The 57,671-nt window shown below is 52.8% G+C and carries 54 protein-coding genes and 2 tRNA genes (2 of these 56 only partly in view); 29 read left to right on the top strand and 27 right to left on the bottom strand.

Annotated features, from left to right (window positions below):
• A protein-coding gene (locus IPK01_08145; protein MBK7933463.1) for a PD40 domain-containing protein crosses the window boundary here: on the top strand, positions 1–473 show its 3' portion. 1,588 nt of this gene lie to the left of the window's left edge; 473 of the gene's 2,061 nt are visible here — the last part of the coding sequence; its start codon lies off the left edge, out of view; the stop codon is at positions 471–473.
• Here IPK01_08145 and IPK01_08140 read toward each other — a convergent pair.
• The gene (locus IPK01_08140) at positions 470–928 is read right to left on the bottom strand and encodes a VOC family protein (GenBank protein MBK7933462.1); all 459 of its coding nucleotides are present in this window, start codon (positions 926–928) and stop codon (positions 470–472) included. The two genes, IPK01_08145 and IPK01_08140, sit on opposite strands and share 4 nt — an antisense overlap.
• 134 nt (positions 929–1,062) lie before the next feature.
• Between IPK01_08140 and IPK01_08135 the strand changes: the two genes are divergently transcribed.
• From IPK01_08135 to IPK01_08075, 13 genes are all read left to right on the top strand, one after another.
• A complete protein-coding gene (locus IPK01_08135) occupies positions 1,063–1,332 on the top strand; it encodes a UBP-type zinc finger domain-containing protein (protein MBK7933461.1) in 270 nt (89 codons plus the stop codon).
• A 42-nt stretch (positions 1,333–1,374) separates the two neighbouring features.
• Positions 1,375–2,289 (top strand): hypothetical protein, encoded by a 915-nt coding sequence (locus IPK01_08130; protein ID MBK7933460.1) that lies wholly within the window; start codon positions 1,375–1,377, stop codon positions 2,287–2,289.
• 51 nt (positions 2,290–2,340) lie between these two features.
• Positions 2,341–3,369, top strand: coding sequence for a low-specificity L-threonine aldolase (gene ltaE / locus IPK01_08125; GenBank protein ID MBK7933459.1), 1,029 nt, complete (start codon positions 2,341–2,343; stop codon positions 3,367–3,369).
• An 82-nt stretch (positions 3,370–3,451) separates the two neighbouring features.
• Positions 3,452–3,796, top strand: a complete 345-nt coding sequence (locus tag IPK01_08120; GenBank protein ID MBK7933458.1) for an MmcQ/YjbR family DNA-binding protein — start codon at positions 3,452–3,454, stop codon at positions 3,794–3,796.
• Positions 3,797–3,800: 4 nt separating this feature from the next.
• Positions 3,801–4,478, top strand: a complete 678-nt coding sequence (locus IPK01_08115; protein MBK7933457.1) for a (d)CMP kinase — start codon at positions 3,801–3,803, stop codon at positions 4,476–4,478.
• A 482-nt stretch (positions 4,479–4,960) separates the two neighbouring features.
• Positions 4,961–5,037: transfer RNA gene (locus IPK01_08110), tRNA-Arg, on the top strand.
• A 40-nt stretch (positions 5,038–5,077) separates the two neighbouring features.
• Positions 5,078–5,153, top strand: a tRNA-His gene (locus tag IPK01_08105).
• Positions 5,154–5,253: 100 nt separating this feature from the next.
• Positions 5,254–6,816 (top strand): S8 family serine peptidase, encoded by a 1,563-nt coding sequence (locus IPK01_08100; protein ID MBK7933456.1) that lies wholly within the window; start codon positions 5,254–5,256, stop codon positions 6,814–6,816.
• A 221-nt stretch (positions 6,817–7,037) separates the two neighbouring features.
• On the top strand, positions 7,038–8,015 hold the full coding sequence (locus tag IPK01_08095) for a VCBS repeat-containing protein (GenBank protein ID MBK7933455.1): 978 nt from the start codon (positions 7,038–7,040) through the stop codon (positions 8,013–8,015).
• A 96-nt stretch (positions 8,016–8,111) separates the two neighbouring features.
• Positions 8,112–9,119 (top strand): hypothetical protein, encoded by a 1,008-nt coding sequence (locus IPK01_08090; protein ID MBK7933454.1) that lies wholly within the window; start codon positions 8,112–8,114, stop codon positions 9,117–9,119.
• The gene (locus IPK01_08085; GenBank protein MBK7933453.1) at positions 9,112–9,600 is read left to right on the top strand and encodes an adenylyltransferase/cytidyltransferase family protein; all 489 of its coding nucleotides are present in this window, start codon (positions 9,112–9,114) and stop codon (positions 9,598–9,600) included. The genes IPK01_08090 and IPK01_08085 overlap by 8 nt, the downstream gene beginning before the upstream one ends.
• Positions 9,597–10,178 (top strand): hypothetical protein, encoded by a 582-nt coding sequence (locus tag IPK01_08080; GenBank protein MBK7933452.1) that lies wholly within the window; start codon positions 9,597–9,599, stop codon positions 10,176–10,178. The genes IPK01_08085 and IPK01_08080 overlap by 4 nt, the downstream gene beginning before the upstream one ends.
• Positions 10,179–10,181: 3 nt before the next feature.
• Entirely contained in the window at positions 10,182–10,901 is a 720-nt protein-coding gene (locus IPK01_08075; protein MBK7933451.1) for a 16S rRNA (uracil(1498)-N(3))-methyltransferase, read from the top strand.
• A 79-nt stretch (positions 10,902–10,980) separates the two neighbouring features.
• Here IPK01_08075 and IPK01_08070 read toward each other — a convergent pair whose 3' ends face one another.
• The 4 genes from IPK01_08070 to IPK01_08055 form a co-directional block, all read right to left on the bottom strand.
• A complete protein-coding gene (locus tag IPK01_08070) occupies positions 10,981–11,439 on the bottom strand; it encodes a hypothetical protein (protein ID MBK7933450.1) in 459 nt (152 codons plus the stop codon).
• Positions 11,440–11,499: 60 nt separating this feature from the next.
• Positions 11,500–12,294: a site-specific DNA-methyltransferase gene (locus tag IPK01_08065; GenBank protein MBK7933449.1), complete on the bottom strand. Its 795-nt coding sequence runs from the start codon at positions 12,292–12,294 to the stop codon at positions 11,500–11,502.
• A 2-nt stretch (positions 12,295–12,296) separates the two neighbouring features.
• Positions 12,297–13,145, bottom strand: coding sequence for a ribonuclease H-like domain-containing protein (locus tag IPK01_08060; GenBank protein MBK7933448.1), 849 nt, complete (start codon positions 13,143–13,145; stop codon positions 12,297–12,299).
• Between the two features lie 113 nt (positions 13,146–13,258).
• Entirely contained in the window at positions 13,259–13,564 is a 306-nt protein-coding gene (locus IPK01_08055) for a cupin domain-containing protein (protein MBK7933447.1), read from the bottom strand.
• Between the two features lie 165 nt (positions 13,565–13,729).
• Between IPK01_08055 and IPK01_08050 the strand changes: the two genes are divergently transcribed.
• From IPK01_08050 to IPK01_08040, 3 genes are all read left to right on the top strand, one after another.
• Entirely contained in the window at positions 13,730–14,293 is a 564-nt protein-coding gene (locus IPK01_08050; GenBank protein MBK7933446.1) for a hypothetical protein, read from the top strand.
• A 70-nt stretch (positions 14,294–14,363) separates the two neighbouring features.
• On the top strand, positions 14,364–14,741 hold the full coding sequence (locus tag IPK01_08045; protein ID MBK7933445.1) for a hypothetical protein: 378 nt from the start codon (positions 14,364–14,366) through the stop codon (positions 14,739–14,741).
• Between the two features lie 174 nt (positions 14,742–14,915).
• Positions 14,916–15,251 (top strand): hypothetical protein, encoded by a 336-nt coding sequence (locus IPK01_08040; protein MBK7933444.1) that lies wholly within the window; start codon positions 14,916–14,918, stop codon positions 15,249–15,251.
• A 66-nt stretch (positions 15,252–15,317) separates the two neighbouring features.
• On the opposite strand, the gene IPK01_08035 is transcribed toward IPK01_08040, so the two are convergent.
• The 10 genes from IPK01_08035 to IPK01_07990 all read right to left on the bottom strand — a co-directional run bounded on the left by IPK01_08035 (position 15,318) and on the right by IPK01_07990 (position 24,997).
• The gene (locus IPK01_08035; GenBank protein ID MBK7933443.1) at positions 15,318–17,087 is read right to left on the bottom strand and encodes an acyl-CoA dehydrogenase family protein; all 1,770 of its coding nucleotides are present in this window, start codon (positions 17,085–17,087) and stop codon (positions 15,318–15,320) included.
• 42 nt (positions 17,088–17,129) lie between these two features.
• Positions 17,130–17,594, bottom strand: coding sequence for a hypothetical protein (locus IPK01_08030; protein ID MBK7933442.1), 465 nt, complete (start codon positions 17,592–17,594; stop codon positions 17,130–17,132).
• Between the two features lie 14 nt (positions 17,595–17,608).
• Positions 17,609–18,787 carry an acetyl-CoA C-acyltransferase gene (locus IPK01_08025; protein MBK7933441.1) on the bottom strand — a complete coding sequence of 393 codons (1,179 nt, stop codon included), beginning with the start codon at positions 18,785–18,787 and terminating at the stop codon, positions 17,609–17,611.
• Positions 18,788–18,791: 4 nt separating this feature from the next.
• Entirely contained in the window at positions 18,792–19,085 is a 294-nt protein-coding gene (locus tag IPK01_08020; GenBank protein MBK7933440.1) for a hypothetical protein, read from the bottom strand.
• A gap of 2 nt (positions 19,086–19,087) precedes the next feature.
• Positions 19,088–19,567, bottom strand: coding sequence for a Cys-tRNA(Pro) deacylase (gene ybaK / locus IPK01_08015; GenBank protein ID MBK7933439.1), 480 nt, complete (start codon positions 19,565–19,567; stop codon positions 19,088–19,090).
• Between the two features lie 326 nt (positions 19,568–19,893).
• Positions 19,894–20,466, bottom strand: a complete 573-nt coding sequence (locus tag IPK01_08010; GenBank protein MBK7933438.1) for a DNA-3-methyladenine glycosylase I — start codon at positions 20,464–20,466, stop codon at positions 19,894–19,896.
• A 3-nt stretch (positions 20,467–20,469) separates the two neighbouring features.
• Positions 20,470–20,913, bottom strand: a complete 444-nt coding sequence (locus IPK01_08005) for a hypothetical protein (protein MBK7933437.1) — start codon at positions 20,911–20,913, stop codon at positions 20,470–20,472.
• 24 nt (positions 20,914–20,937) lie between these two features.
• On the bottom strand, positions 20,938–21,417 hold the full coding sequence (locus tag IPK01_08000; GenBank protein MBK7933436.1) for a DUF4442 domain-containing protein: 480 nt from the start codon (positions 21,415–21,417) through the stop codon (positions 20,938–20,940).
• Positions 21,418–21,446: 29 nt separating this feature from the next.
• Positions 21,447–23,852 carry a 3-hydroxyacyl-CoA dehydrogenase/enoyl-CoA hydratase family protein gene (locus IPK01_07995; GenBank protein ID MBK7933435.1) on the bottom strand — a complete coding sequence of 802 codons (2,406 nt, stop codon included), beginning with the start codon at positions 23,850–23,852 and terminating at the stop codon, positions 21,447–21,449.
• Between the two features lie 107 nt (positions 23,853–23,959).
• The gene (locus IPK01_07990; GenBank protein ID MBK7933434.1) at positions 23,960–24,997 is read right to left on the bottom strand and encodes a zinc-dependent alcohol dehydrogenase family protein; all 1,038 of its coding nucleotides are present in this window, start codon (positions 24,995–24,997) and stop codon (positions 23,960–23,962) included.
• Positions 24,998–25,201: 204 nt separating this feature from the next.
• On the opposite strand from IPK01_07990, the gene IPK01_07985 reads away from it, so the two are divergent.
• Genes IPK01_07985 through IPK01_07965 form a run of 5 tightly spaced genes read left to right on the top strand, consistent with a single transcriptional unit; the run spans position 25,202 to position 30,746 of the window.
• A complete protein-coding gene (locus tag IPK01_07985; GenBank protein ID MBK7933433.1) occupies positions 25,202–25,921 on the top strand; it encodes a peptidoglycan-binding protein in 720 nt (239 codons plus the stop codon).
• 53 nt (positions 25,922–25,974) lie between these two features.
• Complete coding sequence (locus IPK01_07980) at positions 25,975–27,249, top strand: sterol desaturase family protein (GenBank protein ID MBK7933432.1); 1,275 nt, start codon at positions 25,975–25,977, stop codon at positions 27,247–27,249.
• Positions 27,250–27,253: 4 nt separating this feature from the next.
• A complete protein-coding gene (locus IPK01_07975; protein MBK7933431.1) occupies positions 27,254–27,685 on the top strand; it encodes a DUF3225 domain-containing protein in 432 nt (143 codons plus the stop codon).
• A 54-nt stretch (positions 27,686–27,739) separates the two neighbouring features.
• The gene (locus IPK01_07970) at positions 27,740–28,702 is read left to right on the top strand and encodes a hypothetical protein (protein MBK7933430.1); all 963 of its coding nucleotides are present in this window, start codon (positions 27,740–27,742) and stop codon (positions 28,700–28,702) included.
• Between the two features lie 58 nt (positions 28,703–28,760).
• The gene (locus IPK01_07965; protein ID MBK7933429.1) at positions 28,761–30,746 is read left to right on the top strand and encodes a S9 family peptidase; all 1,986 of its coding nucleotides are present in this window, start codon (positions 28,761–28,763) and stop codon (positions 30,744–30,746) included.
• A gap of 116 nt (positions 30,747–30,862) precedes the next feature.
• On the opposite strand, the gene IPK01_07960 is transcribed toward IPK01_07965, so the two are convergent.
• The 5 genes from IPK01_07960 to IPK01_07940 all read right to left on the bottom strand — a co-directional run bounded on the left by IPK01_07960 (position 30,863) and on the right by IPK01_07940 (position 39,381).
• Positions 30,863–34,141 carry a VCBS repeat-containing protein gene (locus IPK01_07960; GenBank protein ID MBK7933428.1) on the bottom strand — a complete coding sequence of 1,093 codons (3,279 nt, stop codon included), beginning with the start codon at positions 34,139–34,141 and terminating at the stop codon, positions 30,863–30,865.
• 140 nt (positions 34,142–34,281) lie between these two features.
• Positions 34,282–35,337, bottom strand: a complete 1,056-nt coding sequence (locus IPK01_07955) for a Gfo/Idh/MocA family oxidoreductase (GenBank protein MBK7933427.1) — start codon at positions 35,335–35,337, stop codon at positions 34,282–34,284.
• A 136-nt stretch (positions 35,338–35,473) separates the two neighbouring features.
• Positions 35,474–35,941: a hypothetical protein gene (locus tag IPK01_07950; protein MBK7933426.1), complete on the bottom strand. Its 468-nt coding sequence runs from the start codon at positions 35,939–35,941 to the stop codon at positions 35,474–35,476.
• 90 nt (positions 35,942–36,031) lie between these two features.
• Positions 36,032–36,874, bottom strand: a complete 843-nt coding sequence (locus IPK01_07945) for a hypothetical protein (protein ID MBK7933425.1) — start codon at positions 36,872–36,874, stop codon at positions 36,032–36,034.
• 161 nt (positions 36,875–37,035) lie between these two features.
• Positions 37,036–39,381: an oligopeptide transporter, OPT family gene (locus IPK01_07940; GenBank protein MBK7933424.1), complete on the bottom strand. Its 2,346-nt coding sequence runs from the start codon at positions 39,379–39,381 to the stop codon at positions 37,036–37,038.
• Between the two features lie 221 nt (positions 39,382–39,602).
• On the opposite strand from IPK01_07940, the gene IPK01_07935 reads away from it, so the two are divergent.
• From IPK01_07935 to IPK01_07925, 3 genes are all read left to right on the top strand, one after another.
• On the top strand, positions 39,603–42,008 hold the full coding sequence (locus tag IPK01_07935) for a hypothetical protein (protein MBK7933423.1): 2,406 nt from the start codon (positions 39,603–39,605) through the stop codon (positions 42,006–42,008).
• Positions 42,009–42,184: 176 nt separating this feature from the next.
• Positions 42,185–43,465, top strand: coding sequence for an insulinase family protein (locus IPK01_07930; GenBank protein ID MBK7933422.1), 1,281 nt, complete (start codon positions 42,185–42,187; stop codon positions 43,463–43,465).
• 42 nt (positions 43,466–43,507) lie between these two features.
• Positions 43,508–44,170 carry a hypothetical protein gene (locus IPK01_07925; GenBank protein MBK7933421.1) on the top strand — a complete coding sequence of 221 codons (663 nt, stop codon included), beginning with the start codon at positions 43,508–43,510 and terminating at the stop codon, positions 44,168–44,170.
• Here the strand turns inward: IPK01_07925 and queC are convergent.
• The 7 genes from queC to IPK01_07890 all read right to left on the bottom strand — a co-directional run bounded on the left by queC (position 44,155) and on the right by IPK01_07890 (position 48,841).
• Positions 44,155–44,829, bottom strand: coding sequence for a 7-cyano-7-deazaguanine synthase QueC (gene queC / locus IPK01_07920; protein ID MBK7933420.1), 675 nt, complete (start codon positions 44,827–44,829; stop codon positions 44,155–44,157). The genes IPK01_07925 and queC overlap by 16 nt on opposite strands.
• Positions 44,819–45,478, bottom strand: coding sequence for a radical SAM protein (locus IPK01_07915; GenBank protein MBK7933419.1), 660 nt, complete (start codon positions 45,476–45,478; stop codon positions 44,819–44,821). Before IPK01_07915 ends, queC begins: the two co-directional genes overlap by 11 nt.
• Before the next feature lies 1 nt (position 45,479).
• The gene (locus IPK01_07910) at positions 45,480–45,968 is read right to left on the bottom strand and encodes a hypothetical protein (GenBank protein ID MBK7933418.1); all 489 of its coding nucleotides are present in this window, start codon (positions 45,966–45,968) and stop codon (positions 45,480–45,482) included.
• Positions 45,969–45,972: 4 nt separating this feature from the next.
• The gene (locus IPK01_07905) at positions 45,973–46,407 is read right to left on the bottom strand and encodes a hypothetical protein (GenBank protein MBK7933417.1); all 435 of its coding nucleotides are present in this window, start codon (positions 46,405–46,407) and stop codon (positions 45,973–45,975) included.
• A gap of 115 nt (positions 46,408–46,522) precedes the next feature.
• Positions 46,523–47,527 (bottom strand): hypothetical protein, encoded by a 1,005-nt coding sequence (locus IPK01_07900; protein MBK7933416.1) that lies wholly within the window; start codon positions 47,525–47,527, stop codon positions 46,523–46,525.
• Positions 47,528–47,529: 2 nt separating this feature from the next.
• Positions 47,530–48,168, bottom strand: a complete 639-nt coding sequence (locus IPK01_07895; protein MBK7933415.1) for a hypothetical protein — start codon at positions 48,166–48,168, stop codon at positions 47,530–47,532.
• Between the two features lie 52 nt (positions 48,169–48,220).
• Complete coding sequence (locus IPK01_07890; protein MBK7933414.1) at positions 48,221–48,841, bottom strand: hypothetical protein; 621 nt, start codon at positions 48,839–48,841, stop codon at positions 48,221–48,223.
• 140 nt (positions 48,842–48,981) lie between these two features.
• Here IPK01_07890 and IPK01_07885 point away from each other — a divergent pair, with 140 nt between their 5' ends.
• From IPK01_07885 to IPK01_07870, 4 genes are all read left to right on the top strand, one after another.
• Positions 48,982–50,292, top strand: coding sequence for an aminopeptidase P N-terminal domain-containing protein (locus tag IPK01_07885; GenBank protein ID MBK7933413.1), 1,311 nt, complete (start codon positions 48,982–48,984; stop codon positions 50,290–50,292).
• Between the two features lie 19 nt (positions 50,293–50,311).
• Positions 50,312–50,722 (top strand): DoxX family protein, encoded by a 411-nt coding sequence (locus IPK01_07880; protein MBK7933412.1) that lies wholly within the window; start codon positions 50,312–50,314, stop codon positions 50,720–50,722.
• A gap of 173 nt (positions 50,723–50,895) precedes the next feature.
• Positions 50,896–56,367 carry a right-handed parallel beta-helix repeat-containing protein gene (locus tag IPK01_07875; protein ID MBK7933411.1) on the top strand — a complete coding sequence of 1,824 codons (5,472 nt, stop codon included), beginning with the start codon at positions 50,896–50,898 and terminating at the stop codon, positions 56,365–56,367.
• 255 nt (positions 56,368–56,622) lie between these two features.
• Positions 56,623–57,671: the 5' portion of a CSLREA domain-containing protein gene (locus IPK01_07870; GenBank protein MBK7933410.1), read on the top strand. Its footprint extends 6,232 nt past the window's final position; only the first 1,049 of its 7,281 coding nucleotides appear in the window; the start codon lies at positions 56,623–56,625; its stop codon lies beyond the right edge, outside the window.

Raw genomic sequence — 57,671 nt, 5'->3', positions numbered from 1 at the left:
AGAACGGTACGACATTCATCACGTCAACACGTGACGGCAAAATATTCGCGACGGGCGGCACCGATGGCTCGGTAATTCTCTGGGATGCCGCAAACGGCAAAACGCTCGGGAACGTATCGGCTGGCACAGGCCGCGTGTTGTCAATAGCTTTCAGCCCTGACGGGAAGCAGATTGCTGCCGCATCCGGGCGCTCCGCAAAGGTTTTCGATACAAAACTCCGCAATATTCAGCTTGTGTTGAATCACGACGAAGGCATCTATGGCATCTCGTTCAGCCCCGACGGCAAACGCCTCGTCTCGGCATCGTCTGACCAGACTGTAAAACTCTGGGACACGAGAACCGGCGAAACGGTGTTAACAATGCCTTTCGAAACGTCGATGTACGGAGCGTATTTCAGCCCCGACGGCACACGGCTTTTCGTACTGCCGATCGGCAGCGAGGTGCAAGTATTTGATTCTCGCGTTAAGTTCTAGCCGCCGTGAGCGGCCTTGGCACGTTCGCCGAGCTCCTCGGGTGTCAGGTCCTCGATATGCGTCCCAAAGGCCCACAGGTGGCCGAACGGATCTTTAAAATGTCCCGTTCGGTCGCCATAAAACTGGTCTGCGACCGGCTTTAATACCTCTAGCCCTTCCGCGATCGCCTTTTCGGTAAAGGAATCGACGTCCTCAACGTAGATATACAGGCTAACGCTCGAACCGCCGACCGTTTCCGGGCTGACCGCCAGCGGCGGAAACTCATCCGCCAACATGAATATAGCGTTTCCGATCTTCATCTCGGCATGTCCCACCATTCCGGGGCCGCCGATCCGGAATAGCTCAATGGCTCCAAATGCGCGTTTATAAAAATCGATCGCCGCCGTCGCATTTCGGCAGATCAAATAGGGCGTGATCCCTTCATAGCCTTCCGGTATCGCCTTTACTTCAGACATAACAAATTCCTCCCTAGGTGTTCCAACAATTTAGTCCGTTTTACGCCTCTGGTCAATGGATCTGTTTCAAAATTTGAGTTGACGTCTGTCGAAGCGTAAGATTATCGGAAACGGCTTTCTTAGGTAAATTTCACATGGATTATTGCGAACATATCAACGCCATACTACCGGTAAAACCAAGTGCGGCTGGCTGCGAGGAATGTCTCAAGACCGGTGATCGTTGGGTACATCTGAGGCTCTGCAGAATGTGCGGCCATGTCGGTTGCTGCGACAATTCGATAAACCGGCACGCGACCAAGCACTTTCACGCAAGCAGCCATCCCGTGATCGAATCGTTCGAGCCCGGCGAGAATTGGGGCTTTTGTTACGAGGACGATCGGTTTTACGAATCTTTGCCGAACTAAGCCGGCAGATGTCGAGTTGGAAGGCCTGTGAGCTTGAACATTATGAGCAACGCCGAACTTTTCCCCGAAATGCCGCTTGACGCCTGGAGGCCGACAAAGAACACTCTGCACCTTTATCTGCAGATCGTCGGCAAGATACGTCTGCGAACTCATCCGCGTATCAATCACTGGTGGCACGTGCCTCTCTATGTCAGTCCGCGTGGTTTGACGACCCGGACGATCCAGCACGAAGGCGGAGGCTTTGAGATCGAGTTCGACTTTCACGATCACGAACTAAAGATCCGCATGAGTGACGGCCGCGTCGAAGATTTCGCTCTCTATGACGGCCTGACGGTCGCCGATTTTTACGCGAGCGTTTTTGCAAACCTCACCAAGCTTGGCCTCAACCCCGAGATCAAGGCCGAACCGTACGAAGCTCCTTCAACGACGCCGTTCGCCGACGATCACGAAAACAAAAGTTACGACAAGGATTACGTTGAGCGTTTTCACAAGATACTTGTCGCGGTCGATGTGATATTCGAGGAATTCCGCGGCCGTTTCATAGGCAAATCGACGCCCGTACACCTGTTCTGGCACAGCTTTGACCTTGCGTTGACCCGTTTCTCCGGCCGTCCGGCACAGCCGATCGAGGGAGCCAATATGGTCACTCGCGAGGCCTATTCGCACGAGGTCATCAGTTTCGGATTTTGGTTCGGCGACGACAAGGAAAACAGCGTCGCCGCCCCGGCGTTTTATTCATATACTGCACCGAAACCTGATGGATTGGAGGATGAACCACTACAACCTGAAACCGCATTCTGGACGCCCGACGGCGGAATGGCTCTGCTAATGTACGACGATATTAGAGATCTCGAAAACCCGCGCAAAGCGGTGCTCGAATTCCTCGAAAGTGCTTATCAGGCTGGCGCAAAGCGAGCAGACTGGCCGGTCGATCAGTTAACATGGACGCCGTCATGATCTTTAGGAACTCTTAATTATTCACTATTCCCTATTCCCTATTCACTAGCCATGATCGATCTCCGCAGCGATACAGTTACAAAACCGAGCGAAACCATGCGGCGGGCGATGGCGGCGGCGGAGGTTGGCGACGACGTTTATGGCGAGGATCCGACGATCAATCGTTTGCAGGAGCGTTCGGCCGAGATATTTGAAAAGGAAGCTGCGTTGTTCATCCCTAGCGGGACGATGGGCAATCAGATCGCCGTCAAGGTACACACAAAACCTGGCCAGGAAATCGTCATTGAGGAACGCGGCCATATCCTCAATTATGAGCTTGGCGCGTCAGCGATCCTAGCCGGTGTGACGATCAGGCCTGTAAAGAGCGGTGACGGTTCGGGAATGCTCACGTGGGCCGAGATCGCTGCGGTCCTGAGCACCGACAGCATCTACGACCACACGCAAACCGGGCTTCTCTGTCTCGAAAACACACATAATCTAGCCGGCGGCCGCGTAATGTCGTCAGCATATTGTGCCGAACTTTGCGAGAATGCTCACGCCATTCGGTTACCAGTTCACATGGACGGCGCTCGGATATTCAATGCGGCTACGGCACTCAACGAATCGGTCGCCCACCTGACTCGCGATTGTGATTCGATCCAGTTTTGCCTTTCCAAAGGGCTCGGAGCACCGGTCGGTTCGATTCTGCTCGGCTCGCACGAATTCATCAGCGAAGCTCGCATTTGGCGAAAACGCCTCGGCGGCGGCATGCGTCAAGCTGGGATCCTCGCCGCCGCCGGACTCATCGCCCTCAAAGAATCGCCAAAACGCCTTCACGAAGATCATGCTAACGCAAAACGCCTTGCCGAAGGCCTCGCAAACATCAACGGCATCGCGATCGACATCGAAACAGTCGAGACGAACATCGTCATTTTCGATATTTCCGGCACCGGCAAATCGGCCGCGGAGATTATCGCGGCGTTGAAAGAAAAAGGAATACTCGCGATCGGTTTCGGCACGAAGATCAGGTTTGTCACGCATTGCGACGTATCGGCTGAGGACATTTCGAAAACAGTAACCATGGTGTATACGATCTGCTAGTTGCGTGTTACGCCCTTACTATCGTGCGGGCTTTCGCATTTTGTTTTGCTCCGCATCTCTGTGCCTCTGTCGTGAGGTAATTATGAACATCGAACAGCTCCGCAAATTCTGCCTCGCATTTCCCGGTGCGACCGAGGATATCAAATGGGGCGCGGATCTGTGTTTCTGTGTCGGGGCGAAAATGTTTTGCGTTACCGGTGCCGATTCGATAAGCGGGGGATTGTCGTTGAAATGCACGCCGGAGACATTTAACGAACTCATCGAACGCGAAGGCATCGATCCGGCTGCCTATGTGGGCCGTTATAAATGGGTCCGCGTCGCCGATCTCGACGCCGTCACGCCCGACGAACTAAAATCACTTATCGGCAAGTCTTACGAACTCGTTTTTGATAAACTACCCTCTAAGATCAAAAAGACGATTTCCTGACACGATGATCATAGCTATCGACGGCCCAAGCGGAGCGGGCAAATCAACGCTCGGCAAGATGCTTGCCAAAAAACTGAACCTGCTCTATCTCGACACCGGTGCGATGTATCGCGCCGTCGCCTTGGCCGTAAACCGTGCCAATGTGCCGTATCGCGACATCGACCGCATTGCCTACATAGCCGAAAACTCGGAGATCGATCTCATCGGCGAACCGGACGCGATGAAAGTAATGCTCGACGGCCAGGATGTCTCGGTCGACATCCGCACGCTCGATGCCGCACAGGCCGCGTCCATCGTTTCGACGATCTCCGAGGTCCGCCGGATAATGGTCGAGCATCAGCGTGTGATCGGCGAATCGGCCCCGAACGGCTGCGTTCTCGAGGGCCGTGATATCGGCAGCGTTGTTTTCCCAAATGCCGACATCAAATTCTTTCTCACCGCCAAACCCGAGGCCCGTGCCCGACGCCGTCACACCGAGGACCAATCAAAGGGCCGCATCTCGACCTACGAACAGACACTCGCCGAGATAAATGAGCGCGACGAGCGCGACGTCTCGCGCGAAGATTCCCCGCTCACCATCGCCGAAGATGCCGTCGTCATCGACACCAGCGAACTCGACCTCACCGAGGTCTTTGAACAAATGATCGCCAAGATAAGCGAACGAAAGGCTTCCGCGGCCTAAGAGTTAATAGGTAGCTCACCGACACGGCATCTCTCCGAAAATTCGGTTGCAAGGAAAAAAGCAGGCTTTGTCTCATAAATCAAATTCTGGACGACTGCTGCAATATAAGCTATCCTGTATATTACGATCTTTGAAAATCAACGAGGAATTGCATCGGCCGTAACACACGTGTCTTACATTTTAAATTTTTTTTCCGGAACGTGGAACGGAGCACGAAATATCGCCGCAACCTCAGTAAACACAATATGTTACAGCATTCCACTCTGTCCGGAACGCCGCGGAACGGACAAAATCGACAAAATGGATATCTCTAATGTTGTCAACATTTTACAAAAACCGAGGGGCGTTCCGCATTCTAACAAAAATGACCACAGGCACATCTGATTGCTCCTTAGATCGTAGATCCGAAGCCGTTATTACGGGCACCAAAAAGTTGACTTGGGTTGGGCCACAGGATAGAATACCTGTTGCTCAAGGCGTATGCTCCCGTAGCTCAGTTGGATAGAGCAACGGCCTTCTAAGCCGTAGGTCGCACGTTCGAGCCGTGCCGGGGGTACCAAAATTAGTGAGTTTTCAGATCTTGTGTCTGAAATAAAATGGCGGCTATAGTTCAGCGGTTAGAGCGCCTGATTGTGGTTCAGGATGTCGTGGGTTCGAATCCCACTAGCCGCCCCATTTTACCTTCCTCTCATTTGCGGCCGACCGTGCCGCTTGTCACCGGCCGGTTAATTTCAGATTTGATGTATTTTTTCGGCGAACCCCGACACTGTTAATTATGGATCGAAAGTCCCTTCCATATCGATTGATATTCGTCACGTTCTGTGTTTTGTTGGCCGGTATCTTCACCGGAATATTTGCACAAAGCCTCGGCGAACGGTTCGTCGCCGGCGAACTCCTTGTAAAATTCAATAATGGCCATGGAGTCAACGCTGCCCGAATTGCACACCGGGCTGTCGGCTCCGCAGTTTTGGAAGATCTTGGCGACTCGAAATGGCAGCGCGTTCAGCTTCCCGTGGGAATGTCGATCGACAAAGCGATCGAACTCTACAATCGACTCGAAGGTGTCGAGTTTGCGCAGCCTAATTTTTACTACCACCTGCAGTTAACTCCGAACGACGCTCAATTCAATGCAGCGGGTATGTATGGTCTGACGAAAATATCAGCTCCATCGGCATGGGACCTTTCGACCGGAAGTTCTGCGGTGGTGGTCGCTAACATTGATACCGGTATGCGTATGACGCACGAGGACCTCCTGCCGAACCTTTGGGTCAATCCGGGCGAGATACCGGCAAACAGTATCGATGACGACGGGAACGGCTTCATTGATGATGTCAATGGTATGGATTTCTTTTATAACGATTCAAATCCTGCCGACGAACACGGTCACGGCACCCACACCGGCGGAACGATCGGAGCTGCGGGGAATAATTTTGTTGGTGTTACAGGCGTCAATTGGTCTGTAAAGATCATGCCGATCAAGATCTACAACAACACAGGTTTTGGCTCAACGTCCGCAATGTTGGTCAATGCATATAACTATGTGCGGATGATGAAGCTGCGCGGGGTGAACATTCGCGTTACAAATAATTCATACGGCGGATGCGATGAAGCCTGCGGCTACGACCAGGCAACAAAGGACGGTATCGACGCAATGGGTGCTGTGGGCATTCTGAATGTATTCGCCGCCGGAAATGACGGACGCAATACCGATACTTTGCCGGCATATCCGGCCAGCTACACATCGCCGAGCATAATCTCGGTTGCGAACTCAACTTCGACAGATACACGAAACAGTTCGTCAAATATCGGCCTCGTTACCGTCGATCTGGCAGCTCCGGGCAGCGTTATCTTGAGCACGACCTTCGGATCAAACTCGAGTTATGGCGCGATGACCGGCACCTCGATGGCATCACCTCACGTGGCGGGAGCGGCGGCTTTGCTGTCGGCATACAATCCAAGTTTATCGGTGGCTTCGCTTAAAGCAACGCTGCTGAACACCGTCGACCCGCTCGCCCCTTGGGCACCGCTTGTAAAAACTGGCGGAAGGCTCAATGTGGACCGGGCATTGCGAAATCAGAGCGTTTGCACTTTCACGAACGCAGGCGGTTCGATGAATGTACCGACAAAGGGCGGTGTTTTCTCGATCAATATTACTTCCGGCCAGAACTGCGACTACCAGGTCAAGAGCCTGTCGCCGTGGATAAAGGTCATGAGCGGCGACGCACTTAGCGGGAACGGAACGGTCATATTCCGGGTCCCTGTAAACCCGACTATCTCACGAACCGGCTCGATCTCGATAGCGGGCCAGAGCTTTACGGTCGTGCAAAGCAGAAATTGATGGAACTTTTTTTACGGTTTTTCCAACTTTTCAATTGACGCACGCGTCTAACGTGTAGTTTTTGACCGTAAATTAAGACTTTTGAAAGGATTTTCTCAGGTAAGGAATTAGTTGGTTTTTCTTGCCTTTGGTTGGTCAAAAAGCGTATATTATGAAGATACGGATTTTTGGCATTTCGTTGCCGGGACTTTATAGACATCTTTTGTTTTAAGGACATTACAATGAGAACTTTTTTTGCTGCGACCAATAAGATCGCAATCGTCACCGCAATCGCGATGTTATTCGCAGTCTCGGCCATGGGTCAAATAGCACTTCGCAAGGCGATGGACTACGACATGGACAACAAGGCCGATTTTACGATCTTTCGGCCAAGCTCAAATGTTTGGTACATCAAGAACAGCAGCAGCCCGACAGGTTTTATTGCTCAGCAGTTCGGACTTTCGAATATTGACTACCCGTCACCGGGCGACTTCGACGGTGACAGCAAAGGCGACATATCCGTTTGGCGCGACACCGACGGTGTTTGGTACAGGCTTAACAGTTCGAATAGCACGTTCGCCGCCAATGCCTTCGGATTAACCGGCGATGAACCGGTCGCCCGCGATTACGACGGCGATGGCAAGACCGATCTAGCGGTTGTTCGGCGTACCGGCGGCAACATGATCTGGTACGTCCTCGGAAGCTTGGGCAGTTTTTCTGCGACACAGTTTGGTCTTTCAACAGATTATACGGCTCCCGGCGATTATGACGGAGACGGCAAATTTGACTACGGTGTCCAACGCCCGGGGGCTACTCCCAGCAGCCAGGCAACATTCTATATTCGACGAAGCAGCGACACTGGCTATACGATCATCAACTGGGGACTCAGTAACGATCTCGTCGTTCCGGGTGATTATGACGGAGACGGTAAGACGGACCTCGCGGTCTTACGCGAAGGAACGACCCCGACATCCAACCTCGCGTGGTACATTCTAAAAAGCACAGATGGCGGGTTAATAGCGACGTTCTTTGGACTGACCGGATCTGACCTTAGTACGCAAAATGATTATGACGGTGATGGCAAAACCGACATTTCGATATGGCGTGACACGACGGGCACTTTCTATGTACTGACCAGCTCGAGCGGCTTCACGGCTCTTACCCAGACTCAGTGGGGTCTTCCGGGCGATTACCCGGTTGCTGGTTTCGACACTCATTAACTTGGTTTTTAGGCAGCTATTGAGAATGGTTGAGGATATCGGTCCTCAACCATTTTTGTTTCTCGTTGAGAACTGTAGTAATTTTTCAATTGGCCGATGACAAATTTCAACGATAATTTACTGCGCAGCTTCGCTTCTAATAAAGTATTGATCATCGGCGACCTCGTTGCCGATCAGTATCTAAACGGCACGATCGCTCGTGTATCGCGCGAAGCTCCGGTATTCATTTTGCGACACGATGTCACCATCACTTTGCCCGGAGCCGCCGCCAATGCAGCCGCCAATGTCGCCTCGTTGGGAGGTTCGCCATACGTCGTCGGTGTAATAGGAAATGATGCGAATGGCAAGTTATTGAGTAGCGCATTAGAAGTAAACAAAGTCGATATATCAGGTGTTATGACTGACGATTCGATCAGCACCACCACAAAATTGAGAGTACTAGCTGGTCAGCCACATGCGGTTCATCAACAGGTAATTCGGATCGATTACGAGAATCGATCCGAAATATCTGACGCTGTTCGCAAGAAATTGATCGCCAATATCACCGCTGCGGGCGATGATGCCGACGCCATAATCCTCTCTGACTATAATTACGGCGTGGCTGACGCATCGATCTTCGACGCCGCAAGGATCTTAGCAGAAAAACGAGGGATACCGCTTCTTGTTGATTCGCGATTTCGGCTTCGCGATTTTGCCGGTGCCACGGCGGCAACGCCGAACCAAGAAGAAGTTGAGCAGATCCTCGGCAAGGACTTTTCTGCTCAAGAGGTCGAAGCTCTTTGCCACGATCTTGGTTACAGAGCTCTGCTTGTCACAAACGGAAATAAAGGGATGGAACTTTTCTCATCAAACGCCGGCATGCTCCATTTTGACGCTGTCGGCTCGTTTGATCCTGTGGATGTCACCGGAGCAGGTGACACCGTAATGGCCGCATTTGCCCTAGGGCTGGCATCCGGTTTTGGTTTTCCCGAAGCCGCCCGTATCGCGAACCACGCGGGGGGTATCGTAGTAATGAAGAAAGGAACCGCCACGGTAAAAGGCTCAGAATTGATCTTGTCGCTCAATGAGCATTCATTTACTCCGGATTCAAAGCATCATGTCTAGAACCGCACCCGCACCGATCCTGGACCGTGAAGCCCTTGCTGAAGCCGTTGTCGACATGCGGTCATCCGGAAGCACCATTATTCTGGCCAACGGGTGCTTTGACCTGTTCCATGTCGGACACGTCAGGTATTTGCAGGGTGCGAAAGCGGTTGGCGGAATGCTGGTTGTGGGCATAAATTCCGATCGGCAAACACGCCTATTGAAAGGTCCAAACCGACCATATATGCCTCAGGGCGAACGAGCGGAAATCGTCGCGTCGCTTAAATGTGTAGATCTGGTCACGATCTTTGATGAGCCGACCGTTGGGGAGTTGATACGAACGATTCGGCCTGATTTTCACGCAAAAGGTACGGACTATACAACCGATTCGGTGCCGGAGCGGGAGATCGTGAATGAGGTCGGCGGGAAGGTGGTGATAGTGGGCGACCCGAAAGATCATTCAACAACAGACTTGATCCAGATCGTGCAAGAACAACATTGATCTTAATGTGGAATGCCCGGACAAAATCCGAACTAATTATCGAAGTTTGGGAAAAGCTCGATTGCGAGAACGTGGGCCGAGCTGAGATCGAAGCTATCGAGACCGCAGTTGCTTCCCATTTCGGACGATCCGCGGTTGATTCGCCGATGGCCCTTGCTCGACTTCTGGCCGATGAAGGTGCGGAATTGCGGCATGCCGAGATAATGGAGCTTTTTGTAATTCGATCGTCGAATCGACCGTATGACGCGGCTCTTCGTTCCATAACGAAGCTCGAAAGCCTCCGTTCCGCGCTTTCTACGATTCGAGATCTTGAGAATCTGCGCAAAAAATATCGCAAGGACGGCGATAAAGATGGGCTTCGTGAATTGCGGGAAACCGCTCGTCGGGGGAAAAATGAGGTCGACGAGATCGCCGCCTCCAAAAAGACGGAAGCTGTCGAACGCCAGGTCGCCATGGAGATCACACAATGGCTATCGCTGTGGCTGCAGACGCCCGAGCTTTTTGAGAGCTGGATCGCGATCCGGCAAGACACTCCTGAGTTTAAGGAATTATTTGGCGATATTAGGCCCGAATTGTAAGTTATGCGAAGATTTTACGCACCGGTCAAGAGTTTTTCTGAATCTGCGGTGACCCTTGATGAAGACGAGACGCGGCATCTTCGCGATGTATTGAGATTAACTTCCGGCGATAATGTTTCAGTATTTGACGGCGAGGGTCACGAATTTCAGTGCTCTATATCGAACATTGGCAAACGAAGTTCTGAGTTGGAAATAATCAAGAAGATCGAACCGGCAGCCCCGGAATCATTCTTGCAACTAAGTATCGTTCCAACTATCCTGAATGGAGAAAAGTATGACTTGATCGTGCAGAAAGCCGTCGAGCTTGGCGTGTCATCGCTAACACCACTCACTACGATTCGAAGCGAAGTGAAGTCAAGAGATGCTTCGAAAAGGCTCGGGCGTTGGCGAAGGATTGCACTCGAAGCCACCAAACAGTGCGGTCGGGCTAAGTTAATGGAAATTCAGGAACCGATCGGGTTTGGCGAATTTATAAAGAAAGCAAACATCAATGAATTATTGATGTTCTCGGAACGTGATGGCAGCGGCCTCGCGACTGTGACCGCAAGTAGGCGAATGACCGCAATATTCGGTCCGAAAGGCGGATGGGACGATGTCGAATTAGAAACGGCTCGCAAACACGGAATCACCATTGCCACACTTGGGGGCCGGATCCTTCGTGCGGAAACCGCAATGATCGCCATTTCCGCGATACTTCAACATAGATTTGGAGATATCAATTAGATCAGACTCTTCGTAGTCCGCGGGCGGTAAAATGCGTCACCACGCTGCGTCATATTTGCTTTGACACCGAGCGTTTGGATTACGGAATCAAGAGCTCCTTATTTTCGATCTTGAAGTTGACCATTCCTTTGACATCAGCATCAGGGTCATCGAACTGCAGGACAAGATACCTTCGCTTTTCCTTAATTAGACCCGCAAGCCCTGCACCCGGGAGCGGAATATTTTTGACGACATTCCCCGTGGTCGAAGTTACTGATTCCGAGGTCGGATAGATAACGATAAGTGACTCGAATGGTATCGAGAACATCTCTTTTTTGGTCTTCCCGTAAAACACCAACCGGCCGTTCTCGTCATCGAATTTGAGAGTCCCTTCCGCCTTTTCAGTAAAGCCAAAAAGTCCACCTTCGTATTTTGCCTCGAACGCGGCAGGAGCAGGTTTGGTGTTCGGATTTGAGCTCTTTTCGATCGGCCTTGGCTGAGCAACGATAACTGATGCCAACAAAAGCAACGAATACACCGCAAAAAGTAACTGTTTCATATCTACCTCGACCAGCTTTGCCTTATTAGTGATTAGACGCAAGAAGCGCCGGTAAAGTTGTTATTTCCCGGCCGACAAAGTGCGGTCGTCCAGATACAAGCTCAATCGCTGCTCGGCGATCGTTACGTATTCTGCAGAGATCTCCGAACCGATCCATCTGCGGCCCAGTTGATTGGCTGCCTTCGCGGTCGTTCCACTGCCCATAAAACAGTCATAAACAAGGTCGCCGATATTGGTCCAGGTGTTTATTTGGTCCCGCGCAAGCTGTTCAGGAAAGATAGCAGGATGTTCGAAAGCGATCTTGTCTTTCGATGACGAAGTGCCAACATTGTAATGGAAGATATTGTTGACTTTCCGCTCTTTCGGAGCAACATGATCATGGGAAAGGTCGTTTCGCCCGACCTTAGTAATCCGAAAAGACTTGAACGCTTTCTCCTGTTTTATTGCCTGTGTAATGGGATTGAACGTCGCAGGCTGACCTTTACTGAAGCAGAACATATACTCGAACGCTTGCCGGTAACGTTTACCGCAATCACTCGGGATGGGATTGTTCTTGGCGTAGATCATCGTATCGTGAACTCGAAAGCCCGCCGCTTGAAATGTAATGGCGTGCTTAAAACTGGTCAATGATTCACTACCGTTCAATGTCCGGTCACCTACGACCCAAACCACAACGCCCCCAGGTTTTGTCTTTACAAACAGCCCGCGAGCGATATCCTCGACCGGAAAGTGATAACCGTTGTAATCACGCAGGTCGTCATAAGGCGGACTTGTGATCGTCATGTCGATCAGATCATCCGGCATTCGCTTTAACGTTTCGGTACAGCTTTCGAGATAAATCTTGCCAATTTCCATATTTAGAGCGGCCACTGTTCGGTGAATTGCGTGAGAAACGCCTTTTCTTCCTTTTCGGCCTCGACCTCAAGAAAAGTTCGAAATTGCTCGGTTTCGTCAAAATATTCTTCTTCCGTCATTTTCCCTGCAAAATAGACAAGCCTCAGCCAAACCAAATAAGTGTTCAGAGTGTCGATCTGGTTGTATTCGATGATCTTTGTGATGTCTCTTTCAAGCCACAGATCGGTCACCTGGTCGCCCTTCACATCGATCTTTCCTGGATAACCGCATAACTTTGCCAGTTCGTCGAGCCTAGGCGTCATGGCGCCGCCCGATAGCTTTTTCAATATATCTAGATGTGCCTCGCTGTTCCGTGAATCAAAATAGTCAGGTCCTTCCCAAGGTTTGGCGGGCCGCTCACTAAATTCGGGCGCCGTCACCTCGTTGATCATTCCGCGTTGGATCAAAACCTGTAGGTCCGACTCAGCAGAATTGTACCCGACCAACTGCGGCCGACGTTTTCCGACAAAATAAAGAAACTGCTGAATGATCTCAGCCTCATTTACGTCCTCAACAACAAGAGGCAATTTCGGGAGCGAGTTTAGCCCAAATTCGATCATACGTTCACCCTCACGGTATACGACCCGTCGTGAAAGAAAGGCGATCGAAACCACGCACGAGAACATGTACTTGAGAAATGGTCTCGGATTTTTATCGGCGTCGTATTGCGGCGAGTGTTCCCACAATTGCTGCATTGCATCGATCTCGGTCGTGTCATCAGGGAGGTTGTACAGCCTACGGGCACCAGCCGCGTCAGGCACCCATTCGAGATCGTAATACAGACAGAGTTCGGGAATATTTCCTTTTAGCATCTTGTCGGTGGAATCATAAGCGCTTGGCTTTACAAGCGCTTATGAGAAGATTATTTGATGAGCTTACCACAACGCGCGCAGATGTTAAACCAAATTGCGCGTATTGGCCTATTTCATTTTTCACCTACAAGATAGACTACGTGCTCTTCACCAATGACCCGAGCGGAGTGATAAGTACCGGCAGGCATAAAGTCGCGGTCGCCCGGTTCAAGCGTAACGGTCCCAAAACGTTCAACTGTCATCTCCATTGAACCGGAAATGATCCAATGTGTCTGGTCATTTTCATGGCTATGCGTCGGTAACGCGGAACCAGGCGAGTCTCCCCATTGGAGGACATTATATCCCTCGGTCGTAAGAATATACCTGAGCATCGCAGCGTTCGGAGCATGATTCGAGGTCCATTTTTCAACGTGATACATATATTGACGACTCCTTGCGACACGAATTGCTTCGGGTTCACAGTTTTTCACCTGAAATTTCACCTGGCGGGAACGACCTTTCCTGCTGCCTCAGCCAATAATAGCCTATCGTGCAAGCACACGTGAATCTTTAATAACCTGATCAAAAATCAAATGGAGAATAAAATGAAAAACAAAAATGGGGTATTGGCCGCGATCATATTGTCAATGGTCGCTATTGCATGTTCCGGAACGGATGAGACGGACAAAGCAAACGCCATCGTTGACGAAGCTAATAAGCTAGTTAAAATCGCTAACGAGAGCGTAGAGAGATCGCAACAATTCGGCACCGAATTTGACGCGAAGATATCAGCTATCAAGAATAAGGATGACCTCGAAAAAGCACGCTCTCTTGCCAGGAATATGAGCAAAGAATATGACTCGATGATTGAGAATTTCAAGAACGCCGGTGACAAATTCGATCAAGCCGGCAAATTGAAGCTAAAAGAAAAGTTTAAGGAGTATCTTGAGATCAAGGCAAAGGAAATGAAGCTGCGGAGCGAATATTCCTCCGAGCTCAAAAAGGTTCCTCAAAAACTGATCGACAGCGACAGCGAGTCCGAGTTTCGAGACGTATACAAATCGCAATTCGAAAAGGTCAAGGTGATGGTCAAAGACGCACAGGAACTTGCTGATAAAGCTGACAAACTCGTCAAAGACAATCCCGACGTAATGAAGACACCGAAATAGACGGCCAAATGTTTATTGATGCGGCGGGCGGCATCTCTCAATGTCGCTTGCCGCCTGTCATAACTAAAAAATGAATTCGAAACCGCATTCAAAACTAGGAATTTTCTCCTGCATAATCGCCTTCGCTGTTTGGTTTTATTTTGCAGCGGCATTCTATCTCATCTTTTACGTCGATGGATTTACACAAAAACTGACAGATACCTTAATACCCGAGTCACGCGGAATGACCGATCTGACCGGGATGGGCATCGCTGTCGTACTTTTTACATTTATCTTCTTTTTCATTCCGGCCGGAGGTCATTTTATCGGCGCATTGGCCGGATCTATCGGGATCTTTCGCTCCGGCACACGCCGTCTATTCCCCTTTGCAGGGATCGTTCTAAATGTTCTTCCGATAGCGGTCCTCTTCTTTTTTTGGATGATCGGTTCGTTCGCACCTTCTAATTAGATACACGATATCGTCTCCACCATTGCCGATATCGGCCCTTCGCATGCAAGCCCGCTAAATCCTTAATCGCATAACCTCAATCATTGCAACATTTCCCTCAGCGTGGCACGGGGCTTGCCATTCTAATGGGCGTCGGGAACATCCCACAATCTACTCAAGGGGAGAAATAGTACAATGAAAAAGCTTATATCGACATTTGTAATGGCAGCAGTGATGGCAGTAATGGTACCGGCCCTGGCAGGCACAACAAACGCACAAACGACGCGTTATTACGGCAACAACCGCAGGACCACGACCGTTTACAAGAAACCGAGCCTCTATAGGCGCCATCGTAACTTATTTAACATTGCGATCGGTACCGGAGCCGGTGCTCTGCTCGGCGGTTTGATCGGCGGCAAGAAAGGGGCACTTTACGGCACAGCGATCGGAGCCGGCAGTTCGGCACTTTACACTTACAAACTAAAGCCGAAACAGCGAAAATACCAGTCGCAATATTTTCGGCGATATTAAATTATCAAAGATCTACTTTTGATCGAAGGCTGCGGAGTTTGGTTCCGCAGCCTTTTTTCAATTCCGTTAGTAAGTGTATGTATTCGCAGCGATCATAACATCGGCGATCCGCTGGCGGGCGGCGATGGTATTGACGGGCGAATTATTCTTGGTGAACCGCTTAAGGGCTACGAGCAATGTACGTCCCTCATCGCCTTCGCTGATGGCGGCGATAGTGTTTTTGGCCTTGGCATCGACACGCTGGATCGCATCGTTGCAATAAACGCTGGCCATATCGATATAGCGGCCAGCGGCTTCTTCGCCGTTTTTGTCTGCGTACTTTTTAGCACGCAAAATTGCCGTTTCCATCTGATACGCGTCCATGATGATGTCGGCACAGTTCATGAGCACTTCCTGCTGCTCGCTGAGGGCCATCATGTATTTCTGAGCAGCCGTTCCGAGAACCATCAACGCGACCTTCTTGGCATTTTGCGCGAGTTTTGTCTCCGCTGCGAGCAATGATGTGTCCTCGTCAAAAGACATCGTCGGATCGAGCAACTCATTTTGCAAAGCCTTCGCGGCCTGTAGAAGTCCGAGTTTGCCCTTCATCGCACGCTTCATCAACTGGCCGGGAATGAGCATTCGGTTGATCTCGTTTGTTCCCTCGAAAATACGGTTGATTCGCGAATCGCGATATGCCTGCTCTGCCGGGTAATCGGCCGAATAGCCATAGCCGCCGTAGATCTGGACCATCTCGTCCACGACGTAATCGAGTGCCTCGGAGCAAGCGACCTTGTTGATCGACGATTCTACGGCGTATTCCTCGATCGACTGCAGTTTGGTCGCGCTGTCGGCACCGTCGCCGATGAGGTGATCGATCATGCCAACCGTACGGTAAGTGATCGATTCGGCAACCCACGTGCGGATCGCCATCTCGGCGAGCTTGTGTTTGATAGCACCAAACGATGAGATCGGTTTGTTGAACTGGTGACGCTCATTGGCGTAGCGAACCGCCTCGTGAATAGCAAGCTTTGCACCGCCTGTGACCGAAGCTCCGAGTTTGAAGCGGCCCACATTGAGCACGTTGAAGGCGATCTTCGCTCCGTCGCCGACGTTGCCGATCAGGTTGCCGACCGGTATTTTCGCGTCGGACAAAATGACCGCCGTTGTCGAGGACGATTTGATGCCGAGTTTGTGCTCTTCATTGCCCGGGCGGCAGTTTTCGCTTCGGGGAACGACGAATGCGGAGAATTTTTCCTTCTCGCCATCGACCTTTGCAAACACGATATACACGTCAGCAAAACCGCCGTTCGTGATCCACATCTTTTCGCCGTTGAGCGTCCACGTCTGGCCGTCATCGCTGAGCTTGGCGACGCATTTGGCACCGAGAGCGTCGGAACCGGAACTCGATTCTGTCAAACAGTATGCCGAAACAGCTTCGCCCGAGATGATCTTCGGGATCCACTCGTTTTTGAGTTCTTCGCTGCCCCAATAGAGGATCGGAAGCAGGCCGATCGAGGTCTGGGCACCGTAGGTCGACCCAAAACCGCTGCCGCGGCCGACCATCTCGGCGATTACCACGCCCGAGGTCTGGTCGAGTTCCATGCCGCCGTATGCCTCGGGAATGTTGGCACCGAGCAGGCCGAGATCGCCGGCCTTCTTGAGTAGATCACGGGCTACTTCCCACGCGTGGCCCTCGAGAGCGGGCAGATTAGGCACGACCTCGTTGTCGATATACTCTTTGCAGGTCTCGCCGATCATGCGATGCTCGTCGGTAAAATCCTCCGGCGTAAACATCTCGGCCGTGGTCGAATCGGCGATCAAAAACTCGCCGCCCTTTACATATTCTCTTTCCATTTGTGTTTCCATTTTGTGTCTCCGTTTCCTTAAAACTTTTCCTCAAGCTATCGTCTTTCTGCCCGGGTACTTGACCAGCAATACACCGCATGAGGTGCAATAGTTGATCATAAAATGCAGAGTGTCCCCGCCTTTTGAAGAATGAACGACCCTCAGCGTTCGTCCGCAGGCCTCGCAATCTGCTTCGTCCTCTCTGTTCGCTTTGAGCCCGTCGGCACCGCATTCCGGACAATGGCCGCCCCATCGCTTTTCGATCGCTTCTTCGCAGCCCGGGCATCTAACAATGCTAAGGTGCCGAATGGCAAGGGCCAATATCACGACACCCACCGCGACCACGATCACCGAAACCTTGCCGGCATCGATTACCACAAATATTCCAATCATCGCCAATAGAAAGACGCTTACTCCTATCGTCGCCACCCACCTTGTCCGCTTGCTGACTTTAGCCCGCTCCTCAAGTTCTTTCGGGATATCGCGGACCTTTGATAGAGTCTCCTCTTCGCTCATGACTATCTCTCAGCCTATTGCAGGCACTCAAATATTCCCGCTGCTCCCATTCCGCCGCCAACGCACATCGTGACCATGCCGTAGCGTTTACCTGAGCGTTTTAGTTCCTGCAGAACGGTAGCGGTGAGTTTGGCTCCGGTGCAGCCCAGCGGATGGCCAAGTGCGACGGCGCCGCCGTTGACGTTGACCTTGCTCGGGTCCATTTCGAGTACTTTCATTACCGACAACCCTTGCGCGGCAAATGCCTCATTAAGCTCGATCACGTCGATCTGATCGAGCGTCAGTCCGGCCAATTTCAATGCCTTCGGGATCGCATAGACCGGGCCGATGCCCATTTCTTCGGGCAGGCATCCGGCTGTCGCGAATGAGATGAAACGTGCCAGCGGCTTGATGCCGAGCTCGCTTGCCTTGTCCATGGACATCACAACTGCCGCAGCAGCTCCGTCGGACATTTGCGATGAATTCCCGGCCGTGACCGTACCGTTCGCATGAAATACGGCTCGCAGCTTAGCGAGGCCTTCGACCGAGGTGTCGGCACGCGGGCCTTCGTCTTGTGCGAAGACGATCTCTTTGCGACGAACTCTGCCCTTTTCGTCGATCTCATCGACGTAGACATTCATCGGCACGATCTCGTCCTTGAACCGGCCTTCGGCGATCGCGGCGAGAGCTTTGCGATGCGAATTGTATGAGAATTCGTCCGCCTGTTCGCGGGTGATCTCGTATTTGCGTGCGAGATTCTCAGCCGTAAGGCCCATGTTCAGGTAGTAATCAGGATATGTGTCCGCAAGGCCCGGATTTGGGCGGAAGGTGTTGCCGCCCATTGGGATGACGGTCATCGATTCGAGTCCGCCGGCAACGATAGCGTCGGCACCGCCCGCCATAATGCGTTCTGCGGCGAGAGCGATCGTCTGCAAACCCGACGAGCAATATCGATTAACGGTCATCGCCGATGTCTCGACCGGCAGTCCGGCAAGGATCGACGCCGTTCGAGCGACATTCATTCCCTGCTCGGCCTCGGGAAATGCACATCCCATGATGACGTCATCGATCAGCGATGCGTCGACACCGGCACGAGCGACCGCTTCCTTGATCGCCGTCGCACCAAGTTCGTCCGAACGCGTGTTCCTCAAAGTGCCCTTTGGCGCCTTCCCAACAGCCGTACGCACGGCCGATACTATTACTGCTTCTTTCATACTTTTACCCTTTCAAACTTTCGATCTTCTTCAAAACCCGATTCACGTCGATCATCCTCGCCGTTCCTTCGCCGCCACTGGTCGACCAAGAGGCGTAGAGTGCCCAATATCCGTGCGATCGCCAATACCGCTTTTCGGCTTCGGGGCCCGACCTGAAAAAATTGCCCCAATCCTCGTAAAACTCCGCTCGAACGATCGTCTCACCGCCATAACCGTCCCGTTTTTCGGTGTCGGCGAGCATCAGCGGCTCGGCTTCGGCAAATCGTCCGTCTAATATCAATTCCCGCCAGTCAGCCATTTTTAATGCTCGATCGCTACCTCGACTTTCTCGATCTTCAGTACGTTCTCAAGGATCTGCGGATCGATCTCGACCAAAAACCCACGCTTGCCGCCGTTGATGTAGATCTTTTCGAGATCGAAGATGCCCGACTCGACATAGACCGGCATTGTAACCCTCATGCCGAATGGCGATGTGCCGCCGAATTGGTAGCCTGTCCAGCTGGATGCCCGTTTCGCTTCGGCAGCCTCGACGCTCTTGACGCCAATGTGACGGGCGAGGTTCTTGGCCGAAACCTGCCGGTCGCCGTGCATCAGCACCATCAAAGGCTTTTTCTCGTTCGTTTCAAAGATCAGTGTCTTGACGACCGCATGTTCGTCAACGCCAAGTTGTTTGGCTGATTCGCCCGTGCCGCCTTTATCGACATAGTCGTAAAGGTGTGGCACGAAGTCCACCTTTTTCTCTCTCAAAAACCTGACGGCTGGCGTTACCGGGTAATCCATTTCGTGCCTTCTCGCTCTATTTGCCGCGGTACTCGGTCGCCGCGACCACCCTTAATCGTTGTCACTACGAGGTTTAGACCGCGTATCGCCGAAAAGCTATCCCGCTTTGTCCCGCTTTTGTCCCGCCGTAGTGCGGGACAAATAACTCTTTTTATTTCAATGCGTTACAGGCATTTTTGACCTCTGTCCCGCTACTTTTTGAAAAAGCAAATTACAATGTCTTACACAAAGAAAACACACTCACCCCATCGCTCTTGGTGTTTCAAATATCAAGCTGATGAAGATATCCGCCGCGTTTCACGCATAGCACATTATCGCACTATCGGTCAATCATTTTTCGACCCGCCGCCGACCTCTTTGTAGCGAAAACACGTCACCAGATGATCATTCACCAACCCCGTCGCCTGCATGAACGCGTACATAATGGTCGAGCCGACGAAGTTGAATCCGCGTTTCTTAAGATCTTTTGACATGGCATCCGAAATATCCGTCTTCGCCGGCACATCGCCGCCTTTGAGCTTATTATCAAGGGGCTTGCCGCCGACAAATCCCCAGATGTACTTATCAAAAGAGCCAAATTCCCTATGCACTGCGAGAAACGCCCTGGCATTCCGGACTGCTGAAGCAATTTTCAAACGGTTGCGAATGATGCCTTCGTTCAGCATGAGCTTCGCGCATTTGGCATCGGAATATTTCGCTACCTTTTCCGGATCGAAATTATCAAATGCGTCGCGATAAGCCTCGCGTTTACGCAGGATCGTATCCCAACTCAATCCCGCCTGAGCACCCTCAAGGATCAAGAATTCGAACAACAAACGATCGTCATGCACGGGCACGCCCCATTCGGCGTCGTGATATGCGATGTTCAGATCGTTTGTTGCCCAGGTGCATCGATTCATAGTCTATTGTGCCTTTTCGATCTTTTTGACCACAATATAGCAACCCGCGGTTGCCGGCTCCGGCGTGTCGAACACGTTGACTTCGGCAACGATCTTCACTTTCTGCGTTCGCTCGATGAATTCGCCTTTGTCGTCCTTGATCTTGAGGCCTTTGCCTTTTTCGTACTCGTCGATAGAACTGCTGCCGGTCCCCTTGTCGATGTCGGCATTGATACCTTTTTCCGCCGCAAGGTCGGCCTTAAAACTGATCGGGCACCGCATCGGCTTGCCGTAGCCGCTCGAACACATCGCACCGCCCTTGTTATCGAGAAAGCCGACGACTTCAACATTCTTATCGTCATTCGCCTTATCGCATACATTGGCATATTCGACCGGTGTGCCGGTGGCGTTGCATCCGGCGAACAATGAACCAGCGGCCATCAGGCCAAGAACTAAGTATTTCTTCATTTTGATTCTCCGTTAATCTTGCATTCAGCTGTCGGCTCTCGCCTCAAGCTTCGACTTTTTATCAATATACAAAGTCTTTTCAATGAACGCATGTACGACTCCGTTCTTGTCCTTCAATTCCAATTTATATATTCGATCGACCGAACGTTCGGTCTCAGCAAGTTTCTTGATCTCAACTATCTCGTCCGACGACAATTGAAAATCAACATAGAGCGTGTCCTTTCCCGGCTTTTTGAACCTAATCTTTGCCGCCTTGTCCCAGACCACATATTCAGGGCCGAGAATGTGGATCAGCATCAGCATGTAGATCGGATCGACACTCGCGTAAATACTGCCGCCATATATCGTTCCAACATAATTTCGAGTCCGCCAATTGAGCGGCAGTTTAACGCGGACCTCGTGAAAATCATCCGCGATATACGTCACCCGCCCGCCCGTTCCGCGATACGCCGGAAAGAAATTGAACATCCAGCGAAAGCGGCGGCTTTTGAAACTTTCAGGCATAAATTATCAAATATCGATTCGTCAGACCGTTAATTTCTTAGTGGCTTACCGGTCTTGAGCATAGCGGCGATCCTTTCCTGAGTTTTTCTCTCGCCGCAGAGCGAGACAAAAGCTTCGCGTTCGAGGTCGAGCAGGTAACGTTCGGACACCTGCGTCTTGTGATTGATCGTGCCGCCGGCCATCACATGAGCCAATTTTTGGCCGATCAGTTGGTCGTGGTCCGAGATAAATCCTCCCTGTTTCATCATGTGCAGTGCGAGTTTCAAAGCTGCTTCGAGCGATTCGCCAAGTACGGTTATATCTGTACGTTCGACCGGCTGAACATAACCGGCCGACGCGAGATTCAAAACCTCTTGCTTCGCGTCCTGTATCAAGCGGTCGCCATTCATCGAGATCGCGTCACCGTCGCGGAGGAACCCGAACGAACGGCCCTCTTGCGCCGACGTTGCGACCTTGCCCATGCCAACCGTTTCGAACGTCTTTTTCAGGAACGCGAGCGGATCTGCGTCCGGAGCTTTTGCCGCAGTGTCCATCGCACGCATCGTCATTTCCTTGGTACCGCAGCCGGCCGGAATTACGCCGACGCCGACCTCGACGAGGCCAATGTAGGTTTCGCCTGCAGCTCGCACTTTGTCGCCGTGCATCGCGATCTCGCAGCCGCCGCCGAGCGTCAGTCCGTACGGCGCCGTGACGACGGGCTTTGCCGAGTAACGCAAGCGCATCACAGCGTTCTGCAACGCACGGACCATCATATTGATGTCATCCCACTCTTCCTCCTGAGCGGCGAGCAGGAGCATCATGATATTTGCACCGGCCGAAAAATTGCCGCCCTGATTGCCCACCACGAGGCCGGTGAAATTCTTTTCGACCTCGTCGATCGCAAAATTCATCATCCCGACCGTGTCGCCGCCGATCGAATTCATCTTAGAGTGGAATTCGAGACACGCAACGCCGTCGCCGATGTCGATGAGCGACGCGCCGGGATTAGATTTGATAACGCCGCTTCGTTCCTTGATGTCCTTGAGAATGAGGACACCCGGACGCGCGGGCATCGGTTTATATTCGCCCGCAACGAGGTCGTAGTATGAATGCTCACCGCCCTCATTCTTGTAAAAACTGGTCGCTCCGGAAGCAAGCATCTTCTCGACATTCGCCGGGATAGCTTGTCCTTCGTTGCGCATCCGCTCGACCGATTCGGTCACGCCGATCGCGTCCCATGCCTCGAAAACGCCGATCTCCCAGCCAAAGCCCCATTTGATCGCGTTGTCGATCTCGACGATCGTATCGGCGATCTCAGGGATGCGGTTGGCAGCGTATCGCGAAACACGCGAAGTCGTTTTCCACAAAAATTCACCTACTCGGTCATCGCCCCAAACAAGAGTCTTCACTCGTTTTGCTTTGTCGTCGATCGCCTTTGCCGCGTCGAGCGATGGAAATTTTGTTTTGACCTGAGGCTTGTATTCGAAGGTGTTTAGATCGAGTTCGAGGATGACTCGTTTACCGTCAGCATCTTTCGATTTCTTGAAAAATCCGCCGCCGGTCTTGTCTCCCAAGAGTTTTTTGTCTAGCAGTGTTTGGATCAGTTCCGGCAACACGAACACGTCGCGGTCCTCATCTTCAGGCACAGCCGGATATAGATTGTTCGTAACGTGAGCGGTCACATCGAGGCCGACAAGGTCACTGGTACGGAATGTCGCCGATGACGCATGGCCGATCGCCTTGCCGGTCATCTGATCGACCTCGGTGGGCGTCCAGCCGCCGGCGATCATCTCGTGGATCGTCGCCATCATACCGAAAACACCGATGCGGTTGGCGATGAAATTCGGCCGGTCCTTGGCCGGCACAACTCCCTTTCCAAGCCGTTGATCGAGAAAACCCGAGACGGCACAAGCTATCTCACCGCTTGTTTTCGAGCCCGGGATCACCTCGACGAGCTTCATATAGCGCGGCGGGTTGAAGAAATGGATTCCGACAAAATGTGCCTTGAAATCATCCGAAAACGGCTCGGCGATCGAATCGATCGGTATGCCGCTCGTGTTCGAAGCGATCACCGCTCCGGGCTTACGGTTCGCATCGACCTGGGCAAAAAGCTTGTGCTTGATATCGAGATTTTCAACAACTGCCTCAATGACAAAATCGCAATCCTTGAGTTTTACGAGGTCGTCAGTGAAATTCCCGGTCGTGATGAGCTTGGCGTTGTCGCCCAGCATGAACGGTGCCGGTTTGAGCTTCTTAGCTGCGTCAAATAGCGAATTTACAATACGATTTCGGACCTGCGGAGACTCGAGTGTCAGGCCTTTCGCGGCCTCGGCTTCGTTCAATTCGTTCGGTGCGATATCGAGCAGCAGCGTAGGAATGCCGGCATTCGAAAGATGTGCGGCGATCCCCGCTCCCATTGTCCCCGCACCTAAAACTGCGGCTTTTGTGATGTTCATAACTTGTTTTACGTCCTTAATTAAAGCTATTTGAATTGCCGAAATTATAACTGAATGAATGTTCATTCAGCAAGCGCATTCTTGCAATTTGAGAAAATATTTTCTGTTCAGAATCGGTCGATGACCGTCACGCCGGCTGCAGCAAAATTGTCCATATTGGTCAACTCAGAGATCGATCGTTCAAGCGTGATGGTTTTACGGACCAACTTCTGCGGTGCCAACCGTCCCGATCGTATCATTTCGAGCATTTCACCGTAGCGATCGGCTTGCATTCCGTGGCTGCCGATTATTTCGAGTTCGCGGCCAATGACCTTGTCGACAGGGATCGGCGCAAGGTGTTTGCCTGATTCCAAAATGCCGACCTGGATATGCTTGCCGCGTTTGCGTAAAGACGAGATCGAATTGACGAGAATATCGGGATGGCCGAGGGCGTCGAGCGAGATGTGTGATCCGCCGCCTGTCGTGTCGAGAATCGCTTTGATCGGATCTGTCTGATTTGAGTTAATGACGATATCCGCTCCGATCGACCGTGCGAAATCGAGTTTTTCGTCATTAATATCGACCGCGATCACACGTGCTTCAAATGCCGCTGCGATCATTATCGCCGACAGGCCGACACCGCCGCAGCCGTGGACGGCGACCCATTGGCCGGCCTCGACCTTTCCCTGATCGACTACCGCCCGAAACGATGTCGCAAATCTACAGCCGAGCGATGCGGCCGTGACGAAATCGATCTCTTCGGGAAGAACCACGAGATTTGTATCAGCATATTCGATCGCGACGAACTCAGCAAAACCGCCCCAAGCGGTAAAGCCCGGCTGGAATTGCCGGTCGCAGACCTGCTGGTTGCCGGAGCGGCATTGCTCGCACGTTCCGCAACCGCAGACGAACGGCAGCGTTACGCGGTCGCCCGCTTTCCAATTTTTGATCTCCGAGCCGAGAGTCACAACCTCTCCGGACAATTCGTGGCCCGGGACATGCGGCAATTTGATATCCGGATCATTGCCAACGAGTCCGTGCCAGTCGCTGCGGCAGATACCGCAAGCCTTGACGGCCAGGACGACGCCGGTTGGTGTCGGAGCCGGATCAGCGACAACTTGTATACTGATCGGTCCGTTGAATTGTTCGTAAACGGCAGCGTTCATTGCTTTGACCACCTGCTAGACCCGGAGCGTTCTGATTGCCCCTATTCTACTAGTATCTACGCGAAAAATCCTTGACATATTTGCGAATTAGTCCGATACTTCTCAGGTCAATAAATACAAATTACGGGTTGGTTTTGCTGTAGGGTCACAGGCGAAATTCTCTTAGCGACCCAACAGCTTCACCGACCAAATGGAGATCAACTAATGTTAAAGCGACTGTTTTTGATAATGTCAGTGCTCGTTCTATTCTCGACCGCAGTATTTGCTCAAGGGTCGTCCGCAACTCCGACCGCTTCGCCAACTGCAACCCCGGCGACAAAGGCGAAGAAGCCCGTTTTCCGTTCCAATAAGGATCAGGTAAAGCAGGCCCAGACTATGCTTAAAGAGAAGAAAGCATTTGCCGGCGAGGTAACCGGAGTATCGAGTCCGGAATGGAAAACCGCGGTCAAGTCTTATCAAAGTGACAATGGCCTGACCAAAACCGGTTCGCTCAATCGAGCCACGCTCGAGAAAATGGGCATCGCTCTTACCGACAAACAGAAAGAGATCCCGGTAAACCCTGACCATATCGCGTCGGGCGATTCTAAGCCCGCAAAGTTAACGGACAAAACGAACGCCACCAAAACCGAAGCTAAAACGAGCGATGGGCCAAAACGGCCGGCGCCGTTTCAGGCCAATAAGGATCAGATCACTGCTCTTCAAACAAAACTGAAGGACGCCAAACTCTTTGGCGGTGAAGCAAATGGTGAACGAAGCGACGAACTGAAAGAAGCCATCAAGAAATATCAGGAAGCCAACAATCTGAAAGTAACCGGCGGAATCAACGCAGCTACGCTCGAGAAGGCGGGCATCGCTCTGACGGACAAACAAAAAGAACAGGTCGCCGCTCAGGCTGCTTATGACGCAGCCAAGGCTCCGAAGTAATAACCTCGTTTTGATCGATCAATGGCCGATGCGAGAGATACGCATCGGCCATTTTGTTTCGCATATCGTTTCGCTGTATATTTATCGCAAATCAGCAGATGCAGGACACCAATATCTACACTTATCTGACGCCGATCGCACTATTTTTTGTGCTGATCGAGGTCGGCCTTTGTATTATCTATAAACGCGATTATATGTCGTTCCCTGAGGCTATTGCCAATTTTGGCACTGCTCTAGCGAATCAGACGGTGAATGTGCTGGTCGCGGCGGGCGTGTATGTGGTCTACGGCTATCTCTGGGAAAATTATCGCGTTTGGACGATCGAATTGAACTGGTGGACGTTCATTCTGCTGCTCCTCGGTGTCGATTTTATCTTTTACTGGGTGCATCGCTGGGGGCACGCGATCAACATAATGTGGGCCGCGCATTCGCCGCATCATAGCGCGGAAGAGATGAATTTCATGGTCGCCTTGCGGGCGAGCGTTACGCAGCGGTTTTCCTCATTCCTGTTCTTTTGGCCGTTGGCACTGATCGGTTTTCAGCCGCTGCATATTTATATGATGGCTGGAATTCACCTGTTCATCGCATTTTTGCACCATACCGAGTTCATCGGCAAACTCGGATGGTTCGAAAAATATTTCACCACACCGTCGCATCACAGGGTTCACCACGGCGTCAATTTTCCGTACCTCGACAAGAATTTCGGTGAGTTTCTGATCATTTGGGACAAGATGTTCGGTTCGTTTGCCGAGGAAAAGGAAAAGGTCGTTTACGGCATCTATGACCATCCGAAGAGCTGGAATCCGATCAAGATCAACTTTCATTTCTTCATCGTGCTGTGGCGATATGCCGCCGCGACGCCGTATTGGTGGGACAAGGTCCGCGTGTGGTTCATGCCCGCCGGTTGGAGGCCCCGCGGCTTGCCGGAAAAACAAATGGTCGAGATCACGGCCGAAAATCAGGTCAAATTTCGGTCGACGATGTTCGATCGATCTCACCTTTATCTCATCGTCCAGCTCACCGTCGGCGTCTATCTGATGCTGGGTGTGATCTCAAATCTCATGGCATGGAATACAACGCAGCGTTGGCTCGGGGCAGCTTTGCTTTGGTGGCATGTTGTGAATTGGAGCGGCATTCTCGAGGCCAAACCCTGGCTCTGGGCATCCGAGAATCTGCGGATCATTACAACACTTTACGCGGTCATCGCCTTTAACGAGTTCTATCAGCCAACGCCGATGCTGTTTGCGGTTGTGGCTGTTTCGGTTTTTTCGTTCGTTTGGACAAACCTATTTTTCCGGCCGTCGAGCCCGAAGCCGGCTCCTGCGTAAACCTATGAAGATCTTATTCTCGATAATCATTTTGACGATCGCTTTCACAGCAGTCTCGGCACAAACAGACAGATCCTCGCTCGCTATCCGCAAGGTCATGGACGACCAATCGGCGGCATGGAATCGCGGAGATATCGAAGCATTTATGGCGATCGGTTATTGGAGATCCGAGAAGCTCACGTTCATCTCGGGCGACAAGGTCACGCGAGGATGGCAGCAGACGCTCGACAACTACAAAAAGAGCTATGATTCGCGTGCAAAAATGGGAGTTCTAACGTTTTCGGATCTCGAGATCACGATGCTTGGCAAAGACCACGCCGTCGTACTCGGCAACTGGTCTCTTAAACGTGAAAAGGACGCGCCGAACGGCAAGTTCACGCTGACTTTCCGTAAATTCAAAGAAGGGTGGCGGATAATAATGGATCATACAAGCTGATCGACTTTACAAAACTCGGAACTTTAGATCGAGCTCGGCGTAAATGATTCCGTTATGAGATCGATCACTTTCGTCATTATTTTTGCTTTATCCGCCGCATTCGCAACATATTCTCAGACTCCAACACCACTCACTGAGAAGGATTATGTCCGCGTTAATGCCAATTCAGAGGCCGGTTTTGGGTATCCATATTATTTGTATGTCCCGCCCGAGGTCAGGAACGTTCCCGATAAAAAGGCGGTTCAAACCATTCTTGTTTTGCCGAATAACACCGGCATTCTGGATGACGATCTCGCAGTACACGAGGCCGATGTCAAAAGGCGAATGGCCGGCGCCGGTGCGATCGCTTCCGCACTCAAGATCGCGGTGCTGATGCCGGTCTTTCCGCGGCCAAAATCCGATTGGCAGATATACACACACGCTCTCGACCGTGATTCGATGGTTACTGAAAAACGCGAATATCGTCAGCTCGACCTGCATCTGGTCGCGATGATCGACGACGCCCGTAACAAGCTCAAAGAGGACGGCCTCGTTTTCGACAAACGCGTGCTGATCAATGGCTTTTCCGCCTCGGGCATGTTTACCAACCGGTTTACGTTCCTCCACCCTGATCGAGTCAAGGCCGCGGCCATTGGTTCGCCCGGCGGCTGGCCGATCGCTCCGGTCGAAAAATATAAGGACAAAACGCTGCGATATCCGATCGGGGTCGCCGACATAAAAACTGTCGCGGGCCGCAAACTCGATCTCAAAACACTGCGAAACGTCCCGCTGTTCATTTTTCTCGGCGACAAGGATACGAACGACTCAGTTCCGTTTGGAGATTCGTACGACGACATTGACCGCGAACTGATCAACTCGCTCTTCGGCTCGACGCCGGTCTCGCGTTGGAAGATCTCAGAGCAGCTCTATAAAGACGCCGGGCTCAATGCCGAATTCAAGCTCTACCCTGACGTGCCTCATACGGTGACGCCGCTTATGCGCGACGACATTCGCGCGTTCTTTCTAAAGCACAAATAGCGGTTCTAAGTGCCTCGCTGGTGTATAATGCACGCATAAATCATCAGCGAGGTTACAAATGAAAGCACTACGCATTGCCGCACTATTGTTCGTCATTTTCGTGCCGGCCTTTGGCCAGAATTACACGATCCAGCAGTACCTGAATATAAAATCGGCGTCTTCGCCGTCGTTTTCGCCGGACGGACGTGAAATGGCATATCTGACGAATGTGACCGGTACAGCACAGGTCTGGTCGACAGTTATTTCATCGCCAAAGCCGCGGCAGCTCACCAATTACGAAGACAACATCGGCTTTGTAAAATGGCTCGGCGACGGCAGCGGCATCATCTTCGGCAAGGCAAAGGGCGGCGACGAGAACACCCAATTTTATTGGATGAAACCTGACGGAAGCGGAGTACGGCCGCTGACGAACGCCCCAACGGTCCGGCATAATTTCGGCGAGGTCTCTGGCGACGGCCGTTACATTTTCTACGCCTCGAACAAACGCAACCGAACATTTTTTGATATCTATTCGATGGATATCGTGTCGGGCGTGGAGAAACTGCTGTTCCAACAGGACGGCAGCAATAGTGTTGCGGCAGTCAACAGTGACGGTTCGATACTGATCGTTTCCCGTTCGAGCGTAGAGTTCAGCCTCGACAACGATCTCTATCTCGTCGACACCAAGATCGGCAAAGATCAGCTTTTAACGCCGCACAAAGACGCGACGCAGTACGGCGGCGTAAGCTTTTTGCCGGACGGCAAGTCGCTCGTCCTCGGCTCGGACGAAGGCCGTGAGTTTTTCACGCTTGCCAATCTGCGGCTCAAGAATGCTGCAAATTCCGGTGACTGGAGCGATGGCAACCGCGAACTTCGGTTCATCGACGGCGTGACCAATGACGTTTCAAATATCACGATGGCCGATTCGCCGAGTACGGTCGCGTTTGCCACCAACCGCGAAGGCTTTTCGGAACTCTGGCTGCAGCCGATCGAAACCGGCGGCAAACCGCTGGTCACATTTTTCACCGGCAAACTGCAAAAGATATCGCTGCCAGGCCAGGGCGTTGTCGGCGGCATGACGATCGACCGCGGCGAGTCGAAACTCGCGTTCTCGTTCAGCTCGCCCAAGAGCAGCGGCGAGATCTGGGTTTACGACTTTGAGACCAAAAAGCTCAAACAAATCACCAAAAGCGATCAGGCCGGGATAGATCCGAAGACGTTTGTCGCACCGGAGCTGATCAAGTATAAGTCGTTCGACGGACGCGAGATCCCAGCTTGGTATTATAAGCCGAAAGACATATATGGTTTCGTAATGATGGGTCCAATTGGAAAACAGCGTGATGGAAGCCCCTCTACGTTCCGGCCAACGCGGAAACCACCGGGAGATCCTGTCATCGTTTCGGTCCACGGCGGACCCGAAGGGCAATCGCGGCCCGGATTTAATCCGCTGTTCCAATATTATCTTTCGAGAGGCTATGCGGTGCTAGACCTGAATGTTCGCGGTTCGACCGGTTTTGGCAAGACTTACACGCATCTTGACGATGTCGAGAAACGCGAAGATTCGGTCAAGGATCTCGCATATTCGGTCGAATGGCTCAAGACAAAGGGCGGAGCCGATCCGAAGAAGATCGCCGTCATGGGCGGCAGCTACGGCGGTTATATGACGATGGCCGCGATCACGCTTTATCCCGAACTGTGGGCGGCCGCAGTCAACACTGTCGGTATCGTCAATTGGGAAACATTCCTGCAAAATACTTCCGGATATCGCCGCCGTCAGCGCGAGGTCGAATACGGCCGGCTCGACAAGGACATCGAATTTCTGCGCCGCATTTCGCCGATCCGCAAGATCGGCCAGATCAAAACACCATTGTTTGTGATCCACGGCAAAAACGATCCGCGGGTACCGTATACTGAGGCCGAACAGGTCGTCACCGCTCTCAAGAAACGAGGTGCAACGGTCGAATACAAACTCTACAACGACGAAGGCCACGGCATCTCGAAGCTCAAGAACCGCCTCGATCTATATCCACTGGTCGCAGATTTTCTGGACAAATATATGAAGTAGTGTCGAATACGTTATTGGCCGCGAAATGATCGAAAGGACGCGAGAAAGAACAATTTGTTCTCTTTCGCGTCCTTTTGCGTGTTTCCCGGTCAGCTTCTGTTAAGCAGCCGAAAGGGTTACCTCACGTATGCGTTCGGAACCGGGAGGTCGCCGGTCGTTCCGAATGCCTGAATGAGCGTGCCGGCGGTCGAGCGTTGGACGAACCAGGTTGAGCCTGTCGGCCGGAATACTGCCGCGTCGAACTTGCCATCACCGTCATAATCGCCCGGCGTCGGGACATCGCCGGTGGTGCCGAACGGGAACGAGAAGAAGCTCAGGTCCTCACTGCGAAGTACGAACCAATTACCATTCGATGGCCGCCAAATGGCGATGTCAGCCTTGCCGTCACCGGTGAAATCGCCTTGGACCGTCTTGTCCGTATTTGCTCCGAATGTGACCGCAAAAACTGAGCCGCCAGTGCTTCGCTGGATCCACCACTGACCCAAACTAGGTCGATAAATAGCAATGTCAGATCTGCCGTCGCCGTCGTAGTCAGCGTTGACCGGCACATCTCCAGCCGTACCGAAAGTTTGGATAACCGTGCCGAACACGGACCCCTGAATGAACCAGGTGCTGGTCGAAGGACGGAAAACGGTCGCGTCGGTCCTGCCGTCGCCGTCATAATCACCGGGCGCCGGAACGTCGCCGTCCGTTCCGAACGGGAAAGCAAAGAATGAGAAATCTTCACTACGCAGCACGAACCAGTTGCCGTTCGAGGGTCGGAATATCGCCACGTCGGCCTTGCCGTCACCGGTGTAGTCGCCCGGAACCAATTTGTCCGTCGAGTTACCGAACGTGACCGCCCCGTTGCTGCCGTTGGACGAACGAAGATACCACCATTCGCCCGGGCCCGGACGGAAGATCGAAAGGTCGGTCTTCGAATCGCCGTCAAAATCGAATGGCGAACGGATCAGCGAGGCTGCCAGGCTGACCTCATACATACCCTTGCCGTGAGTGGCTACGCGGAGCTTCCGGGGGGAACCATTGGCGATCGCCATGTCAAAGACCGCGACACGCGGCAAGCCCGTTCCAAACGGCGTCCAGTTCGCACCGGCGTCGGTCGAGACATAAACACCGATATCGGTTCCGGCATAGAGTGTGTTCGAGTTCGTCGGATCGACGATAAAAGCACTCACCGGCACTGCTGGGATCGTTCCGGAGATATTTGTCCAAGTGGGCGCTCCGGTGTTCAAGTTTGTCGTCTTGAATACATTCGGGACGCCGAAATTCGAAAGAGTAACGTACGCGATCGCAGAATTATTCGGGTCGATCACCGCTCGGGAGATGAATCCGTCGGTAACCTGCCCTGTCGGATCGTAATTATCGAGTGTAGAGCTTCCCGTATTTGTACCAAAAAGGCCGCCCGCTCTCTGACCGATGATACGTATATTGTCATCCTGCGGCGAAATGCCGATAGCACTTATAGGCACGCCGGCCGTGATCGGGGCTTGGCTTACAACCGTATGGTTGGTTCCGTTATCAATGGTGCGATAGAGACGGTCGGTTCCGTAATAGACAGAATTTGGATTGCCGGGGCCACTCTCGAGCGGGGCATAGAACAATACCGCATCGCCGCACGTGATGCCGTTGTTCGGCGTTCCACTGTTGCAGCCTCGGAAACCCCAACCGCCTGACGTCGTGGCCCGCGTTGCATAACCGACCACATTATTTGTTTGACTAAAATAGGTGTGGTACATCCGGACATTTGTGTTATCTACAGCGTTTTGGTCAATTACCGTATAGCCGCCGTCACCGCCGTCAACTCGGTTCCAGCTAGTTCCAGTGGGATCAAAGAAATTGGTCCCGTTGTCCTGAGTACCGCCGATCGTGAAGTTCGGATCGGTCGGATGGACCGAAAGGCCCATGAACTGAGTCGCAAAGAACTCGGCCGTATTCAAGTGAGTGTAGCTCGCTCCGCTGTTCGTAGATTTGTAGATACCGCCGTCCGTACCGAGGTATACAACCGCCGGATTTGACGGTGCAACCTCGATGGCCTGTGTGTCGACGTGAACGCCCGAACCGCCCTCGGTAAATCCCGTACCGGCAGTTGTCGAAAAACCGGCTATCAGAGTAGGCGAACCGCCAAGATACAGGCGGCTTGCGTTCGTCGGATCGACGGCGATAGCAACGTCATAAAAACACTGTGGTGTGCAGAAATTGTTGTCAACCTGCTGTATCCACGACGCACCGCCGTCAGTAGATCGCAAAACCCTTCCGCCCAGATTGCCGGTGGCGGCATAAAATGTGGCATCGGTGTCGCCCGGAGGATGGATCGACGTAAGTTCCGTTGTCAATTCGCTGGTCGAAGTGCCGGTGTACGACTGGGTTTGCGTAAAAGTCGGATTTGCGGCCAGAGCATCGACCGAGCGGTAAATGCCGCCGGTGGGCCCGGCTGCGACCAGTCCGGCAACGAGGATGTTCGGATTATTCGGGTCGATAGCGAGATCACGAACGCTGGCATTTACATTCGCCGCGAGGCCGGTCAACTTGGCAAAAGTAGGGGTAGCACCGGCGGCGTTCGTTGACCGGTAGATTCCGCGTGAAGGCAAAATATTGTTCGCCGCACCGCCGATACCGCCGACTCCGGACGTTGTAGCAACAAAGATCGTATTCGAGTCTGTCGGATGAACGATGATCTCTGCCACTCCGCGTCCGGTAAAGACGTCGGCGTTTCCGGAGTCCTTATTGAGCGGTCCCGTCAAATTGGCTGTGGTCGAAGCGTTATTGATGCGATAAACACCAACACCGAAAAAGCTATCCGCTGAGAAGTTAGGCTCGCCTGTACCGACATATACGATCTCAGGATCAGATTTGGAAATAGCGATCGCACCGATCGCCAGACTCTGGGCCCCATCCATAAGGGCCGACCAACTCGCTCCGCCGTTTGTCGAGCGGTAAAGCCCGCCCTGTGCCGCACCGACATACACGATGTCAGGGTTTGTCGGATGTACCGCGATCGCGATCACCCGGCCCGAGTACCTCGCTCCGCCGGCAATGATCGGCGCAGGGCCGATGGCCGTCCAAGGTGCAAGCAACGCGTTCTTTTCGGGCGAATTGGGCCGTCTTGTTAGCGAATCAGCTTGCCTGTCCATCTCGGCAAGTGCTCTGGGGCGTTCCTGAGGGTCGACCGGCATGTCGTTATTGATCCCACGCCTGATGCCGAATGAGATGGCCCGCTGTTCGAGAAATTCCTCTTTTGTGATCGAGTTTTTAGCATTACGCAGCATCGCCGGAATGTCAGGTTCACGGTCGTTAAAAATATCGATCTGAGCCAAAGTGCTCGAGATCGGAGACCAAAACAAAATGGTGATGACCGCGACCGCAGCCAAACATACAGCAATAACAACTTTTTTCATAACAACCTCGATGAACGCTATAACTTATATCTGATGGAATGAGGGGATTTGTCTAATTCGTAAATATTAGGTCTATTGCCGGGAATATTCAAGCGTTTGCAGCGAGGAATTTGGTGCCATCGTGCGGACAGGCCATTTGCTCATGCGTCAACTCGCGTATTTCCGCCAACATCGATCCTTCTCCCCGAAGCATTCGACTCTCGGGCGGCATCCAAAACTCGCTGCACCCGCAGCCCGTCCTCGAAGGTCGCTGCATGCTCGATCAGCACCTTACCGCTGGTGATTGCGTCGATGATGTGCGGTGCAAAGTCCATGAAACCGCGTGCAAAGCCGGTGTCGGCAACGCCCGGGATATTGGCTGCCAACGGAACTTTGATCTCGCTCCAATCGTCGTCTCCCGCCCTCGCGAGAAATACGTCTCCGATATGATCGATCCGGATCGCTCCGTCCGTACCATAGAACTCGAGACGGTTCTTGTATTTTGGATATTCGGTCATTGAAACAGAGACGAGGCCCGTTGCATCGTCAGTAAGTTCGCTGTCTGCAAAACGGAGCAGCATGTTCGATTCGTCATCACTTGTGACGGCGCGCATTTCGCCGTCGCTGCGGGGCCGCTGCTTGATGTGTGTCTGCAGTTGGCACGTGACACTTGCAACGTCAGTTCCAAGGAACCAATTGAACGAATCGATGATATGCGAGACGATCGCTCCCAAAGCTCCGCCGCCGACCGAGGCATCCGACCACCAGTTCCACGCGATATTCGGGTCGCCGCGATGCGGTGCCTGAAAGATAAATTTCGCATGCCGGACCTTTCCGATCACATTGTCGCGGAGCATTTTGTAAACAGCCTGACGTCCGGGCTGAAATCGCAGTTCGTGGTCGATCAATGTCAGCAGCGGTTTGTCCTTTGCTGCCTCGATCATATCGAGAACCTCCGCAACATTCATCGCCATCGGCTTTTCGCAGAGTATGTGTTTGTCGTGCTCGATGGCGGCGATCGTCATTTCACGATGCAGATTCGGCGGGGTGGTAATGCATACGAGATCGACGTCGTCGCGTGCCGCCGTCTCACGCCAATCCGCAGTGAAATGCTCAGCACCGCATTCTTTGGCCGTCTCCTTGGCGTTTTCGAGACTACCGCTGGCGACCGAAGCGATGCGGGTATTCGCACACGCAAGAAACGCCGGTATCTGCACGCGACGCGAAAACCCGTTCCGATAATTCCGATCCCGACCGTTTTGCTCATATTTAGATTAAATACGATAGTCGGGTCAAAAACAAAAAAGTGCGAGGTAAATCCTCACACTTTACATACATGATCTACAAATCCGGTTAATCCATCCCGAGTTCAAGGCTGCCGGACGTGCGCTTTCGACGGCCGGCGCCGTTTCGTAGGAAATGATCGTACGTTGCGTTGCTTTCGCTCTCAAGACGAATAATATGGGCACCCACAAGGAATTTTTCCATCGATAGATGCACACCTACCTTTTCGTAACGGCGGCCTATGGCCTGCATCGTTACCTTGCCAGAGGGAAGGTCGATCTCGATATTGAGTTTACGTTCCTGACCGACCAGATATTTCTCACTATCGCGGATCGAAGCTACGAGAAACGCAACGCCCGTGCGGCTGAGATCGACCGTCTCACCGGGAATTGCCATATTTTTTGCGATCTCGTGATGATGCGGCGAATTTATCTCGGGCTCGAACCAAACACGCATCGGAGCCCCGAACTTTCGCCGTGACGAGACAAGCCGCTCGGACAGCGTTCGGTTAAATTTCGAGATCAGTCTGCGTATCATCGATTTCTGAGGACAACCGAGAGAGAAGTATATCTATAACGCGTTTTTATCAACAATTCAACACGTTTTATCAAAAACGTTACACAGTGTTCACTTCTTCAACGGCTTTCCGCCGTTGTCCTTGCTGGTAACCTTGGATATTCCCTTTTGATCGAGTTCCAACAGGAATGAACGTTTTCCGCTTTTTCCATATTCCGCCGGTGTGGCGGTCGCAAAATATCGGCGCTTGTCTCCGGTCAGATGAACGGCGTAATTGTAGCCGGTTGATTCGCTCGTCAATACGTCGTCCGGCAATAGGCCGGCCTGGATGAGCACGGGAAATTCTGCAACGACGCCGTTCTGAAGCGAGTATGCAAGTTCGGCGTTCGAGATGCGTTCGAGCATTTTCTTGGCCTCGTCCTCTTTCGTCTCTATCCGCAAGTTGTAGAAGTAGTTTTTGCCCTCGGCCTTGATGCGCTTTTCGGCATCGCCCTCGACCGTCAGGATCACCCAAACGCCGTTCTCGCTTCGCAGTTTGATCGACTGTGCCTCGACCTTGCCGGTTTCCTTGTTTGGGAAATTTGCGGTCACGGTGGCGACCTCACCGGAGATGATCTCGCCGTTGATCTCGATCTCGGCCGGAACATCGCCGGCGATCGCTTCGAAATCGAGCGAAAAATCTTTGAGTTCAGCATCGGTCAGGCTCTCGATCGCCGGACGAAGATTTGTTAGGAACAATGCCTCGCGAAACTTCTTTTCCCGCAATTTGGCGTAAAACAAACGCACAGTATCAGCCGGGCCGTCCTTGTCGATAGGTATCGTTGCACCTTTTGGCTGCGGATCTGCGGTATTCGTAACTGCCGTAACATCGGCCGCCTTTGCATTCGCCTTCGGCTCGGCAACGGAACACGAGAATACAAAGGAAAGTACGAAAGCCGCAAACGCTATTCGCATCAATGCGTTTTGTGAGCTGTACAAATTAACTCGTTTTATCATCTCTCGCAATTTTTTGAACGCTGATTTGAGGAACCGCACGAAAGAAAGATGCGCGGTACGAATATTTACATTATACGTACCGCGCACAAAAAGGTAAAACAAAATTTTACTTTCCAAGTTCAGTCTTTTTCGGACTTCGGCTGAGCCATCAGGCGTTCGCGTCCTACAAGGTAGAGCACGACTGCAAGGAGCAGGAACGGAATGGCTCCCAGCCACCATGCCGAATCGCCGGCAAAGAACGGATTGCTCTCGCTCGCCCAGCGGGCAGAGCCGTCCTGAATGTCCTTAAGCCACGGCACTACCGCAAAGATCGCGATCAGTATACCTGCGATCGCACCGCCCGCGATATAACCCGACGCCATAAGTACGCCGTGTGATTTATCGGTTTCCGCAACGATCTGGTCTTCGCTGAGATCTTTCTCCGCGAGTTTCTTCTTAAGATAAATATCAACGACCTTGCGGACCATACCGCCGATAAATATCGGCATCGACGTCGCGATCGGCAAATAGAGCCCAACCGCAAATGCAAGCGAAGGGACACCGACTATCTCCAGCATTATCGCGATCATCGCCCCGATCAGGACCAACCCCCACGGCAGATCCTGCCCAAGGACGCCCTTGATTATGTAGCTCATCAATGTCGCCTTTGGCGCGTCGTATCGTGTCAGCTTATTGCCGTTCGCGTCTTCCTTTACGACACCGTTGATCGCCGGATCGACAAGATAAACCGGACGGCCTTGAGGGTCGACCAAATATTTACCGATCTGGCCGCTCTTCGGGTCAGTATTCTGCCAAACCGAATATTGATTTGTATCCGCCGCAAAATCACCCGTCGCGACGCGCTCTTTTTTGACCTGGCCGTGCTCGCGAAACAGCTTATCTTCGGTCACGCTGAATGCTGCCGGGAATACCGTTGGTTCTACCTTCTGGTAGTACGTACCGCCAGTGTTCAAATAAAGCAGAAGCGGGCCGAGAACAACGGCCGACGCCAAGGCACCGGCAAGAATTGCGATCTGCTGTTTTTTCGGGGTTCCGCCGACAAGGAAACCGGTCTTCAGGTCCTGTGACGTCGTGCCGCCGTTAGATGCTGCGATACAAACGATCGCACCGATCGAAAGAGCCGTCACGAAATACGGATCGGGTGCTGTCCAGCCGAGAAACAGGAAGACGAGACACGTGAACAAAAGAGTTGCGACCGTCATTCCCGAGATGGGATTTGACGAAGAACCGACCTCACCGGTCAGCCGCGAAGACACCGTCACGAACAAAAACCCGAGAATGATAATGAGCACCGCTCCCATCACCGAGACGAATGGATGCTCGAAAATGCTCAGGCCCAACTGAGGCGAAAGCAGGATCGCCGCCAGCAGAACGATCACGCCGATGATGACATATTTCATCGAAAGGTCCTGATCGGTCCTCGGCAGTGCAGAACCGTCAGCCTCGGTGCCGCCGCCGCGAAGGTCCGCAAGGCCTGATTTGAGGCCGTGCCAGATCGTAGGCAGAGAACGTCCGAGTGAGATGATACCGGCCGCCGTAACGGCTCCCGCACCAATGTAAAGGATATATTCGCCGCGAATGTTGCCGGGCGACATGTCAGCGATATTTTTGCCGACCGCAGGTGCCAATGGCGATTCCGCAAGCGAACCGAAATATTTGATCAGCGGAATCAGCACAAGGTACGAAAGCATACCGCCGCCGAGCATGATCGCCGAGATATACGGCCCGATGATGTAACCAACGCCCAACAGAGCGGGGTTGTTCTCAAGGTGGACCGAGCCGCCTTTGAGAAAATTATCCGGCAGGTCCTTGCCCGGCTCGGGATGCCAAGCACTGAAGACGTCCATCACCGATTTGTAAATGAAACCAAGCCCAAAACCGGCGGCAATGATCTTGCCGCGGTGCAAAACTTCCGAGTCGCTCGCCGAGTCGCCTCCGGCTTGGTGTGCAGCCTCTCGCGATTCTTTCGAGGCACCCGCGATCAGCACCTGTGCACACGCTGTGCCTTCGGGATATTTGAGCAGGCCGTGCTGGTCCTTGATCAACGCTCTTCGCAGCGGGATCATCATCAGGATGCCGAGCAGGCCGCCGAGAACGGCGACCAACGTCACACGCCATATATCGAGGTCAAACCCGAGTATCAAGATCGCAGGCATCGTCACACCGACGCCGAAAGCGATCGATTCACCGGCCGATCCGGCAGTCTGCATCACATTCGCCTCAAGTATAGTCGCATCGCGCATTCCGGCCTTCGACAACAGACGAAACAACGTGATCGCAATAACAGCGACAGGTATCGACGCCGAAACCGTTAGCCCGGTCTTCAGCACGAGATAAAGCGATGACGCTCCAAATATGATACCGAGCAGCGTGCCGACGATCAGCGGAAATGCACTCAGTTCACGCAAATGGGTAACAGATGCCGGAATATATGGGCGGAAATTCTCGAGAAAAGGATTCTTCATGCCTTTTGGTCTCCTGGTTGTATGTCTGTCGCCCTCACTGTGGGCTTTAATCGGGGAAAGGAATTGGAACTTGGCTTAATTTACATTGCATTCACCTTACAAGCAAGTGATTTAGGGAATTTTTACCGTTGAGACGCGGAGACGCGGTGGAAAGAGATCGATCGGATCAGGAATATCAGGAATTGTGGTAAATTACATTCGTCAAATCGAGGTGTCTAAACATGAATTTTGTCACTAAATTCTCCGCGTCTCTGTGTCTCTGCGGTTTAGTGTTTCTGTTGGCTTTTTCAGCCGCCGCTCAGACCATTCCCGCCCCAAAGGACACTCTCGGCTTCACTCCGGGCGATGACCGAAAGCTCGCGAGTTGGGCTCAGATCGTTGATTATTTTAAGAAACTCGACGCGGCCAGCGACCGTGTGAAATTCGAGGAGATCGGCAAGACCACGATGGGAGCACCGTTTGTCTATGCGACGATCTCTAGCCCCGAAAATCTCAGGAACCTCGAAAAATATAAACAGATCAATGCCCAGCTCGCCGACCCGCGAACAATTAAAACGATCCGCCTTCGCAACGGCCGGGAGATGGCTCCGGACCTTGTTGCTCAGATGCTTGCCGGGCAGGGCAAGACCATCGTCCTCATCACCTGCGGCGTGCATTCGACCGAGGTCGGTTCGACGCTATCGTCGATGCTGATCGCACATCAACTCGCAATGGTCGATCATCCCGACGTTAAGAAGATCCTCGACAACACGATCATTCTCCTCGTGCCAAGCCTCAATCCCGACGGCGTCGATATTGTCAAGAACTGGTACGACAAAACGCTCGGCACGCCGTTCGAAGGCACAGAGCCGCCGGAGCTTTATCACAAATACGTCGGCCACGATAACAACCGCGACTGGTATGCGTTTACGCAGGTCGAGACGCAGCTCACGGTCGATAAGATCCACAACGTCTGGCACCCGCAGATCGTCCACGACATCCACCAACAGGGCGCGAACGGAGCGCGAATGTTTCTGCCGCCGTACATGCCGCCCGTCGAGCCGAACGTGCCAAAACAGATCGTCGAAGGCTACACCGAGCTCGGCACATACATGGCCGAATCGATGCGCGGCCTCGGCTACCAGGGCATCACCACCAACTCGACCTACGACGCCTGGACACCCGCACGCGCCTATTCGCACTACCACGGCGGCGTCCGCATCCTAAGCGAAACGGCCTCCGCACGCCTCGCAACGCCCGTCAACATCAAATTCGAAAACCTCCGCGTCGCCCCCGACGACGGCTACGACCCAAAGGTCGAATCCCCAAACTTCGGCCCCGTCTGGAAAGGCGGCGAATGGAACCTACGCAAAATAACCGACCACATGACCACCGCCGCCAACGCGCTACTTATGCATGCCGCCACGAATCGCGAAAAATGGCTGACGAGATTCTACGAGATCGGCAAAGAAGCGGTGCGGCCGAGGAAGGATGGGGAGTTGAGTGCCTTACAAGTGCGGGTTCATTCCACAGAGGCTGATACATTGAGGGCAATTCTTCGGCGTGCGTCTGTATCGATAATCGATACCGCAGGAATTCGGAAAAATATTCACAGTCGCGGGAAACCTTGGCCATATGAGTTTGTGATTCGAATGGACCAACCTTATTCTGCGTTTGCGAAGGCGATGCTTGAGCGGCAAGTATACCCTAATTTGTTAGATGACCATGGCGTCCCAATACCTCCTTACGATGTGACGGCGCACAGCTTACATCTATTGATGAATTTCGAAGTCACTCCGATCTTTCAAAATATCAGGCACAAGCCGATTGTAACTGGATCTTTTGGGGATTACATAGAAGAATCGTTGCCCCGGACTACAGCAGTCTTCAAGTCGTCGGTACCGACTATGGATTTCGGTTGGACACAATGGGTCTTGCAGCAATATACATTCGCACACCGGTGGAAAATCGGAGCGAAATCGCTTAGTGACTCAATGCTCCGAAAATCGGTACCCATTTTCGACACGATCATTTTCCCCGATCAACCTGCCAACCAGATACTTAACGGCTACGCAAAAGGCTCGATGCCGGATGAATTTACGGGCGGCGTAGGTAAAGATGGCATCGCAAATCTCAAGAAATTTGTCGAGGCTGGTGGGACGCTTGTATTTCTGAATCGTTCGTCGGATTTTGCGATCGAACAATTTAACCTTCCGATCAAAAACGTGACCAAGGGTCTCGCACGAAAGGATTTCTACGTCCCCGGTTCAATCCTCCGCACGGAACTCGATATTGCTAATTCTCTAGCTGAAGCCATGCCCGAAGAATCGATTGCATGGTTCGAAAACTCGCCCGCGTTTGAATTGTCAGAACCCCCTGCGTTAGTGGGGGGCACGAACGCCGCGACGAGTAAGCCGCCCACTAACGCAGGCGGTTCTGACATAAGGGTCATCGCCCGCTATCCGACCGACCCGAAACAGATCCTCCTCTCCGGCTGGGCACTCGGCGCCGAGAGGATCGCGGGCAAGGCCGCACTCGTCGAGGTCACAATGGGCAAAGGCAAGATAATCCTATTCGGCTTCCGCCCGCAATATCGCGGCCAGTCGCTGGCGACATTTCCTCTACTATTCAACGCGATCTCGCAGTGAAGTTCTTTTTGAACGCAGATGAAGCGGATTAGGCGGATTTTCGCCCATGAGGACAAGGATTGGCTTAGTTTTTTCTATCCGCGTAAATCCGCTAAATCCGCTTCATCCGCGTTCTATTCCGTCCGCGTTCAAATTTTCTTTTCGCAGTCGAAATGTTAGGCTCTATCCTTTCGCAAATGAAAGAAGAAATACAACAAACACGTCTTGATAACGGCCTGACTATTCTCACCGACCGTATGCCGGGCGTCCGTTCGGCGACGCTTGGGTTCTTTTTTCGCGTCGGTTCGCGGCAGGAACCGTTGGAGCTCAACGGCATCTCGCATTTTATTGAGCACACGGTATTTAAGGGCACAGCGAAGAGAACAGCATTGGACATCGCGATCGAGCAAGACCGTTTGGGCGGGAATCTGGATGCATTCACCTCGCACGAGGAAACGGGCTTTGCGATCAAGGTGATCGACGACCAACTGCCGCGTGCGTTCGACCTGATCGCCGATATGCTCGTAAATCCGCGTTTCGACGAGGCCGATCTCAAGGCCGAACAAAAGGTCATCATCGAGGAGATGAAAATGGTCGAAGATTCGCCCGAAGACCATCTCGGCGACCTTTTCAACGAAGCCGTTTTTGGCTCGCATCCGTTGGGCTTGTCGATCGCGGGGACGCCTGAAACAGTAAGATCTTTTGACCGCGAAAAGACGCGTAAATATTTTGTCGAGACGTATAATGCGTCGAATCTGGTGATCGCCGCCGCGGGGAATGTGGATCATGAGGCGCTCGTCGAGTTGGTTCAGAGTGCAGGCTTCAGCCTGTCTTCTCTGGGTGCTGAGGACAAGCTAAAGCTTGCACTCTCAACTCCTTCGCTCGCGGCGCCGATCGTGATCAAGCAAAACCCAAACCTCGAACAGGCACACCTGATCATCGCGACGCCGCTCGTTTCGGCGACCGACGAACGCCGATATGCGGCCGATCTGCTTTCAAATATCATCGGCGGCGGAACTTCGAGCCGATTGTGGCAGAAGATACGCGAGGAACGCGGCCTTGCATACAGCGTTGGGGCTTCGGCTGTGATGTATCAGGACGTCGGGATGTTTTCGGTCTTTGCCGGAACGTCGCCGGATCAAGTCGAAGAGGTCGTCGAACTCGCCGTCGCCGAGATGCGTGATTTCGCCAAGAACGGCGTGATCAACGACGAACTCGACCTCGCCAAGGCCCAAACGACCGCCTCGATTCTACTCGGCCTCGAAGACTCCGCCGGGCGTGCCGCCACGCTCGCCCAATCCGAAATGGTCCACGGACGCCAGATCTCACTCGACGAAGCCCTCGACGCCATCAACGCCGTCACGACCGGCGACATTCACGCTCTCGCAAGCGAACATTTTCGCACCGAGAATGTGATGTTTGCGGCTCTCGGCGATCTGGCCGGACTTACGATCGGCCGCGAACATTTGGCGATCTGAAAATTCACATTCATTTCACAAAAAAGGGCGTATAATCGCGCCATGAATCTAAAGCGCGTATTTCTTTATCTTCTGATAACGTCGGTTGCGATCAGTGCCCTTTTGGGAATTGGCGTGATCTTGTTCGGCAATTTTGGCGAGCTCGAGGTTCGCGTACTGTTGACGACGCTGACGGTCACGGTGACAAGCATTTTGGGGCTCGCGTGCGGTGCCTATTATGAAACGGGACGCGGGCGTAATCTGCCGCTTGCGGGCATTGTCTTGTCGCTCGTTTCCGCGTTGATGGTATTCCTGATCATCTGGAACGTGCTCGATGATAACAGTAATTTCATCAAAGCAACGCTTACCGCAGTAATGCTCGCAGTCTCGTGTTCCCATCTGTCGCTGCTGTCGATCGCTCGGCTTGACCGCCGATTTGCGTGGTCGCAGATCGCCGCGTTTGTGTTTGTCGCCGTGTTGGACGCGATACTGCTCTATATTCTGTGGTTCGAACCGACCAGTGACAGCGATCTGGTCTCGCGGATCATCGGCGTATTGTCGATCTTGATCGCTTCGATCACCGTGATAACGCCGGTGTTTCACAAACTCAGTGCCGGTGGGATACAGATCGCCGATATTGATGCCGAGATATTAGGACTGCAGGCGAAGATCACCGAACTCGAGGCGAAAAAGGCGGAATTGACCGGCAATCAGGAACCGGAATAATTGATAGGATCCGTCACACCTGCCAGCTTGAAACCACGCAGCCTCAACGCACACGAATCACACGTGCCGCACGCAAGCTGCTCGCTGCGGTAGCATGACCACGTCAGATGCAGCGGTGCGTCGAGGTCGATTCCCTTTTGAACGATCTCGGCTTTCGAAAGTTCAATGATGGGCGTACGGATCTCGATACGCGTGTCAGGTTTTGTGCCGGTGTCTATTGTCTTTTGGAACGCCGCGTAAAATTCGGGCTGGCAATCGGGATAACCGCTTGAGTCTTCGGCCACGGCTCCGATGTAGATCGAGCTTGCACCGATCACTTCGGCCCAGCTGGTCGCGATCGCGAGCATATTTGCATTGCGAAACGGGACATAACTGGTCGGAATTTTGGTCGATGCAAGGTCGGCCTCAGTGACGGCGTTATTCGCGTCGGTCAGCGAAGAACCGCCGATCTTGGCGAGATATTCGATCGAAACATCTAGCCGTTGCCTAATGCCGTAATGATCGGCGATGTCGTTGAACGCCTTTCGTTCTCTCGCCTCAGTTCGCTGTCCATATGAAATGTGAAGGAACGCCAGTTCGTCATTTTCAGATCGCGCCATCGCCGCCGTTACGCACGAATCCATTCCGCCTGAAACCAAAACGATAGAACTACACGCCATGAACATCCGCTCCCCAAACGTATTTGTGTATCTGCAAATTGAAACGAACTGGCAGACCGCTCTTCGCGACCGACTCAGCAATGGGTCGCATGTCGATGCCGTGGATGGGCGAAATAAGGATCTCCTTTGTTAGCGAAGCCAGATCGTATCTCGCTATCGTCTCTTTCGCAAATTCCCAATCAGCGATGTCAGCAACGACGAATTTTACTTCGTCGAGGTCGGGCCGCAGGCGAAAGAGATTGGGCCAGTGGTTCCGCTCAGCCTCGCCTGACGCCGGGCATTTTATGTCAAGGATGATCTTCGCACGCGGATCGACGTCTTCGGTCGAAACATAGCCTCCGGTCTCGATGAGCACTTCATATCCGCGGTCGCAAAGTTCGGTGATGAACGGAAAAGCCGACCTCTGAGCAAGCGGTTCACCGCCCGTCACCTCAACGAGGCTGCAGCCGTATCCATCGAGTTTCGCAAAGATATCGTCGAACGGCAGACGCTCGCCGCCGGTGAATGTATATTCGCTGTCGCACCAAACGCAACGCATCGGACACCCGGTCAGACGCACGAACGAACACGGCCGCCCGGCGTGCGACGATTCGCCCTGGATCGACAGGAAAATTTCGGTTATTCGCAGGACGCGGGCGTTTTCGGTCATCTCAATCGAACCTGAACGACGCCGCGATCTTGGTCACGATCGGGTCGTACTTTGCCTTTTCGGTCTTTTTGTATTCTATCGTGAATGTAGCGAATACCGCCCCGCCGTCACCGTCAGAACCGTTGAGCATCGTCTTTTGGTAATAGACCTTGTTTCCCTTTGTGCCTGAGATGACGTAGCCGCTATTTTGCAAAACCTTGTACGTGACCCCTCGGCCGTATTCGTTCAAATCTTTTTCGTATGCCTCCCGCACCGTGTCCATCAAGGCATTGTATTGCCCCCAGACACGGAGCTCGGCCCCGCCTTTTGCCAGAAAAACGCGGCCGTCGCCGTTCGCTGATTCTTCCTGCGGGACAAAGACCTTGGTCGGATATTTGATCGAATACTCAAAACGCGAATTGTAATACGTGACGTAGCCGCTCTGCCCGGCAGATGTCTGCACAAGCAAAAAAATTGTAAATAACGATAATGTGATAATTGAACTTCGCATATGCTTAAAAGAGGCCAAACCAGCCTACTGCGTTCATTATCTCGCCAAATCCGAACGATGCAAGGTTAGCGATCACAATTGCCGAAAATGATCGCGTCCAGTCGCCTTTTTCCAGAATATCTCTGCCTCTAAACGCAAGCCAAAACAGTATGCACTCGCCCAACGGAGCGAATATCTCAGCCACGAGCAAGTACAATGCACGCGACTGACCGAAAAAGATCGCCGGTAGAACGAGGACGACGATCGGATATGTACACGCCGTAAGCCAAACGCCGCAAGCAAGTTTTTGCCTCGTCGTCAGCTTTTGCGAGAGACCGAAGAATAGGATCGGAGTTTCGATCAAGATCGTGACAAGATAACCGAGCGGCAGAAACGCCCACAGATCACCCAGCGGCAAGTTCTGGGTTTGTACAAAATCGACCTCGTCAAAAAGGAACATAAGAGTTTTTACCGCGAAAGTTGCGAAAATAAATAAATTAAGAGATCAATTTATTCAGGAACTCACGCTGTCACTGCCATTTCCTCATTTTTCGGATCTTTTGCGTATTTCGCGGTTACAACATCTTAATAAGGAACGGAAATTCCGCCATTACGTGGGCAATGGCAAACGCAAAATAGATGTCGCGCGTCGTTGTGTAATCAACTGCGAAACCGAACCACAACGCGATCACCAAAACGACACTGACTGCAAAAACGGTCAATACGATCTTCGGAAACCCGCGTTTGTTCGACAGAAGCGGTATCTCGCTCCACCGCCACGGGATCGCACGGCGATCGACCAGAGGTATCAGCAATATCCAGACGAAATAGTGTATCGACTCGAGAAATACGTGCGTCGCAACCAGAACATGACTTGAAATTCCCGGTAGTATCTCGCTGCCCGCGTGCTGTGAAATTCGCCAGAAAAGATTTGTCTCCTCAGACAGATTCGGCCGCGACGAAAACGCCAGCCAGATCGCTATCACGAAAACAGGGATCGTTGCCAAACAGAAATGATACGCCCTAAGCCATTCGGGTTTCGTCCGTCTGATCTGCCGCCCAAGAAACCACATCGCGATGAACGGATGAATGTAAACAAGAGCGAGACTCCAATATTGCGGCACGATCCAAGCAAGGGCAGCGAGCAGGAATGCGACCGGAAATGCAAGAGTCCAGTCGCTCTTAGGCCGCTGTTTGCCGCGTAGATAAAACAGCAAGCCAACCCAAAGGATGAACGCCGTGTTCCACGTCGCCGCGAATATCGCCCAACCCGCTCCGCTCCATAGCCAATTTCCGCTTGCGAAACAAAGCGTCAGATAGGCGGCGGCAAGGACTACCACGCCGCCGATACCAACACTATAAAACAATCGCGACTTGCCCCAACGCAGCGGCATACGGGCGGCGAAGTAGCGAAACTCCATAACGTTATGCACGCCCGCAAACACAAAGATCGTCGCGATCGACGCCGCCAACGGAAAACTTCCGATCAATGCCGCCGCTACCGCACACGCCAAGACGAACGCACCAACAAAAACGTGTGCGCTCGTCAATTCAAAACGATAGGTGCGTACCTCCTGCAAAGCTACTCGTTATTTGCCGGCGAGATCTTTATTATTTTCTCCGTGTTCGCGGCCGGTTGCGGGTCGGGAATGATCAATTCGATCTCGTCGCCGTCGGTCTTCTCGACCCGGATGTTCCGTTCATGAGCATAATCCCCGCCAAACATCGCACTTCGGTTGAAGATCTTGTTTGTAATGCCTGACACAGGCGGCGGGCCGACGTTCGCGTAAACATAGGTCGCGGTCACCGCGATACCTGACATCACGCCGACAACGACGAGATTTCGAACGCCCTTAGACGACGCCTTACCCGAACGAATGAACCAAAATCCGCCAAATACAAAAGCGAGGCTCAGAAACGCACCGCTAATTATCGTCTGTGTTTTCGTCCAGTTACTGCCGCCGCCGGTTGTCACTGCAGCTGTGTCGTCTGCACTGTCGTCCGCCGCTTCGAGCTCGGCACGAAGGTACTTGAGCGTTGTTTTGGGGATCCGCAGCACAGGCCGGCTGGCATTGCGGTCGAGTGTGATCGACATATCGGCCGTGGCGTTATAGAGAACTTTCGGCGTGCGATCCGGCTTTTGGTCAGGACGGGCTATGTCCGAGAAAGCGATGACCGAACAGAACATCATTACCAATGCCAAAGCGAGTATTCGTTTCATTATTATCTCCTTTTATTCGACGGGCGACCGGTCATTGACTGACACGGATCGGTTATTCATTATCCTTATTGCCTTCTTTCTCTTTATCATTCGGCCAGTTCTTCGGAGCCGGCACATTGAGTTCGACTGCGGATGATTCCGAAACGGTCAGGTTGATGGAGCCGCCCGCAGACGTCCAATAGCCGAAAGCTTTCTTGTCAAAAAGCGTGCTCGATACGCTTCGCAACGCAGCCGGCGGTCCGGCATTGCCGTAAACAAAAGTCGCTGTCGTTCCGATCAGGCCGATCATCGCCAGAACCACGAGCGATTTGCCGGACCTTGATGCGGATCTGCCGCTGCGAACAAACCAGATCCCGCCGAAGACGAAAGCCAGACTGAGAAATGCACCGCTGACGATGGTCTGCAAACGCGAAAAACTGCCTGTCGCTGCGGCTGTATTGTCGCTTTCACTGTCAAGCTGCTCGATCTCGGCCCGAAGCTGCTTGAGCTTTTCGCGGGGAATGCTCAGCGTGGCGACCTTTGTATTTGAGTCCATACGGATCGACATATAAGCCTTTACCGGATCTGACTTTGGAGCGGGCGTCGGTTTTGACGTTCTCTCCGGCGCGATGTCCGAATATGCGGCAAACGCTGCCGTCAAGATCAACACCGAAAGGCAAAGTACTCGTTTCATTTTTATCTCCTGAAGTGATGCAAAATTTTCGTGAATTATAACAGTATTTATCCAATAATGAACGACCTATGATGCGTAAATCTGCATCTGATTTGGCTGCGTGTTGCGGCAATTAACCGCTCGCGTTACAATTTCGTCATATGCGAGCACAACTAAAGCGATTTATCGAGGCAATGGACGAAAATTCAATCGCGATCATTCCGGCGGCACACGAAGCGGTACGCAGCTACGATACCGAATACAAATTCCGCCAGGACTCCGATTTTTGGTACCTGACCGGCTTTCCCGAACCGGACGCGATCGCCGTGATCGACCCGAGTGCAAAGAAGCCGTATACGCTGTATGTGCGTCCCCGCGACCCGCTGATGGAGACGTGGTTCGGCCGCCGTCAGGGCGTCGAAGGTGCCGTCAAGAATTACGGTGCGGACAAGGCCGTGTCGATCGACAAGTTCGAGGCGGATCTGGGCAAATTGCTCGACGGGCACGACAAACTCTATTACCGTTTCGCTCTCGACTCGGCTCTCGATCAGAAGATCCTACATTACCTGTCGAATCAGCGTCAGCGGCGGCTCAAGACCGCATATCCGCCGCACACCATCGTCGATCCGACCGTCATCATCGGCGAAATGCGTCTGCACAAGAATGCCAAAGAGATCGAACAGATGCAGATCGCCGCTGACATCGCTGCCGAAGCACACATTCTGGCGATGAAAAAGGTCAAACCGGGCATGAACGAGGGCCAGGTCGAGTCATTGATGGAAGCATATATGCGCGACAAGGGCGCCAGCGGCGTGGCCTATAATTCGATCATTGGCGGCGGCGACAACGCGACCATTCTGCACTACGTCGAGAACAATATGCCGCTCAAGGACGGCGATCTGATCCTTATCGACGCCGGAGCCGAATTCGAAGGTTACGCATCGGACATCACGCGAACATTTCCGGTAAATGGCAAATTTTCGCCGGCTCAGCGTGAGGTCTATGACGTTGTTCTCGATGTCCAACTCCAGTGTATCGAATACACCAAGACCGGAAACACGGTCAAAGGCCGGCAGGATTTCTCGATCGAACTGCTGACCGAAGGAATGAAAAAGCTCGGCCTTCTCAAAGGCAAGACCAAGGACCTGATAAAGAAAAAGTCCTACATGAAATACTACATGCACGGCGTCGGCCACTATCTCGGCCTCGATGTTCATGACGCCGGAAGGTATTTCACCGATCAGCAGGCGAAAAACTCGAAGCCGTTTGCTCCGGGAATGGTCTTGACCGTCGAACCAGGCCTTTACATCCCGCCCGATGACAAGACCGCACCGGCCAAATATCGCGGCATCGGCATCCGAATCGAGGACGATGTGGTCGTTACGAAAGACGGCAACCTAAATCTCACGTCGAAAGTGACAAAGGACCCGGACGAGATCGAAGCCCTAATGCAGAAGCCCGCACGTAAGTAAGGGCGTCACAATCAACATTATGTCCGTCGATGCGATCATCAAAGAACTCCCCGCACTTTTCTCGGCCCTGTTCGTGGCGATACTGTTCATCCAGTCGGGCCTCGACAAGGTCTTCGATTGGAAAGGCAATCTCGAGTGGCTCACCGGCCATTTCTCGAAAACATTTTTAAGCCGCTTTGTCTGGATAATGCTCGCAAAGATCACGATCGCCGAACTGCTGACCGGATCGCTCGCTGCGGCCGGCATCATATATTTCTTCGCCGCAGGTTCGACGTTGCTCATCTTTTACGCCTCGATCCTCGGAACCGCTTCGATCACCGCCCTTTTCTTCGGCCAGCGTGTCGCCAAGGACTACGCCGGAGCCGCCGTCCTTGTGCCATATTTCATCCTCCTGATCGCGATGATGTATCTGACAATTCCCAAGGCCTAGCCCTTATTCGTGTTTCACCAATATAAGCAGACCTCGGCCGGTGCATCCCCACCGGCCTTGTTTTTTGGCGGACATCGATCGGACGGAAAAAATGTCGGTTTTTACCGTCATTTTACGCATTACTCCTTAGCCACACTAGATTTCGAATTTTTTAGGACTATTCGGGGATCGATATGCGTTTTTTCTACATCGGAGCATTCTTTCTGCTTTCATCGGCCACCTTTTTTCTGACGGGAGTCTCGTCGCAGTCTATCGTCACGGACGACCTCCTCACAGAAACAAATAGATTTCAGAAGGCCCCAGATCTCGCTATGCTTTCCGAAGCGATCAAAGATGTTGCGGGACATGACGTGATTGCTTCGCCGGGTTCGACGCTTACGAAGCTAGTGTCTAGCGGCCCCGGCGAGGAAAATGATTTCTTCGGATTGGATGTGGCGATCGATGGGGACACGGCCGTTGTTGGATCTTACAACGAAAGAACGGGACCGTATAGGATGGGCGCGGCGCATGTGTATGTCTGGAATGGATCGAGTTGGGGGCATCAGCAGAAGTTAAATCCTCCGCCAACCTCATCGGGTATGGATTTTGGCCGATCGGTAGGAATTTCGGGCGATACGATAATCATCGGTGCTCCAACTCGTAGCTGTGGAGCTTCCGCCCCAGATTGTGGGTCCGTCTATTTCTTTCAGCGCAGCGGCACGACTTGGACCGAACAACAAAGGCTTAGTGTAAGCGATTTTGAATCAGTTCATCTCTTCGGCTCGGAGGTTGCCATCTCCGGCGACACGGCCGTCGCTGCAGCAAAGGAGAACTTGATCAGTGGTCTTTCTCCGGGTGTGGTCTACTTTTTACAGAGGAGCGGCTCGGTTTGGACAGAAGTTCAAAGGGTTACACATGGTGGAAACACCAACGATGGCTTTGGCTACAGCATCGCTGTCGATGGAAACACGGCGGCCATTGGCTTCCCTGCCTTTGCAAATTCCATCGGCGGAGTTTGTGTTTACGAGAGAGGCGGATCAGCTTGGGGCCAAACCGCCTGCCTTTTGCCGAACGAACCAAACCAAGGCTGCTTCGGCGAAGCCGTGTCGATTTCCGGAAGTTCGCTTCTGGTCGGTGCTCCGTGCTCGCAGCCGGGCTCCGTCGGGGGAGCCGGATATGTCTTCGTCAAAGAAGTGGGGAATGGCTGGCAGCAGCAGGCAAAGCTGACGGCGCCAGACGCGGTTTCGCCCGACGGCCTTGGCATTGCCGGGGCGATAGACGGTGACCGGGTGATATTGGGGGCATGGTTCAATAATAGTGAAAGAGGGGCCGCCTATACATTTAGCCGATGCCTAGCGGATTGGGCATTTGAGGAAAAGCTGGTAGCCCCTGACGCCGCTCTCGGCGATCATCTCGGCCGAAGTGTCGCCATTTTTGAAAACAAAGCGATCATGGGCGCACCACGTGCCGAAATCGGCGGCATCGATGACCAAGGCGCCGCTTACACCGTAGCCATAGGGTCCGAGCTGTGCGATATTTCGATTGTCGTCAATCGCACCACAGACGAATCCGACGACGATATCGACGACGACGTCTGCGACATCGACGAAAATACCCTCGAACAGGAATGTACGCTTCGCGCGGCCATCGAGACAGCAAATGCAAAGGCCGGCCGTGACATAATCTCATTTGACATTTCGGGCGGCGGTGTCAAAACGATCTCGCCGGGCAGCACTCTGCCATTGATCGACGAATCGGTCTCCATCAACGCCTCAACACAGCCCGGTTATGTGTCTAGCCCATTGATACAGATCGTTGGCGGGTCCGGTGCAAATCCCGCACTCGGCCTCGTTGCCGGCAGCGACAACTCGCGTATCAAGGGACTTTCTATCACAGGTTTCGAGACCGGAATTGCCATTCACAGTTGGGGCAATAGTATCGAGAGTTGTTATCTGGGATTGAAAGCTGACGGTACTGCACCAACATCAGGCCAGCAAGCCTTCGGTGCGGTATTGGTAAATGGAGCTTCGAATAACATCATCGGCGGTACCGACGCGATCGAAGGGAATACTATCGGCAACCTCTCGACCGGCATCGGATTTTTCGGAGGAGCCGGCTCAAACCGTGTCCTCAATAACAAGATCGGAACTAACGCTGCCGGCAACACGAGTATGCCGAACGAGGTAGGCGTTCTGATCAACGGGGCGAATGGCAACAAGATCGGCGAGGCCGGCGACGGCAATCTGATCTCAGGAAATCTATACGGAGTTGAAATATATAACGCTTCAGCGACATTCGTCAGAGGAAATAATATTGGGACTGACGTATCTGGCACTACGGCGATTCCGAATTATATCGGTGTCGTTATTGAGTTAGCCGGCAACAATAAGGTCGGCGACGTTACGACCGCCGACGGTAACCTGATCTCCGGAAACGACGCATACGGCGTCGCCCTTTTTTCCAATACAGCGAACAACATTATCGCCGGAAACAACATCGGCACAAAGGCGAACGGCACCGAGGTTCTGGGAAACGGGGCGTTCGGCATCATCATCTCCGAGGGAGCAAACGCGAACACCATCGATAACAACGTAATCGGAGGCCATACGTTGGCCCTACAAGCTGGCGGAATTGTGACTACCTCAGATGCCGGAGCCGCAAACAGGATCATAGATAATCACATCGGAGTGGTCCGCGGCGGCACGACCGGAATACCAAATAATATTGGTATCAAGATCTTTGCCAATGGCCAGATCGTCGGCGAGCAAGGCCACCCGAACACGATCTGTAATAGCTCGGAAGCCGGAGTCTTTATCGCGAGTACCGCGTCAACGGACGCGACCGGAAACCTTGTTCAATATAATCTGATCGGTACCGACGGGACGCAGTCGATCGGCGAGCAGACGATAGGCGTAGCTATCGCCGGGGCCTCGGGAAACACGGTCGCCTTCAACGTGATCGCGAACAATGAGGCCGGAGTTGCGATCATTGACGGCGCGAGCGAAAACATCGTTAATGGCAACAAGATCGGCACGGCGGCCAATGGCGTTACTCCTTTCCCAAACTTTCTGGGTGTAGCGGTCGATGCATCTCAGGACAACACCATAAAAGACAATCTCGTGTCCGGTAACGATTACGGCATCTTTATCGGTAATTCGGAGGAAGTTGCGGGCAAAAGGAAAGTATCGCCTAGATCTGCCCTTCGGCGGTCTCCATCGGGCTCTTCAACATACGCGACCGGCAACAAACTTTCAGGCAATATCGTCGGCCTCAACGCCGATCAAACCGCTCCGATATTAAGCGGTGTCGGAATATGGGTGGGCCAGAATGCTCGTGCGAATATCGTCGGGACTGCGGACGGCGGGCGCAACGTCATTGCCGGAAATTCCAGCTTCGGCTTGGTCATTGGAACACTCGTAAGTAACCCGCCCGCGGATGTCCGTCCGAGGGACAACATAGTTCAAAGAAATCTGATCGGCATTTCCGCAAACGGAGAAGCGTTTTCGAACAGCATCGGTATCGTTCTGTCGCAAACGTCCGGAAATACTATCGGAGGGGCAAGTGAGGATCTAGGAAACACGATCGTCGCGTCGGTATCCGATGGAATAGGCATCGCCGATGCAAATGGCATTACCATTATCAATAACCTTATCGGCATATTGTCTTCTTCAGTTTTTAGTCCGGGGGGAAATCAACGGGCGTCAGGGGCCGGCACGACGTACGGCAATGGCAGACACGGGATCTATGTGAATAACGCGGCAGACAACACGATCGGCATTGCCGGAGGCGGCAATATGATTGCCGGAAATCAAGGTGACGGCATCAAGGTCGAAAACTCCGATTCGACCCAGATCCTTGCCAATATGATCGGAGTGTACCAGGAACAAGCGATCACACTCGCAAAGGCAAATTCCGGGAACGGGATCAACGTGGCAAACTCCAATGGCACTGTAATTGGAGGTGTTGATAACAATTTGTCTAACATGATCGCCGCGAATACTAAGGCCGCTCTTCTCATTGACCAGGCTTCGCAATTGGTCATAGTTAAGAACAACCTAATGGGCACGGTGATCAGACAGCTCGGCCAATTAAATGCAGAGAGAAACTTGGGCTCGGCAGGGCAGAACTTTGGGAACGGTCTTGGCGGGATCAAGATCACCAATGGTTCAACTCTCAATACCATCGGTGGAACTGAAGCGAACTCCGGAAACATTATCGCAAATAACGGCGGGGACGGTATCGAAATATCAAACTCACCCGGAAACATCATTGGCGGAGCCGGAGTTGGCAACACCATCGCCGCAAATACCGGAAATGGGATCTCGATAGTGGGATCGTCAGCGGTGGGCAATGTTTTGACCGGCAACTTGATCGGTACGACCGCATCGGCTCCCGTCCTTGAACGCAAACGGATGCGGGGGAGTACGTTGGGAAATGGAGGCCACGGGGTCTATGTTCAGGATGCTCCCAACACCCAGATCGGTCAGGCGGGGACTGGCGGAGGTAACAAGATATTCGACAACTCTCTTGCGGGGATCAAGGTACACAGCCCGACCGGCACCTTCCCGTTGGGTGCCCAGATGTTCGTTAGCAGTAACGATGTCTCGTTCAATCTCGAGGAGGGCATGATGATCACCGTCGCACACGACGCTCTACACATCGTACAGGACAATACCTTCGAAGGTAATGGAAAGGCAGGTATCGACCTGGCCGATTCAGACAATAATTCTGTGACTCAAAATGTTGTCTCCGCCAATGGCGAAGCAGGCGTCGTCTTGACGGGGCCGGTAACCGCTCGGAATAACGTTCGGGGCAACATTATTGCCGAGAACGTCAGCCACGGCGTGAACATTACGAACGGAGCGAACACAAACAATATCGGCGGCCCTGCTTCCGGCGAAGGCAATACGATCCGGAATAATGGCGGGTCTGGTATCTACCTTAGCCCCACGGCTGGTTCCGGAAACAACCTTGACCCAAACAGTATTTATGGAAACGCTCTCCGAGGCATCGATATCGGCGGCGATGGCCACACGCCGAACGATCCGACTGACGCTGACACAGGGCCGAACAATTTTCAGAATTACCCGGAGATCATGTCGACCCAAGTGATAAACAACGAACTTTTCGTCACTTTTCGTATCGATTCTGCACCGGCATATTCGTCTTACGGAATGAATGGCATTTACGTCGAATTTTTCAAGGCAGATGCCAACAGCGAGGGCGAGCGGTTCCTCGGATCGACGCACTATACGCTGGACGATTACAATTCGCTGGTTCCGGGGATCAAAACCGTAAATCTCGGTGATCTGACCACTCTTGGGATCAACGGTACCGACGCGATCACCTCAACCGCCACTGACGCAAACGGCAACACGTCCGAGTTCACACCTCGTTTTGGGCCGACGTCAGCGGGCGTGAACGTCTCAGGACGAGTGACGACCGCTGACGGAGCCGGTCTGCGGAACGCTATCGTTTCCATCACCGATATGGCGGGCAACATCAGCACCGCGCGGACGGGTTCGTTCGGCTATTACAAATTCGAGGACGTTCCCGCCGGCGGGACCTATGTGATCGCTGTTACGTCCAAAAGGTTCAGCTTTACACCGCGAATAGTCACGATCGGCGAAAGTGTGACCGATATCGACTTCGTCGCTAATTACTGAATCCCGCATTCCGCCGGACCGATCTCCCTCTCCCACAAAAAAAAGCCCCGGGCTCTTGAGCCCGGGGCATTTTTTATCGGCAGATAGTCACCAAGCCCAACGGCTCAGGTTTTCGTCGAAACTATTTCCTCTTTTGGAGCCCATCAAAAGAATTTATAAAAGCTGGCTTGGTTTTACCGATTTTCACGCATACACCAATAACAGAAATCTACGTCTCTTATTGTGTGTAATCCGCGGGAGAAATCTATGTCGAAAATGTCTGCTTTATTGCGTTTTGGTTTTCTAGTCAGTTTGGTTTCGATCTCAGTTACCTTATTTTTGCCGTTTGTTTCGTCGCAAAACACCACCGCTTCTGACGATACGAGCAAAGACGCTCCGGCGTCGATCACAGCAAAAGGTGTCGGATTTCCTCGGGTCAGCTTCGAGGATGGAAAGGACCTCCCCGCCCCGCAGGGAGCGCAAAGCGGCTCGGCTCCACGATCGATGACCGCCGCAGACTTCGATTCCGATGGCGTTCCCGATCTGGTCAACGTTGACGCCGGCGGAGCTGTAAGGATCTACCAAGGCAATGTCGATTCGATCTTCCCGAACAACACCGGAGTGGAAACGCGAAAAGCCGCAGGCTCGTTCGTCGACGCTCCGTTCTACGCTAGTCGAGGAGCATTCTCATTGCCGGCCGCTCCTGACTATCTGGAATCCGGTGACTTTAACGCGGATGGACACGCGGATCTCCTAACGGCTTCAAATGGCGGAAGCAGCCTCTACGTCTCGGCGGGCGATGGAAAGGGCAATTTCATACACACGACGGAATTCACTCTCCCCGGCAGCATAACGGCCCTGGCTGTCGGCGAGATCGGCCGGCGCGATGGTCAGACGGATGTTGCGGTTTCAGTACAAGGTGGAAAAGGCTCGATGCTTTTGGTTTTCGAGAACCCTCAAGGAGCATTTGTACACGGGCTGGAATTCATTCAACTTCCTTCGCCTGCCGCTGATCTGGCTATCGGTAACCTCGATACCGATTATTTTGGCGATATCGTCGCAGCAAGTGGGAACCGGTTGACGTTTGTACGCGGGCGTGGACATGTATCACCGTGGGATTCGATCGAGGGCTACGATATCAAGCGGCCTACTGCGATCGTCGAGACAAGGTCGATGCCATTCAATATTGCGGCTCTGACCTCCGGGAACTTCACCGAGAAGCGCGGCCGGAGCCTCGCGATCCTGACGACCGATGGCGCTGTCGTTACGCTCGATTCGCCCGTTGCCGACAGACGGCCGACGCTCGCCAAGAACGTGAAAGGCGA

Source organism: Acidobacteriota bacterium, from assembly GCA_016713675.1.
Lineage (GTDB): Bacteria > Acidobacteriota > Blastocatellia > Pyrinomonadales > Pyrinomonadaceae > OLB17.
The sequence above is the reverse complement of the archived record's forward strand: the minus strand, read 5'-3'. Positions and strand labels throughout refer to the sequence as shown.

What these genes read in the sequence shown, in the direction of transcription:
- IPK01_08140 (MBK7933462.1), bottom strand. Translation starts at nt 928, where the DNA reads ATGTCTGAAGTAAAGGCGATACCGGAAGGCTATGAAGGGATCACGCCC.
- IPK01_08135 (MBK7933461.1), top strand. Translation starts at nt 1,063, where the DNA reads ATGGATTATTGCGAACATATCAACGCCATACTACCGGTAAAACCAAGT.
- IPK01_08130 (MBK7933460.1), top strand. Translation starts at nt 1,375, where the DNA reads ATGAGCAACGCCGAACTTTTCCCCGAAATGCCGCTTGACGCCTGGAGG.
- ltaE (MBK7933459.1), top strand. Translation starts at nt 2,341, where the DNA reads ATGATCGATCTCCGCAGCGATACAGTTACAAAACCGAGCGAAACCATG.
- IPK01_08120 (MBK7933458.1), top strand. Translation starts at nt 3,452, where the DNA reads ATGAACATCGAACAGCTCCGCAAATTCTGCCTCGCATTTCCCGGTGCG.
- IPK01_08115 (MBK7933457.1), top strand. Translation starts at nt 3,801, where the DNA reads ATGATCATAGCTATCGACGGCCCAAGCGGAGCGGGCAAATCAACGCTC.
- IPK01_08100 (MBK7933456.1), top strand. Translation starts at nt 5,254, where the DNA reads ATGGATCGAAAGTCCCTTCCATATCGATTGATATTCGTCACGTTCTGT.
- IPK01_08095 (MBK7933455.1), top strand. Translation starts at nt 7,038, where the DNA reads ATGAGAACTTTTTTTGCTGCGACCAATAAGATCGCAATCGTCACCGCA.
- IPK01_08090 (MBK7933454.1), top strand. Translation starts at nt 8,112, where the DNA reads ATGACAAATTTCAACGATAATTTACTGCGCAGCTTCGCTTCTAATAAA.
- IPK01_08085 (MBK7933453.1), top strand. Translation starts at nt 9,112, where the DNA reads ATGTCTAGAACCGCACCCGCACCGATCCTGGACCGTGAAGCCCTTGCT.
- IPK01_08075 (MBK7933451.1), top strand. Translation starts at nt 10,182, where the DNA reads ATGCGAAGATTTTACGCACCGGTCAAGAGTTTTTCTGAATCTGCGGTG.
- IPK01_08070 (MBK7933450.1), bottom strand. Translation starts at nt 11,439, where the DNA reads ATGAAACAGTTACTTTTTGCGGTGTATTCGTTGCTTTTGTTGGCATCA.
- IPK01_08065 (MBK7933449.1), bottom strand. Translation starts at nt 12,294, where the DNA reads ATGGAAATTGGCAAGATTTATCTCGAAAGCTGTACCGAAACGTTAAAG.
- IPK01_08060 (MBK7933448.1), bottom strand. Translation starts at nt 13,145, where the DNA reads ATGCTAAAAGGAAATATTCCCGAACTCTGTCTGTATTACGATCTCGAA.
- IPK01_08055 (MBK7933447.1), bottom strand. Translation starts at nt 13,564, where the DNA reads ATGTATCACGTTGAAAAATGGACCTCGAATCATGCTCCGAACGCTGCG.
- IPK01_08050 (MBK7933446.1), top strand. Translation starts at nt 13,730, where the DNA reads ATGAAAAACAAAAATGGGGTATTGGCCGCGATCATATTGTCAATGGTC.
- IPK01_08045 (MBK7933445.1), top strand. Translation starts at nt 14,364, where the DNA reads ATGAATTCGAAACCGCATTCAAAACTAGGAATTTTCTCCTGCATAATC.
- IPK01_08040 (MBK7933444.1), top strand. Translation starts at nt 14,916, where the DNA reads ATGAAAAAGCTTATATCGACATTTGTAATGGCAGCAGTGATGGCAGTA.
- IPK01_08035 (MBK7933443.1), bottom strand. Translation starts at nt 17,087, where the DNA reads ATGGAAAGAGAATATGTAAAGGGCGGCGAGTTTTTGATCGCCGATTCG.
- IPK01_08030 (MBK7933442.1), bottom strand. Translation starts at nt 17,594, where the DNA reads ATGAGCGAAGAGGAGACTCTATCAAAGGTCCGCGATATCCCGAAAGAA.
- IPK01_08025 (MBK7933441.1), bottom strand. Translation starts at nt 18,787, where the DNA reads ATGAAAGAAGCAGTAATAGTATCGGCCGTGCGTACGGCTGTTGGGAAG.
- IPK01_08020 (MBK7933440.1), bottom strand. Translation starts at nt 19,085, where the DNA reads ATGGCTGACTGGCGGGAATTGATATTAGACGGACGATTTGCCGAAGCC.
- ybaK (MBK7933439.1), bottom strand. Translation starts at nt 19,567, where the DNA reads ATGGATTACCCGGTAACGCCAGCCGTCAGGTTTTTGAGAGAGAAAAAG.
- IPK01_08010 (MBK7933438.1), bottom strand. Translation starts at nt 20,466, where the DNA reads ATGAATCGATGCACCTGGGCAACAAACGATCTGAACATCGCATATCAC.
- IPK01_08005 (MBK7933437.1), bottom strand. Translation starts at nt 20,913, where the DNA reads ATGAAGAAATACTTAGTTCTTGGCCTGATGGCCGCTGGTTCATTGTTC.
- IPK01_08000 (MBK7933436.1), bottom strand. Translation starts at nt 21,417, where the DNA reads ATGCCTGAAAGTTTCAAAAGCCGCCGCTTTCGCTGGATGTTCAATTTC.
- IPK01_07995 (MBK7933435.1), bottom strand. Translation starts at nt 23,852, where the DNA reads ATGAACATCACAAAAGCCGCAGTTTTAGGTGCGGGGACAATGGGAGCG.
- IPK01_07990 (MBK7933434.1), bottom strand. Translation starts at nt 24,997, where the DNA reads ATGAACGCTGCCGTTTACGAACAATTCAACGGACCGATCAGTATACAA.
- IPK01_07985 (MBK7933433.1), top strand. Translation starts at nt 25,202, where the DNA reads ATGTTAAAGCGACTGTTTTTGATAATGTCAGTGCTCGTTCTATTCTCG.
- IPK01_07975 (MBK7933431.1), top strand. Translation starts at nt 27,254, where the DNA reads ATGAAGATCTTATTCTCGATAATCATTTTGACGATCGCTTTCACAGCA.
- IPK01_07970 (MBK7933430.1), top strand. Translation starts at nt 27,740, where the DNA reads ATGAGATCGATCACTTTCGTCATTATTTTTGCTTTATCCGCCGCATTC.
- IPK01_07965 (MBK7933429.1), top strand. Translation starts at nt 28,761, where the DNA reads ATGAAAGCACTACGCATTGCCGCACTATTGTTCGTCATTTTCGTGCCG.
- IPK01_07960 (MBK7933428.1), bottom strand. Translation starts at nt 34,141, where the DNA reads ATGAAAAAAGTTGTTATTGCTGTATGTTTGGCTGCGGTCGCGGTCATC.
- IPK01_07950 (MBK7933426.1), bottom strand. Translation starts at nt 35,941, where the DNA reads ATGATACGCAGACTGATCTCGAAATTTAACCGAACGCTGTCCGAGCGG.
- IPK01_07945 (MBK7933425.1), bottom strand. Translation starts at nt 36,874, where the DNA reads ATGCGAATAGCGTTTGCGGCTTTCGTACTTTCCTTTGTATTCTCGTGT.
- IPK01_07940 (MBK7933424.1), bottom strand. Translation starts at nt 39,381, where the DNA reads ATGAAGAATCCTTTTCTCGAGAATTTCCGCCCATATATTCCGGCATCT.
- IPK01_07935 (MBK7933423.1), top strand. Translation starts at nt 39,603, where the DNA reads ATGAATTTTGTCACTAAATTCTCCGCGTCTCTGTGTCTCTGCGGTTTA.
- IPK01_07930 (MBK7933422.1), top strand. Translation starts at nt 42,185, where the DNA reads ATGAAAGAAGAAATACAACAAACACGTCTTGATAACGGCCTGACTATT.
- IPK01_07925 (MBK7933421.1), top strand. Translation starts at nt 43,508, where the DNA reads ATGAATCTAAAGCGCGTATTTCTTTATCTTCTGATAACGTCGGTTGCG.
- queC (MBK7933420.1), bottom strand. Translation starts at nt 44,829, where the DNA reads ATGGCGTGTAGTTCTATCGTTTTGGTTTCAGGCGGAATGGATTCGTGC.
- IPK01_07915 (MBK7933419.1), bottom strand. Translation starts at nt 45,478, where the DNA reads ATGACCGAAAACGCCCGCGTCCTGCGAATAACCGAAATTTTCCTGTCG.
- IPK01_07910 (MBK7933418.1), bottom strand. Translation starts at nt 45,968, where the DNA reads ATGCGAAGTTCAATTATCACATTATCGTTATTTACAATTTTTTTGCTT.
- IPK01_07905 (MBK7933417.1), bottom strand. Translation starts at nt 46,407, where the DNA reads ATGTTCCTTTTTGACGAGGTCGATTTTGTACAAACCCAGAACTTGCCG.
- IPK01_07895 (MBK7933415.1), bottom strand. Translation starts at nt 48,168, where the DNA reads ATGAAACGAATACTCGCTTTGGCATTGGTAATGATGTTCTGTTCGGTC.
- IPK01_07890 (MBK7933414.1), bottom strand. Translation starts at nt 48,841, where the DNA reads ATGAAACGAGTACTTTGCCTTTCGGTGTTGATCTTGACGGCAGCGTTT.
- IPK01_07885 (MBK7933413.1), top strand. Translation starts at nt 48,982, where the DNA reads ATGCGAGCACAACTAAAGCGATTTATCGAGGCAATGGACGAAAATTCA.
- IPK01_07880 (MBK7933412.1), top strand. Translation starts at nt 50,312, where the DNA reads ATGTCCGTCGATGCGATCATCAAAGAACTCCCCGCACTTTTCTCGGCC.
- IPK01_07875 (MBK7933411.1), top strand. Translation starts at nt 50,896, where the DNA reads ATGCGTTTTTTCTACATCGGAGCATTCTTTCTGCTTTCATCGGCCACC.